The sequence below is a fragment of the Pseudoxanthomonas sp. CF125 genome, assembly GCF_900104085.1.
GTDB lineage: Bacteria > Pseudomonadota > Gammaproteobacteria > Xanthomonadales > Xanthomonadaceae > Pseudoxanthomonas_A.
In genome coordinates this window covers 1,906,774-1,964,444 of sequence record NZ_FNLD01000001.1, presented here as the reverse complement: position 1 = coordinate 1,964,444, position 57,671 = coordinate 1,906,774, and the positions used below count along the sequence as shown (strand labels likewise).

Here is a 57,671-nt window from a genome sequence, read left to right as displayed (position 1 = left end):
ACCGCGCATGTGTGCTGGAACCGCCCAACAACACCGCAGTACGCGGTTGCGGAAATTCCGCGAACCAGGCGAATGTCGCGCGCGCCTGCGCCAGCCATGCGTCATCGACCGGATTCAGGCTGCCCAGCAGGGTGATGACGTTGTCGCCTCGCAAGAGGTCGTGCTCGGGAGCGACGACCAGATCCCAGTATTGGGTGTTGATGCGCGGATCGAGAATCTGCACCGCCTTGCTGCCGCGTTCGCGCAGCAGCCGCGTGGCCAGCGCCGCCTGGCGGCCGCAGCCGATGGCCAGCCGCGGTGGCCGCGCCAGCGCCTGCGCGAACGCCGCTCCGAAGGCATGCTCGGCGCCGGCGAAGCTGCGCGGCGCCGACACGCTCCAGGGCAACCTCGGTTGCAACCGCCAGTCCTGGGCAGGCCCGCAATCCAGGGCCGCGGCCAGTGCGTCGGCCTGGCGGCGGTTTCCTGCATGACCGTCGGTAAGGGTCCAGAGCTGTGTCGAATCCATGGGTCTGCGGGACTTTGTTCCAGAAACTAAAACAATCCGTTCCGAACTGGCCGGATGTTGCCATTACCGGGACACTCTACACTGCGCGCCTCGATTTGCGCTGCCCGCGAATCCTTTGAACTACTTGCACCCTCCAAGGATGTGACATGTCAGACGTCTTGAACGACAACGCGCTGGACCAGCTGTTCCGTACCGCGCGCACCCAGAATGCCTTCCAGGACCGCCCGGTCGAGGATGCGCAGCTGCATGCGCTGTACGACCTGCTGAAATGGGGCCCGACCTCGGCCAACATGTCGCCGGGACGCTTCGTGTTCGTGAAGTCGCCCGAGGCCAAGGAAAAGCTCAGGCCCGCGCTGTCCGAAGGCAACCTGGCCAAGACCATGATCGCACCGGTGACCGTGATCGTGGCCTACGACGAAGACTTCCACGAGAAGCTGCCGTACCTGTTTCCGCACACCGACGCCAAAGCCTGGTTCGACGGTCCGCGCGAGAATCGCCACGAGGCCGCCTTCCGCAATGGCAGCCTGCAGGGCGCCTATCTGATCCTGGCGGCGCGCGCGCTGGGCCTGGGTGCCGGGCCGATGTCCGGTTTCGACAATGCCAAGGTGGACCAAGCCTTCTTCGCCGGCACCACCATCAAGTCCAACTTCCTGGTGAACCTGGGCTACAGCGACCCCGCCGGGCTGTTTCCGCGTTCGCCGCGTCTGTCCTTCGACGAAGCCGCGCGCATCGAATAGTTCACTCCGTTCCAACCCGTTTTCTGTTCCCATCCCACCCAAACCCCCAAGGAGATCCGCCATGCGCAAGACCCTGCTGGTTGCCGCCCTGTTCGCATTCGCCGGTTCGGCTTTCGCCGCGCCGGTCACCTACAAGATCGACCCGAACCACACCAACGTCCTGGCGAGCTGGAGCCACTTCGGGTTCTCCAACCCGAGCCTGAACTTCGGCCAGGCCGACGGCACGATCGTCTATGACGCCGACAAGATTTCCGCTTCCAGTGTGCAGGTCACGCTGCCGCTGACCGGGCTGAGCGCGCTGGCCGACCAGTTCTACGATCATCTGACCAGCGCCGACTGGTTCGATGCGGCCAAGTATCCGTCGGCCACCTTCAAGAGCACCAAGGTGGAAGCTGCGGGCGAGGGCAAGCTGAAGGTCACCGGCGATCTGACCGTGAAGGGCGTGACCAAGCCGGTGGTGCTGGACGTCAAATTGAACAAGGCGGGCGTGCAGCCGCTGGCCAAGCGCGCGGCGGTCGGCTTCGACGCCACTGCGACGGTCAAGCGCAGCGAGTTCGGTCTGGGCAACTATGTGCCGAACGTGAGCGACGAAGTGTCGCTGCGCATCACTACCGAGGCGATCGTGCCGAAGGCCGAGTAAGCCTAGCAAGCGATGGGTTTCTGGAACGCCGGCTGCGGATTTCGCAGCCGGCGTTTTTTTGTTTTCTGCTTCTCTGTTTTCGCTCGTCATCCCCTGAATCTGGGCCAGGCGACTTACGTACAACCCCAAGAAAAAATACGATCGTCATCCCAGCGAAAGCTGGGATCCATTTTGATCTTGCTTCTGCATTTTCTCTTGCTTCTGCCTCTGCTTTGCCTCCTCCCTTCCGCGCAGCGCAGGGGAGGATTGAGGAGGGGTGCTCTTGATCTTGCTCTGGCTTTTAATTTTTCTCCGAAGCAAAAGCATTTCGCGCTACGCGCGAGTCACTTTTCTTTGAACGGCAAAGAAAAGTAACCAAAAGAAAGCCGCCCCCGTATCAAGTACGGGGCAGGCTCTAACGCCGCGCCCAACGATGGAGCCGTTGGGTCCGCAAGCGGGCCGGGAATTTTTGGAAGCAGCATCCTGCTGCTCCAAAAACGGCGCACATCCCTGTGCGCCGCCCCTTCAGGGTTTATCCCGGCCCGCTTGCCGCGCTTCACGGGGTATTGAAAGAGCAAAAGCCGAAGGCGCAAGCAAGATCAAGATGGATCCCAGCGTTCGCTGGGATGACGATTGGAGGGTTGATGGGCAGAGGGTTGCAGCTGGAGGCTGAGCAGCAGAGGGCTCGTGATAAAGCGGTCCCGCGTGCATTGGTCTGCCGACCTGACCTGTCGCACCCCTCACAATCCATCCATTCCAGCCCCCACAGCCGCCTGCTAGACTGCAAACCCCCGAAACACCGACCAAATCCCCATGACCCAGACCGCCACTGCGCCTGCCAATGCCGAGAAGCGTTACACCGTGCATCGCAGCGACCTGCCGCTGAGCTGCCCGTTGCCGTCAATGGCGTTGTGGAACTCGCACCCGCGCGTGTACCTGGCCATCGAGGATGCGCCGGACAAGGAAGTGCAATGCCCTTACTGCGGCTCGCACTTCGTCCTTGCCGATTGACCATGCGCGCACGGGCACCGCGCCGATGCGCCGCCTGACGGTAGTCCAACTGCTCCCCGCGCTCGAATCAGGCGGCGTCGAGCGTTCCACCCTCGAGATCTCGCAGGCTCTGGTCGAAGCCGGCCACCGGGCCATCGTCGTTTCCGCCGGCGGCCGCCTGTTGCCCGCTTTGCAGAAAACCGGCGCCGAACACATAACGCTGGACATCGGGCGCAAGTCGCTGCTTACCTTCCGCCATCTGCCCGCACTACGGAAACTGTTCGCCGGCGAGCGCGCCGACATCGTGCATGCGCGTTCGCGTCTACCCGCCTGGCTGGGCTGGAAGGCCGTACAAGGCATCGACCAGGCGCAACGGCCGCATTTCGTCACCACCATGCACGGGCTCAATTCGCCTGGCCGCTACAGTGCGGTCATGACTTATGGCGAACGCGTGATCTGCGTTTCCGACACAGTGCGCGGTTACCTGCTGCGGCACTATCCGAAAACGGATGCGAACAAGTTGCGGGTGATACCGCGCGGTATAGACACAACCCAGTTTCCGCGCGCCGTGTATCCCGCTCCAGCATTGCGCTCCGAGTTCGCAAGCCAACACCCGCAGCTCGCGGGCGAGGGCCCTCTGTTGCTGCTGCCCGGTCGCGGAACCCGCTTGAAGGGTCACATCGATGCGTTGCGCCTGCTCGCCGGCCTGCGCCGCGACGGCAGCGATGCGCGCCTCTGGTTGCCCGGCGCGCGCGAAGCCGGACGCGAGGACTACATCGCCGAGATGGAGGCCGAGGCCGCCAAGCTGGAGATCGCGGAAGCGACGGCCTTCACCGCCGCCACTGCGCGCATCGCCGACGCCTATGCCGCCTCCGACCTGGTGCTCCAGCTTTCGCGCAAGCCGGAATCTTTCGGACGCACGGTGATCGAGGCGTTGTCGGTCGGCCGCCCGGTGCTGGGCTGGGCGCATGGCGGGGTGGGCGAATTGCTGGCGGAGCTGCAGCCGCAAGGCGCGGCGCCGCCTTTCGACGAAGCCGCGTTGCTCGCGCAAGCCGAAGCGCTGCTGGCCCATCCGCCGTCGCCTTTGGCTACGATGCCCTATACCCTGCGTGCGATGCAGAACGCCACGCTGGATCTTTACCAAGAACTCGCCAATGAATCCGAACGCGCTTCCCACTGACAACATCGCCCCCGCAGCCGGCCATGGCTGGCGCTGGGCGCCGGCCTGGGTACTCGCCTTCGTCGCCCTGTGGCCCACGCCCGGCATCGCCGAAGGGGTGATGGTGCTGGGCGCGCTGGCGGCGATCGCGCGCCTGCTGCTGGTGCGTTTCCGCGGCGGCATGCGCTTGCTCAGCGGACCGGCCTGGGCGCTGACCAGCGTCTTGTTCCTGGCTTATTGGACGCCGCAACTGATCTCCGCATTCGATGCGGCCGACGCCTCGCGAGCGTTCTACAAAGTCGGCACCGGCCTGCGCTACCTGCCGTTCCTGTGGCTGGTGGCGGCCGCGGTGGCCAATGAAAAGGGCCGGCGCACCACCTTCGGCGGCCTGGCGATCATCGTGACGGTGTGGACAGTCGACGCCTTGCTGCAGGTGGTGTTCGGCACCAGCCCGGTGTTCTGGGGACTGGACCAGCTGAAGCAGCTCATCAGCGGCCACGGCATGTGCAGCGCCGAAGACACCCTGGCGCTGGACCGCCTCAGCGGCTTCCTGGGTCCGTGCAATCTGAAACTGGGCGTGGTGCTGGCCAGCCTGTCGCCGTTCGCGTTGTTCGCGTTCGGCAAGCGTTTCGGCATGCTGGGCTGGGTGCTGGCGTCGGCCGCGATCGGTCTGGTGATCCTGCTGGCCGGCGCGCGCGCCGCGTGGCTGACCTACGGGTTGGTGCTGGTGTTTTCAGGCTGGCGTTTGCTGGGCTGGAAGAAGCTGCTGGCCGTGTTCGCCTTCGGCGCGTTGTCGCTGGTCGTGTTGAATCTGGTGTCGCCGCAGTTCCGCGAGCGCATCGAGCGCACCACCCAGGCGCTGGCCGCGGACGAAAGCGGCGTGGACGTGGCCCTGTCCGGACGCGCGCAGATCTGGCGCGCGGCCACCTGCATGATCGGCAAGCATCCCATCAACGGCGTGGGCACGCGCAATTTCCGCCAGGAATATCCCGCCTGCGACCCGTCGCCCGGCACGCAGCCGGCCTGGGGCGCGGGACCTGCGCATCACGCCCATCAGATCGTGCTGGAAATCCTGGCCGAAACCGGCGCGATCGGTCTGTTGCTGTGGCTGGCCGGCGCGGCGCTGGCGTGGCGTGCATGGAGATACGCCAGCCCCGAGGCCCGCGAACGTGCGCGTCCGGCCATGCTGGCGCTGGGCGTCACCGTGTTTCCTTTCAATACCCACCTGGCGTTCTATTCCACCTTCTGGGGCGGATTGGCGTTGATGTTGGCGGCGTTGTATTCGGGCAGTTTGCTGGCCAGGGACAATGACTGAAGCAAGCAAGGCGCGTTGCTGGTTCATCGTGCCGCTGGAATTGCTGGCCAAGTCCATCGCCCGGCTGCCGCAACCGATGCTGCTGCGGCTGGGCAGCGTGCTGGCCGTGCTGATGCGACCGCTGCTGGGCAAGCGCCGACGCTATGCGCGCATCAACCTGGATCTGTGTTTTCCTGCGTTGGATGTAGCGCTGCGTGAGCGCCTGCTGGCCGACAATCTGCGCGCCACCGCCACCGGCGCGCTGGAACTGCTGCGCGCCTGGTACGCGCCGGCGCCGGCGCTGGAAGGCCTGGCCGAGGTCGAAGGACTCGAGCATCTTCGCGCCGCCACCGCGTCGGGTCGCGGCGTGTTGCTGTTCGGCGGCCATTTCACTCATTCCGAACTGGCCGCGCGCCTGCTGCAGCAAGTCTCCGGACAACCGGTGCATGTGGTGGTCCGCAGCAACAACAACCGTTGCCTGGAAGCGATGTTCGACGGCGCGCGTCGCCGCGCATTCGCCGGCACCATCGCCAAGAAAGACGTGCGCGGCTTGCTGCGCACGCTGTCGCAGGGAGGCGTGGTGGCGTATTCGGCCGATCAGAATTTCACTTATCAAAATGCGTTCGTACCGTTTTTCGGTATTGCCGCGGCCACGCTGACCGCCACGCCGGACCTGGCCCGCCGCGGCAAGGCGGTGGTGCTGCCGTTCTGGTTCCATCGCGGCGACGACGGCCGCTACCGCCTGCGCATAGAGCCGCAATGGAGCGGTTGGCCCAGCAACGATCCGGCGGCCGATGCAGCGCGTTACATGAGCGAACTGGAACAGGCCGTACGCCAGCATCCCGAGCAATACCTGTGGGTGCACCGGCGTTTCAAAACCCGGCCACCTGGTGAAGCCAGCGTCTACCGGTAGGTCGGGGCTACGCCCCCGACGCATGAACCCCAGACGGTGCGTGTGGTGTCGGGGACGTAGCCCCGACCTACGTCATTGGTAAAGCTTCCCGCGCCCGTCGGGCTGACGCTTGAAGCGGCGATGGATCCACAGATACTGCGCCGGCGCTTTGCGCACCATCGCTTCGATCGCCGCCATCACCCGCGCGGTATCGGCGGTGGCGTCCTGGGAAGGGAATTCCTCGAACGCCGGCGACAGCCGCAAGGTGTAGCCGCCATCGGCGCGGCGTTCGTGCGCGAAGGCGATCACGCTGGCGCCCGATAGCCGCGACAGCTGGTGGGTGGAGGTAAGGCTGTAGGCCGGCAAGCCGAAGAACGGTACGAATACGCTTTCGCCGCGGCGCGTGTCCTGGTCCGGCGCGAACCACAACAGCCCGCCCTGTTTCAGATGCTTCAACGCCGGCCGCAACTCCTCGCGGGTGAACATGTGCGCCGCATAGCGCAAGCGCCCGCGCTTGACCGCCCATTCCATCGCGCCCTGGTCGTGCGGGCGGTACATGCCGGCCAGCGGGGCGTAATCGCACATCAGCCGCGCGGCGATTTCCAAGGTGGTGAAGTGCCCGGAAATCACGATTACCCCTCGCCCGCCCGCGCGCGCTGCTTCAAGATGTTCCAGTCCTTCCACCCGCAGGTCGTGGCGCATGGGCTGCACGCTGCCCCACCAGGCGCGGGCGAATTCGAACAGGCCGATGCCCAGTTCGGAAAAACTCCGGTACACCAGCGACGCTTGCTGCGCGGCGTCCAGCTCCGGGAAACACAGGGCGATGTTGCGTTCGGCCACGAGGCGGCGGTCGCGCAGCACCGCATGCAGGAACCTGCCCACCAATCTCCCCAGCCCGCGCTGCAGCGGCCAGGGCAAGCGCGCCAGCGAAGCGGCCAGACCGATACCCAGCCATGCCGGCCACTGGCGCAAACCCTTCGGCGCCGGATCGTTGTCGTTGCGGAGGCTTTCTGCGCGGTCGAGTTTGGCCATACAGCGATTCTAACGGTTCAGTTGGTTATCCTTTCGCAATGCGGATGGACCTGACCGAGCGTTTCCTGCGTGGCCTGTATTCGGCCGTGCTCTATGTACTGACGCCGGTCACGGTCTACCACCTGATCTGGCGCGGCTTCCGTTTCCGCGAATATTTCCAGCGCTGGAACGAGCGTTACGCCTCCTACGGACGACAGCCGGAAGCGCGTATCGACATCTGGCTGCACGCAGTGTCGGTGGGCGAGGTCAACGCGGCGGTGCCGGTGGTCGATGCGCTGCGCCGCGCGCATCCGCAGCTGCGCTGGCTGGTGACCACCATCACTCCGACCGGCTCCGAGCGCGTGCGTGCGCTGTGGGGCGAAGGCGTCCAGCACGTCTACGTGCCCTACGACCTGCCGGGGGCGATCTCGCGTTTCCTCGGCCACTACCGCCCGCGGCTGGCGCTGGTGATGGAAACCGAGTTGTGGCCCAACCTGCTGCTCGGCTGCCGCGACCAGGGCATTCCCACCTATCTGCTCAACGCGCGGCTTTCGGCGCGTTCGCTGCGCGGCTACCGCGTGCTGGCGCCATTGATTTCACGGGTGGTGCGCACGCTCAAGCGCATCGGCGCGCAATCCGCGCCGGACGGCAAGCGTTTCATCGCCCTGGGCGCCACTCCGGGCGGGGTGATGGACACGGGCAACCTCAAGTTCGACATCGCCGCGCCGGAAGGCCTGGCCGCTTTCGTGCAAATCTTCAGTGAGCATGCGGGCCGAAGGCCGGTGTGGATCGCGGCCAGCACCCATGAGGACGAGGAAGCGGCCGTCATCGCCCTGCACCGCAATCTGCGGCGGCGCTGGCCGGACCTGTTGCTGCTGTGGGCGCCCCGGCACCCGGAACGCTTCCCGCGCGTCGCCGAGCAGGCGCAGTCGGCCGGCTGGAAAGTCGCCACCCGCCGCAAATCGACCTGGCCCGGTGCCGATGACGAGGTGTTCGTGATCGATACGCTGGGCGAACTGATGCCGTTCTACGCCTGCGCCGAAGTCGCCTTCGTCGGCGGCAGCCTGCAAGCGATCGGTGGGCACAATCTGCTGGAGCCGGCGGCGGTGGGCACGGCCATGGTGACCGGGCCCCATCTGCACAACTTCGCCGAGATCTCCAAGCGCCTGAAAGAAGCCGGCGCTCTGCTGATCGCCCAGGATGCGCAGGGCATCGAGGCCGCACTCGGCCAATTGCTGGAGGATGCAGCGAAGCGACAGACGATGGTGGATGCCGGCCGCGCGCTGGTGGAGCAGGGACGCGGCGCACTGGCCAAAACCCTGCAGATGATCGATGCCGATCTCCCGGTAGGTCGGGGCTACGCCCCCGACGCATGAAATCCGACGGCGCACGATGACCCGTAGGTCGGGGCTACGCCCCCGACGGATGGGATGTTGAGGGTGCGCGTGGTGTCGGGGGCGTAGCCCCGACCTACAAACAATTACGGCGGACCGAAGTCCGCCGTAATCGATATTGCTTTCGGAGACGATGCTTCGTTACTGGCCGTCAGGCGCCAGCTGCGCCTGGGCATCGGCGGTCAGCAAGCGGTTCACGTCCTGCACGTCGTCGGCGTCCAAGGTGCCTGCCGCCTGGTCCAGCAACAGCCGGTTCTGCAGATAGTTGTACTTGGCCAGTGCGTAAGCCTGCTGTGCCTGGAACAGGTTCTGCTGGTTGATCAACACGTCCAGCACGGTGCGCGTGCCCACTTCCAGTCCGACCTGCGAGGCTTCATAGGCGGCCTTGGCCGACACCAGCGCCAGACGGCGCGCCTCGATCTCGCTGATGCCCGCTTCCAGGGTCTGGTAGGCGTTGCGCGTATTGCGCACGACGGCGCGCTTCTGCCGCTCGTAACCGTCCTGCGCCGAGTCGCGGTTGGCCAGCGCCTCGCGCACCCGCGACTGGGTGGCGCCGCCGGAGAAGATCGGCACGCTCAAGGTCAGGCCGATGGTAGTGCCGGTTCCGTTGCCGTTGGCGCCGGTGGTATCGCCCCACGCTGCGTCCTTGCCCCAGCTGCCGCCCAGCGACAGAGTGGGCAGGTGGCCGGCGCGTGCGGTGGAAACCCCGGCTTCGGCCGATTGCACCTGGTATTCGAGCGACTTCAGCGCCGGGTTGGTGCTCACCGCGGTGTTGACCCAGCCTTCGGCGTCGTAGTCGGTGGGCAGCACGGGGCGGAAATCGTCCGGCAGCGCCTTCAGGTTGTTGATCGGCTGGCCGGTGATCTCTGCCAGCGCTTCGTAGTTGTCTTTCAACGCATTGCGGCTGGTGATCACGCTGGCGCGCGCGCTGTCGTATTGCGCGCGGGCTTCGTGCACGTCGGTGATCGGGGCCAGGCCCACGTCCAGGCGCTTCTGCGCGTAGTCGAACTGCTTCTGCAGCGCGGTCTGCTGTGCTTCGGCCGCGGCCAGCGTTTCGATCGCCACCAGCACGTTGAAGTAAGCCGCCGAAGTGCGGGTGATCAGCGAGTCGTTGGCCGCTTCCAGATCGTAGTCGGCGGCCTCGCTGAGCGCGCGCTGCCCGCGCAGGGTGGAGTAGCGGCTGAAGTCGAGCACCGACTGGTTGACGCTGACGCCGTAGCTGCGGCTGGTGTTGGTGGTGGAACCCGGCACGGCATCCAGTTCATTGCGGCTGCGGCTGAGCGATGCGGTGCCGTTGACCTGCGGCAACAGTGCGGCACGCGCCTGCACGGCGCCTTCCTTCTGCGCCAGGCGGCCGGATTCGGCGGCCGCCAGCTGCGGATCGCCGGTACGTGCAAGTTCATAGGTCTGCATCAGGTCCGTGGCGTTTGCTCCGAAGGGCAGGGCCAGGGCAAGCGCGAGGACGAGGGGGCGACGACTCATGCGGTTTCCTTTCTCAAATCAGAAGACGAATTGCGGCACCGGGGTGGCGCCGACAAGATAGGGGAGGTCGGTCTCAAACAACGATTCTATGCGCGGGCCGTTGACGTCGTTGTGCACCAGCACCGCTTCCATTACCGGCGAATGGCCGCGGACTACGAACAGGCGGCCTCCCGGACGCAGCCATTGCAGGAATTGCGACGGGGTTTCAACCATCGCCGCAGTCACGCAGACCGCATCGAAGCGCCGTTCGGTGGCGTAGTGCAGAGCGTCGGCGGTTTCGATGCGGACATTGTTGCCGTAGCCGCTGGCATCCAGTTGCTGGCGCGCACGGCTGGCCAGTTCGGGATGGATCTCCAGGCTGACTACTTCGCGGGCCAAGGCGCCCATGCAAGCGGCCAGGTAACCGCCGCCGGTGCCGATTTCCAGCACCTCGTCGCCTTCCTGCAGCAGCAATGCCTGCAGGGCGCGGCCCTCGACCACCGGCTTCATCATCTTCTGGCCGTGACCCAGCGGGATCTCCACGTCGGCATAAGCCAGCGCACGGTGGATCTCGGGCACGAACTTCTCCCGCGGCAGGGTGGCCAGCACGCCCAGCACGCGCGCATCCAGCACCTCCCAGGGGCGCACTTGCTGCTCGACCATCATTTCGCGGGCTTGGTTGTAATCGATCGTCATGGGGGGTCATCCGGCGCGGGGACGCGCAGTTTAGCGGGTCGCGGCGCGTTTCGAAGGTCGTGCGGTGCGGAGCAGCATGGCCGTACTACCACACCGATACGCAGTGCCGGAAGTCACCGCGACCTCCGTCATGACCGGGCGCCCCGGTTTTTTCAGGATTTGCCATAGGCGCGCAGGAACATGTCCACGCTGGCGTCCAGGTGGGCGCTCACGTCGCCCCGCGCAGGACGGGCGCAAAGGCCGCACATCATCCGCCCGTGCAGCTCGCCCTTGATCAGGGAAAAGAACTGTTCCGACGCCCGCTGCACATCGGCGATCTCCAGTTCGCCCGCCTCCACCCGCGACTGCAGGAAAGCCCCGAAGGCCTGGTGGGTGCGCCGTGGACCGGCTTCCCAGAACAGCTTGCGCAAGGGATCGTCGGCGTTGCCCGGGGTGATCATCATGCGGTGCGTGCTGATGGCCTCGTCGCTGCTGATGAGGGCGAAAAAGCCGCTGGCGATCGCCTTGAGCTGCGCGCGCAACGGGCCTTTCAGTTCCTGGGCGAACAGGTCTTCCGGCAGCATCTCCTCGCATTTGGCGCGTACGGCGGCGGCGAACAACGCTTCCTTGTCGCCGAAATGGCTGTAGACCGTGAGCTTGGAGACGCCGGCTTCGGCCGCGATCTGGTCCATGCTGACGCCGCTGTAGCCATCGCCCGCGAACAGGCGTTTGGCCGCTTCCAGGATGGCATCGCGCTTGGCCAGATCCTTGGGCCGGCCGGGGCCGGAAAGTCTGGGCGCCGATTTCGGGCGGCTGACGGGGGAGGGGTTACTGACCATATTCCAATACTAGACTAATCGGTTCGATATTTATACTATACCGCCAAGTCCATTTATTGATGAACAAGACGGAGTGTTTTATATGTGCAGCGTGTCGAAGGCCAATGCGCGCAGCTACGGAATTCCGCTCCTTCTGATCCTGGGGTTGGCGGGTTGTGGCGGCCAGGCCGAACCGGCCGGAACCGTGCGTCCCGTGCTGGTAGTGCACCCCGGCGGCGGCGCGCAGGCCGCGCTGTCGGCCTACGCTGGCGAAATACGCGCCCGCGAAGAAAGCCCGCTCTCGTTCCGTGTCGGCGGCAACCTGATCCGCCGCAACGTCGACGCCGGCGCGCAGGTGAAGCAGGGCCAGGTGCTGGCGGTGCTGGACGCCGACGACCTCAGCCTGCAGGCGCAGGCTTCCCAGGCACAGCTCGCCGCCGCCGAAGCCGATCTGATCCGCGCCCGCGGCGACCGCGACCGCTACGCCAAGCTGGTCGGCGAAAAGCTGGTCAGCCAGTCCACTTACGACGCGCAGAACGCCGCCTATAAAGCCGCCGAAGGCCAGGCCCGCGCGGCCCGCGCGCAACTGGACGTGGCCCGCAACCAGGCTGCCTATTCGCAGCTGCGCGCGCCGCACGACGGCGTCATCGCCACCCGCCAGGCCGAGGCCGGGCAAGTGGTCGCGGCCGGCCAGACCATCTTCACCCTGGCCGCCGACGATGGCCGCGAAGTAGCCATCGCGCTGCCGGAAAGCCGCATCCGCGACTTCAGCGTCGGCCAGCCCGTGCTGGTCGAATTGTGGAACGCGCCGGGCGAGCGCCTGCCCGGCCTGATCCGAGAAATTTCCCCCGCCGCCGATGCGCAGACCCGCACCTACGCCGCGCGCGTGAATCTGGTCGGCGCCGCGGCCAAGGCCGTCGAACTGGGGCAGAGCGCCCGCGTCTACGTGCAGGAAACCGGACCGGACGCCGCCCTCAGCGTGCCGCTTTCCGCCATTCAACGCGGCGCCAAAGGCGCGACGGCGGTGTGGGTGGTCGATACGCAGAGCGGCAAAGTGAAATCGCAGCCCGTGCAGCTGGGCCGCTACGGCGAAACCGACGTGCCCGTGCTGGGCGGCCTCAAGGCCAGCGACTGGGTGGTGGGCGCCGGCGGGCATCTGCTGCGCGAAGGCCAGCCGGTGACGCCCGTGGATCGCGACAATCGGCCAGTGCTTTCGAAGAAGGTCGCCGCCGCTCCTGCGAAGGCGGACTGAGCCATGAAGCGCTTCAATCTTTCGGAATGGGCGCTGACCCATCGCGCGCTGGTGCTGTACGCGATGATCGTGCTGGCTTTGATCGGCGCGTGGTCGTACCGGCACCTGGGCCAGTCGGAGGATCCGCCTTTCACCTTCAAGGTGATGGTAGTGCGCACCGTATGGCCTGGCGCGCCGGCCGAAGAAGTCGCCAAGCAGGTCACCGAGCGCATCGAGAAGGCGCTGATGACGACCGGCGAGTACGAGTTCATCCGCTCGTACTCGCGCCCCGGAGAATCGCAGGTGATGTTCATCGCGCGCGACTCCATGCATTCCGATGAAGTGCCGGAACTCTGGTACCAGGTGCGCAAGAAGGTCGGCGACATCAGGGCCACGCTGCCCGAAGGGGTGGTGGGCCCGTTCTTCAACGACGAATTCGGCGACACCTTCGGCAACATCTACGCACTCACCGGCCCAGGCTTCGACTACGCGGTGATGAAGGACTACGCCGAACGCATCCAGCTGGAGCTGCAACGCGTGCCCGACGTGGGCAAGGTGGAGCTGATCGGCTTGCAGGATGAGAAAGTCTGGATAGAACTGTCCAACACTAAGCTGGCTACGCTGGGCATACCACTCAGCCAGGTGCAGCAGGCGCTGGACCAGCAGAATGCGGTGACCGCCGCCGGCTTCTTCGAAACCACCACCGACCGCGTGCAGCTGCGGGTCAGCGGGGCCTTCGATTCGGTCGAGGAAATCCGCGACTTCCCCATCCAGGCCGGCGGCCGTACGGTGCGCTTGGGCGACATCGCCGACGTGCACCGCGGCTTCGCCGACCCCTCTGCGCCGAAGATGCGCTTCATGGGCCAGGACGCCATCGGCCTGGCGGTGGCGATGAAGAACGGCGGCGACATCATCCGCCTGGGCAAGACGCTGGACTCGGAATTCGAACGGCTGCAGAAAACCACGCCCACCGGCATGGAACTGCGCAAGGTCTCCGACCAGCCGCACGCGGTGCAGGATTCGGTCGGCGAATTCGTGCGCGTGCTGACTGAAGCGGTAGTCATCGTGCTGCTGGTCAGCTTCTTCTCGCTGGGCCTGCGCACCGGCCTGGTGGTGGCGGTGACCATTCCGCTGGTGCTGGCGATGACCTTCGCGGTCATGCACTACTTCAACATCGGCCTGCACAAGATCTCGCTGGGCGCGCTGGTGCTGGCGCTGGGCCTGCTGGTGGACGACGCGATCATCGCGGTGGAGATGATGGCCATCAAGATGGAGCAGGGCTTCGACCGCATGCGCGCGGCCAGCTTCGCCTATACCTCCACGGCTTTCCCAATGCTCACCGGCACGCTGGTGACCGCGGCTGGATTTTTGCCCATCGCCACAGCAGCCTCGGGAACCGGCGAATACACCCGCTCACTGTTCCAGGTGGTGACCATCGCGCTGGTGGTGTCGTGGATCGCGGCGGTGCTGTTTATTCCGTACCTGGGCGACAAGATGCTGCCGGACCTGTACCAGCCCAAGCCGCCGAAGCCCGGCTCGCTGGCGGGACGCTGGCATGATTTCCGCGCGCGCCTCGCGGCCCGCTTCCCCGCGTTCTCCAGCGTACTCGCGCCCAAGGTCCACGACGGCCATGAGCACGATCCTTACCAGACCGCGTTTTATCAGCGCTACCGCAAACTGCTTGATGCCTGCCTGCGCCATCGCTGGCTGGTGATCGGGGTGACGGTGCTGGCGTTCGTGTTGTCGATCGGGCTGTTCCGGTTCGTGCCGCAGCAGTTCTTCCCGGATTCGGTGCGGCCGGAACTGATGGTGGATATGGAACTGGCCGAGGGCAGTTCGCTGCGCTCCACCCAGGCCCAGGCCGAGAAGCTGGAAAAAATGCTGGCCAAGCGCGAAGGCGTGGACAACTACGTGGCCTACGTGGGCACCGGTTCGCCGCGCTTCTACCTGCCGCTGGACCAGCAGCTGCCGCAGGCCAACTTCGCCCAGTTCGTGGTCCTGACCAAGGACATCGAAGCGCGCGAATCGATGCGCGAATGGCTGATCAAGGAAGTGGGCCCGCAGTTCCCGCAATTGCAGTTCCGGGTGACACGCCTGGAAAACGGACCGCCGGTGGGTTATCCCATCCAGTTCCGCATCGCCGGCGAACACATCGACCGCGTGCAGGCGCTGGCCCAGCAGGTCGCCGCGCAGGTGCGTGCCAATCCCAACGTCACCAACGTCAATCTGGACTGGAACGAGCCCAGCAAGGTCGTGCGCCTGACCATCGACCAGGACCGCGCGCGCACGCTGGGCGTCAGCACCGCGGACGTGTCGCAATTCCTCACCAGTTCGCTGTCTGGCCTGCGCGTCAGCACCTATCGCGAAGGCAACGAGCTGGTGGAGATCCTGCTGCGCGGTCCCGAGGACGAACGCGTGCGTCTGGACATGCTAGGCAGCCTGGCCGTGCCCACGCCCAACGGCAGCGTGCCGCTGACGCAGATCGGCAATATCGAATACGCGTTCGAAGACGGCATCATCTGGCACCGCAACCGCCTGCCCACGGTCACCGTGCGCGCCGACATCCGCGACGGCATCACGCCACCGACGGTGGTTGAACAGATATCGCCCACGCTGGACAAGATCCGCAGCGAACTGCCGCAGGGCTACCTGCTGCAGACCGGCGGCACGGTGGAGGATTCGGCGCGTGGCCAGAACTCGATCAAGGCCGGCTTGCCGCTGTTCCTGCTGGCCGTGGCCACGCTGCTCATGCTGCAACTGCGCAGCTTCTCGCGCATGGCGCTGGTCATGCTGACCGCGCCGCTGGGCTTGATCGGCGTGACCTTCGCCCTGCTGGTGTTCCGGGTGCCGTTCGGCTTCGTGGCCATGCTGGGCACCATCGCGCTGTCGGGCATGATCATGCGCAACTCGGTCATTCTGGTGGACCAGATCCAGCAGGACATCGACGCCGGCCACGACCGCTGGCACGCGATCATCGACGCCACCGTGCGCCGCTTCCGCCCCATCGTGCTGACCGCGCTGGCGGCGGTGCTGGCGATGATCCCGCTGTCGCGCAGCGCGTTCTTCGGCCCGATGGCCGTAGCCATCATGGGCGGCCTGACCGTGGCCACTGCGCTGACGCTGCTGTTCCTGCCGGCGTTGTATGCGGCGTGGTTCAAGGTGAAGCCGGAAGAGGGCAGCGCGGCCTGAGGCGGGCGTCTGCGCTATCAGTCCGTCTGATTGCGGATTGATAGAGGAGCAGTCAATGCGAAAGCAAGGTGCTGTCGGCCACGCTCTTTGCTTTGCCCCCTTTCGAAAAGGGGGCTACGGGGGATTTGCTCTCGGCGCCAAAAGCAAATCCCCCTCAATCCCCCTTTTTCAAAGGGGGAGAAACCATGCGCTTCTGCAATAAGTTCTGTGCGCGGCTTCTATCCTGAGTGCCTTAGCCCATCCGTCGCGCGCGCCGCGCAAACAGCGTGCACACCACCCCGAATACCATGTGCGCCACCACGCTCATCGCCATCGTGTCCACGTGTTTGAACGAGGGCGACGCACCCACGCGCGACAGCGGCATCACCACGAAGTTCATCACCGCGTACAGCCCAACGCCGTAGAGCAGGCCAGCGGCCACCGGCTTCTCCATCAGCAGGCGGAAGCGGAAGCTGAGCGCAATGCAGATCACCACAAAGGCGATGGCCATAGCCACGTGCAGTCCCGCGCCCAATAGCGCCGTTGCCGTGCCGCCTTCGTAGCTGGCCTTTCCCAGCACGCCCACGGCGATGCTCTGGAACACCTGGGTCAGGCCTTTCGTATTCCATTCGAACCACACTGCGATGGCGAAGAGCGCATCGCCCATGGCGATCAGCAAGCCGCCGTAAACGGCCTGTTTCCAGTCGATGGAGCGTTGCGGACTGGCGGTGGCGATCATTTGGAATCTGCAGGCGGCGGTGAGCCTTGATAGGGTCGGGAGGTCGCGCAGTCAACCGCCAGCGGCGCGATACCGGCCAACCGCCTTTTCCGGCAAACTGGCCGGTGGCGTCCACGATGTCCCAGCCGAGCGGATGGACATCCGCCTACCTGCCCGACGGCGCTTGATGTGCACGGCACCAACCCGCAAATTGGCGTCAGTAAGGATGGCCTATTCTGCAGACCAACCTGTTCACTCGCGTGCCCTGACGGCAGGGCCGTCGGACTGCGGCGGCGCTCGTCTGGCCGGCGTTTTTTGGCTGAATGCAGGTTCAATGCCGCGGCGGAGGCGTTTTTCGACCCTTGAAAAACATGAGGCCGCTCTTAATTGCGGAAAAGGACGGCGTATTGGCCGTCCTCATTTGCCAATTGGAGACCTTGCCATGAACAAAATAGTTCGCTCTCCCCAATGGCCTGGCCAAGGCTTTGCGCATGACCCGATCAAGCAAGTCTTCGACCGCCTTTTCGAAGGGAGCATGTTCCAGAACGATTCGACGGACGAGTCGTCCGTGGTGACCAGCCAATGGGTGCCGCGCGTGGACATCAAGGAAGAAACCGACCGTTTCGTGCTGTATGCCGATTTGCCCGGCGTCGATCCGCAGGAGATCGAGGTGCAGATGGAAAAAGGCATGCTGACGATCAAGGGCGAGCGGCGCAGCGAAGAGAAGCTGGAGACGGAAAGCTTTTCGCGCATCGAGCGCCGCCACGGCAGCTTCCATCGCCGGTTCGCCTTGCCCGACAGCGCCGATCCCGATGGCATCACCGCTTCGGGGCACAACGGCGTTCTGCAGATCGTCATCCCCAAGCGTCCGGAAACCACGCCTCGGCGCATTCAAGTGGGCTCGGTATACAACTCGTAATGTCGGTTCCGCTGCCCGGGCTCTGCCCGGGCGGCGGTCGTGCCCATCGAGGAAGCGGTCATGGATCGAGAGAACGAAGAAGTCATTTGCGACCTGCAGGCGCAGGTCTACGTGCTGCGCGTCGCATTGAGGGCTCTGGCCAATGCCCATGGCGATTCCGACGCGCTGCTGGCGAGTTGGCGCGAAGCGCTGAAGGTCGCTTCCCTGGGGCCGGTGGTGCCCGCCTACGCGCGCCGCAGCGAATATCTGGCCGAGCGGTGCCAGGCATTTGCCGAGGATTGGACCGCGGAGCTGGCCGAATTGGCGGTACCGGCGCGGCGCAACTGACAGGATTGGTTGCGCCGGGTCTTATGGGGGCTAGCCGATCAGTGCGGTTTCCACTGCCGCTGCCGCATGCAGAGCGGTGGTGTCGAACAAAGGCACCGAGGCATCGGACGTGTCCACGAGCAGCGAGATTTCGGTGCAGCCCAGGATGATGGCTTGCGCGCCCTGGGCGACCAGGGCAGCCATGATCCTGCGGTATTCGGCGCGGGAGGCGGGCAGTGCGTTGCCGAGGCATAGTTCTTCGTAAATGACACGGTGCACCAGGTCGCGGTCGGCGGGTTCGGGGACGATGACACGCAGGCCGTGGCGGTCGCGCAGGCGGTCGCGGTAGAAGGCTTCTTCCATGGTGAAGCGGGTGCCGATCAGGCCGACCACGGTATGGCCGGCTTGCTTGATGGCGGTGGCGGTGGGGTCGGCGATATGCAACAAAGGGATGGACACCGCTGCTTCGATGTCGGCAGCGACCTTGTGCATGGTGTTGGTGCACACGACCACGAAATCAGCACCAGCTGACTGCAGGGTGCGCGCGGCATCGGCCAACATTGCGCCAGCGGCGTCCCAGTCGCCGCTGTGCTGCAGCCGCTCGATGTCGTGGAAGTCGACGCTGTACAGGACGATGCGCGCCGAATGTAGTCCGCCGAGGCGCTGCTTGGTCAGTTCGTTGATCTGGCGGTAGTAAGGAATGGTCGATTCCCAGCTCATGCCGCCGATCAGGCCGATGGTTTTCATGCCGATCTCCGTTGGTTTGCAAGAATCTTCGCATAGCCTCGTGGCTCGCGAAGAGCGGAGAGCAGCATAGGGTGGGCCCAGGCCCACCGCCATGTGCGGGTCGGGCAATCTCCGGCTGCACGCGGTGGGCGGGAACCCACCCTATGATCCTGTTCAAGTGAGTGCGATAACCGCAGCCCGCGGCAGAGCAGCGACGCTGCCACGCCAAACCGGAGATTGACGGGGTAAATGCCGCGCACGCACTATGCTGGCTGACTTGCATCCGGGTCACAGGGGGATGGCGATGCGTGCATGGCAATGGCGATTGATCGGCGTATTGACGCTGGGCGGAAGTTTCCTGGGTGCGGTGGCCTCTCTGATGACCATCATCAACGGCGGCAACAACTTGTTGTCGCTGCTGATCGTCGCGGTGTTCATCGGGCTGTATGCCTGGGGCGTGTGGTGCGGCGTGCGCATACTGGAACGATCCGTCGATTCTCTGCGAAGAGGCATCCTTTTTTGGGCCTTCCAGATCCCCTATCTGACTTCGCCGCTGCTCAGCTACCAGTTCTCAAGCGGCGCGCAGGCAACGGTTGCCGTGCAATCGGCCGATCCGGCGTTGCTCTGGACGGTGCAGGTGGGCAGTCATTTCGCGGCCACCGTACTGCGTCCCGCCGCCTGGGGCATCGGAATAAATCTGCTGGCGTTGGCGGCGACCATTTTCCTCAGTCTGAAATACCGCTCGCTCAGTCGGCGCGAGGACGTGGTCGAAACTGAGCTTGCTCCGGCCGAGCCCGAGGCTGCAGCATCATGAACTAGCCCGGCGTGCGCGGCGGCGCGGAGTGGGCCGCCGTCGCTACATGTTCCAGGTAGGCATACCATTCGGTCTGGATCCGCTCGATCGGGCCGATGAGCCGTTCGAAGTTCTCCAAGGTGCCGTCGGTGGCGATCAGTTGGCGGTATTGCGCGGCGTACTTGCCGTCCTGGTAGTGGAACAGGAAGTGGGTCAGGCTCCAGTATTCGATGTAGTACAGGTTGACGTTGCGGTTGATATCGGGGCCGCCATTGCCGGAAATGATGGCGCGCAGGGGAATGATCGTGCCGGTGGCGATGTCGTCCTGCAGGTTGCCGGTCAATTGCAGTCTGGGCAGCCACCAGATGGGGTAGGTGGCGGGATCGATGCTGCCGGGCACCAGCTTGCCGTCGGCGATCCAGCTGCTGCCGAAATAGTCGGCCAGCCCTTCATCGATCCATTTGGTTCTTCTGAAATGCGCGACTTCGCGGTTCAACTGATGCGTTACTTCGTGCGTCATCCAGTGGACGGGGTTGTCGCCGTCGCCGTAATAGGCGTGGCTGCGTGGCGGCAGGTAATATGCTTCGGCCCAGGGGCGGCTGCTGCGGTTGTGGGCTTTGAACTCGGCTTGATCTTTGTAGAGCACTAGCTGCAGCTTCGCGGGGTTCGGCTGCATGCTGGACATGTCGGCGAAGAAGCGCGTGTAGGCTACATGCAATGCTTCCACGGCTTCGGCGACGTGCGCGGTCTGTTCTTCGGTGGCGGAGGAATGGATGAGGTAGTGGGCGGTCTCTAACCGCCTGACGTTGGGCGGCAAGGGCGCTTGGGTCGCCAAGGAAGCCGGCTTGGTTGCGGCTGACGCGGGAGCGTCCTCCATGGCCCGCAACGACAGGAGCCTGAAACCGGTGAAGCAGGCGGCCGCGATGGCGATGGCAATCAAGACGATGGCGATGGGGCGAATCTTCATCGCCGGATTGTCGCCGAGTAATAGGTATGCGTGATACGGGCGGGCCCAGGCCGGCTGTCATGCATAACGATGTGCCTATGATGCATGCGGTGGGCTTGAGCCCATCCTATGAGGCCTGCACGACCACGGTGGCTTCGTCTTTTTGGCGCTGACTTCTGGCACATGGTGACCACAGGCACCGCTCCCTATGCTCGCCACGATCCGGACCAGTCCGGGATGCCCTCATCGCTCGACAACTCGAGACGCCAATGACCGTCCGACTCCCTTACGCATTGGCCTGCGCCCTGGGCCTGCTGGTCTCACTCGCCCCCGCAGGCCACGCCTCCGCCACGCCGCGTACCGACGCCGACTCGGTAGCCAAGGCCATAGAAGACAACTTCTACGACGTCGCCCGCGGCAAAAGCATCGCCAGCGACCTGCGTGCTGCCGCCGCCAAAGGCGATTTCGACGCCTATAGCGACAACCGCGAACTGGCCGCCGCACTGACCGAGCGCCTGAAACCGCTGGACGCCCATTTCAACGTCCAGTGGTCGCCACCGACCGCCAAAGACGATAAGAACGAAGGCGACCGCCGGCCGCAGCGCGGACCTCCGCCGACGCGCGGTACCCAGCACGGCATCCGCCGCGTCGAAATCCTGCCCGGCAATATCGGCTATATCGACCTGCGCCAGTTCGCCGATTTCGAATTCGGCAAACCTAATCAGCCCGCCCGCCAAGCCATCGAAGCCGCATTGCAGTTGATCGCCGGCACCGACGCGGTGATCGTGGACCTGCGCGCCAACGGCGGCGGCTCGCCGGCGATGGTCGGCTATCTGACCAGCGCCTTCACCCCAAAAGGCGCCGATATCTACAACACCTTCCACCGGCGCGAAGGCACCGATAGCGAAGCACCCAGCGACTGGTTCGCTTCGCCCAGACTGCAAGTGCCGCTGTACGTACTGGAGAGCGCACGCACAGGTTCAGCGGCCGAGGCCTTCGCCTATACCGTTAAGAACGCCAAGCGCGCCACCATCGTCGGCGAAGCCAGTGCCGGCGCAGCCAACCCGGGCGGCGAAGTGGATGCGGGCAACGGTTTTCGCGTGTTCGTTTCCAGCGGCACGCCGATCAGTCCGATCACCGGCAAGAACTGGGAAGGCGAGGGCGTGATCCCCGATGTGCAGGTCGCCTCATCGCAGGCGCTGGAGACCGCGCGCGCATTGGCACTGGAAAAGATCGTGGCCGAACGGCCGGCGAACGAAACCACCGAAGCGCGCTGGGCGCTGGACGGATTGCGCGCCGAAGCGCAGCCGCGGCAGAGCGGTAGCCCGGCCGAATACGTGGGCGATTTCGGGCCGATGACCATCGCCGAAGAGGGCGGCCGATTGGTGGTCAAGCGCGGCCGCAGGCCTGTCGTAGTGTTGCTGCCGCTGGGCGGCGATGTCTTCACCGTCGCCGCCGATCCCAACCTGCGCCTGACTTTCGCGCGGGACGGCAAGCATGCGGTCGATGCGCTCGAGGTCGAGGGGCTGGACGGGCGTTCCAGCCGGTTTCGTCGTAACCCATAAGCTTCGATAAAAACGGTTGGCGTTGCCGCCACATCCTGCATGTGGTGGCCTGCGGTATCAGTCTTCGCCTACGCCGAACACCATCGTAGCCTCAACCGCCCGCTTCCATCCCGCATACAACTTCTCCCTGCGCTCGGCCCCCATCTCCGGCACGAACGTCCGCTCCACCTGCCGCTGCTGCGCGATCTGCTCCCGGCTTTCCCAGAACCCCACCGCCAGCCCCGCCAGATACGCTGCCCCCAGCGCCGTCGATTCCTTCACCGTAGGCCGCTCCACCGCGATATCCAGAATGTCCGCCTGGAACTGCGCCGTGAAATCGTTGGCGATTGCCCCACCGTCCACCCGAAGCGCTTTCAACGTTAAATCGGCATCCGCCTGCATCGCCATCAGCACGTCCCGCGTCTGATACGCCAGCGACTCCAGCACCGCACGGATGAAATGCTCCTTGTTCGTCCCCCGCGTCAGCCCGAACATCGCGCCCCGCACATCGCTGCGCCAGTACGGCGCTCCCAGCCCAACGAACGCCGGCACGAAATACACCCCCTCCGACGACTGCGCCCGTTCCGCATAAGCCTGCGAATCGCCGGCCTTGCCCAGCATGCGCAAGCCATCGCGCAGCCACTGGATGGCAGAACCCGCGGCGAACACGCTGCCTTCCAGCGCGTACTCCACCTTCCCATCGATGCCCCAGGCGATGGTGGTCAGCAAACCATTGTTCGACTGCACCGCCTTGTCGCCGGTATTCATCAACAGGAAGCAGCCGGTGCCGTAAGTGTTCTTGGCCATGCCCGGCTCGAAGCACGCATGCCCAAACAGCGCCGCCTGCTGATCGCCGGCCATGCCGCTGATCGGCACCCGATGCCCGAACACCGTCTGCGCCCCGGTGTGCGCGTACACCTCGCTGCTGGAACGCACCTCCGGCAGCATCGCCGCCGGCACCTCCAGCATGCGCAGCAGGTCCGGGCACCACTGGCGCTTGTGGATGTCGTACATCAGCGTGCGCGAGGCGTTGCTGTAGTCGGTGGCGTGGGTGCGGTCTTCGGAAAGATTCCACAACAACCAGCTGTCGATGGTGCCGAACAGCAACTCGCCGCGCTCGGCGCGTGCGCGCGCGCCGGGCACATGGTCGAGAATCCACTTGACCTTGGTGCCGGAAAAATACGCATCGATCAGCAAGCCGGTGCGTTCGCGCACCAGCTCGGCGTAACCGTCGGCCTTCAACTTTTCGCAGATATCCGCCGTCTGCCGCGACTGCCAGACGATGGCGTTGTGGATGGCCTGGCCGGTCTTGCGGTCCCACACCACCGTGGTCTCGCGCTGGTTGGTGATGCCGATGCCGGCGATTTCCGACGCGCTGACCTGCGCCCGCGTCATCGCCTCCACCACCGTGCTCTGCACGTTACCCAGGATCTCGCGCGGATCGTGCTCCACCCAGCCCGGCTGCGGAAACAGCTGCTCGAATTCCCGCTGCGCCATGCCCACCACCGCACCGCCGCGGTCGAATAGCATCGCACGGGAGCTGGTGGTGCCTTGGTCTATGGCGAGGAGGTAGGGTTTGACCACCGGCTTGGGCTCCGCGATTAGGGGATTCGCGACATCCTACGCGCTAGAGCAAGGCGTTGAGGGCCTCGGCTTTGCCGCTCTGCAGCAACCATGCAAGCGCGATGAAGTTGAGCACGACCGTGATCCAGAATACGAAGCGGAACTCCGCCTTCAACGATTTGTGGCGTAAATGGTCCTGCGCGAAGAGTGCGCCCGGCCAGCCGCCCAGAAAGGCGAACAGGTGCAGAGTGCTTTCCTGTATGCGCCACTGGTTGTGCTGCGCTGCGGATTTGTCCATGGCATAGAGCAGGTAGGTGACCAGGCTCATTGCGGCGTAGAGAAGCGGCACCACCGCCGGGACCGCACGCGCGAACCAGGCCGCTGCGAACAGAATCAGGCCGATGCTACCTACGATCATGCCAGGGAAGCGGCCGCCGGTGCGTTGCGGTCTCGCGGCCGCCTGCGTCGCGAACCGGATCTTCGCTGCGTTGGGGCGGCCCTTGGCGTCGCTGGTCAGTTCATATGACACCAAATCGCCCATCACCGGGCGCCGCGTCGCCCGTTCGAACGCCTTGATATGCACGAAGGCACGTGTGCCGCCGCCATTGGGCGTGACGAAACCGAAGCCCTTGTCGTCGTTCCACTCTTGGAGGCGTCCGAGGTAGCGCATGGGTGGCAGGCAGGGTCGGGTCGGACGCGATGATAGCTTGGAACACCTCTCCCGCTTGCGGGAGAGGTCGACGCACTTGTGCGGCGGGTGAGGGGCAGACCGAGAGGATGAGCTACGTTTGGGGCTTTGTCGCCGCGTCCACTAAAGCCGCTTCTTGCTGGATCGGGACGCTCGTAGCACAGCCGCTCCGCTCGCCCCTCATCCGCCCTCCGGGCACCTTCTCCCGCACGCCGGAGAAGGGCTTCTACCGGTCAGCTCAAGAGAAAAGGGGATCTATTCGAACTGCACGATTACATTGGACGCCGGCATTTCGCCATCGCGTCGCGAGGCCTGATCGGAGGGGAAAGGGACCCAGGGCTTGGAACCCAAGGCGCCTATGTCCGGATAACTGCCCAACGCTTCGAACCGCTCGAACACGAACGGCACGCCTTCGGCGCCCAGCGGCGAATTGGCGTCGGCGACATGGAAATGCAGGTGCGGGCCGGTGGAATCGCCGGTAAAGCCGAGCGCGGCGATGATGTCTCCACGCTTCACGCGCTGTCCCGGCTTTACTTTCAGGCTGCCGGGTTTGAGGTGTTCGTAGAAAGCGTAGCGGCCATCGCCCAGGTCCAGGGCGACGTAGTTGCCGGTGGCGTCGCCGATCGCATGCTTGGGATGGGCGGCGACCGACATGCTTTCCGCCACGTCGTCGCGTGTCGCGGCAACCACGGCGTCGGCGACCGCCAATACTTCGGCGCCGTAGCCGTACGCATTGCGGACCATATCGGCATCGCCTTTCGCCGTATGGCCACTTTCATCCAGCTTGACCCAGTCGATGGCGAAACGGCCGGGAATACGCGCCTTGCCATCGACCGCGTACAGCACCCGCCGGTGTCCGCGCGGCCAGTCTGGCGAATGGATCGCTGCCCAGGGGCCGCCACGTAACGGCGCGCCCAGCACTGGTGGCGCGGCCTTGCCGACCGGGACGTTTCCTCCATTGACCACAAAGAGGCTGCTGTCCGCAGCGCGGTATTGGATGCGGTGCGAGAGCGACAACGCTTGTGCGTCCGTGGGGAGCGGGAATTCCAGATAGATCACGATACGCATGCCCGGTGCGATCGCGTTGTTTGCGACTCCGCTCGGTTGGCCAAGACGGGAAGCGAGCGCCGCGCCGTTGAAGCTGGCTAGCACGCGATCCTTCTCGTCGAGTACCTCGACGCTCACCGGCGACAGTGGTTCGTGCGCGAAGTTGGTGAGGTGGAGCTCGTAGACGAGTCGCCGGGTGCCGTCGACCACGACCGGTGCGGGCGGGGCGAAGACCTGGAGGTCGAAGGATTCGCGCAAGGGGGTGGCTGCATGCGCAGGAATCACAAACGCGAAAACGAGCGCCAGGTGCAACAGGTGTCTTCCCATCGGATTCCTTGGAGACGAGCGGATTCGCAAGTCCCTATCTTACGACCATGCCTGTGTAGGAGCGACGTAAGTCGCGAAGCCCTCCACAAATTAGCGTGGCACCAGGCCGAAGAAAGATGTCGTTTCGCGACTTACGTCGCTCCTACGCCGACTGCGGGGTCAATCCCGCAGTTCGGCCACGTAGCAATTGGCTTGCATCTGCTCTATCACCGCCTGCGCAGCGGCTTCGGTGGAGATGCTGCGGCCGTTGGAAGACAGGTCGGCGGTGAAGGCGTGCGAATTCAACGCGCCATCGACCGAGCGCTCGATGCAGTCTGCTTCGTCGTGCAGGCCCAGCGAATGGCGCAGCAGCATGGCCGCGCTGAGAATGGTCGCGTACGGGTTGGCGATGCCCTTGCCGGCGATGTCCGGGGCCGAACCATGAATCGGTTCGTACACGCCGGCCTTGCCGTCGCCCAACGAGGCCGAAGGCAGCAGGCCCAGCGAGCCGGCCAGCATCGACGCTTCGTCGGTGAGGATGTCGCCGAACATGTTCTCGGTGACGATCACGTCGTACTCGCGCGGGTGCGCCAGCAGGTGCATGGCCATCGCATCCACCAGCACGTGTTCCAGTTTCACCTCGGGGAACTCGTCGCGGCCGATGCGCGCCGCGACATCGCGCCACAGGCGCGAAGTTTCCAGCACATTGGCCTTGTCCACCGACACCACGTAGCTGCGGCGCTGACGGGCCAGCTTGAACGCACTGCGCATTACGCGCTCGATCTCGGCCACCGAATACGTGCACAGATCGCTGGCGCTATCGGCGGTGCGGGTCTTCTCGCCGAAATAGATGCCGCCAGTGAGTTCGCGCACCACCATGATGTCCACGCCGGTGAGCAGGTGCGGCTTGATCGGCGAGGCGTTCAGCGCGGCCGGATGCGGGCGCACCGGCCGCAGGTTGGCGTACAGGCCCATGCCTTTGCGCAGCGCCAGCAGGCCCTGTTCGGGGCGCACTTTGGAATTGGGGTCCGACCATTTCGGTCCGCCCACCGCGCCCAGCAGCACGGCATCGGCGCTCTTGCAGGCGGCCAGCGTGGAAGCGGGCAGCGGCTCGCCGTGCTTGTCGATGGCGATGCCACCGATGTCGTGCTCGCTGAAGTTGAACTGGTGGCCGTAGCGACGCGCTACCGTTTTCAGTACCGACAAAGCGGCGGCGGTGACTTCCGGACCGATGCCGTCGCCGGGCAGGATTACGATGTCAGCTTGCATGAAAACGTTCCTCGTACTTTGTGATCTGCGGGTCGCGCAACAACAGGTAGCCCAGTTCGTCCACACCTTCCATCAGGCAGGTGCGGGCGAAGGCGTCGAGCGGAAAGGGGTGGACGTCACCGGCCGGCGTGCGCAGTTCGCGCGCAGCGATGTCGACGGTGAGTTCGTCGTCGGGGCGCTGCATCAGCGACTGCACGATGGCCTCGTCCAGCACGATGGGCAGCAGCCCGTTCTTCAGCGAATTGTTGCGGAAGATGTCGGCGATCTCGCTGCTGACGATGGCGCGCAGGCCCAGATCGGTCAGCGCCCAGGGCGCGTGCTCGCGCGAGGAGCCGCAGCCGAAGTTGGCGCCGGCCAACAGGATGGCGCGGCCCGCGTTCTCCGGCCGGTTGAAAGCGAAATCCGGATTGGGCGAACCGTCGGCCTGCCAGCGCCAGTCGTTGAAGGCGTGCTTGCCCAGGCCGGCGCGTTCGGTGGTGGACAGGAAACGCGCGGGGATGATCTGGTCGGTGTCGATGTTGCTTTGGCGCAGGACTACGCTGCGCGAGGTGAGGGCGGCGAAGGCGGTCATGCGTGAAATTCCATAGCGAAGGTTATTAGCTTTTCCTTCTCCCTCCGGGAGAAGGTGCCCGAAGGGCGGATGAGGGAATGGGTTGTCCGCTTGTAATGGAGTTGGTTGGCGAGTGATTGCCATTCCCTCATCCGTCGCTTCGCGCCACCTTCTCCCAGTGGGAGAAGGGAATCAGAAGCTTTCATCACGCCACCTCCTTGGCGAACAATTCGCGTGGATCGGAGACCTTCCCGTTCACCGCCGCCCACGCCGCGGTCATCGGCGAGGCCAGCAGCGTGCGCGAACCCGGCCCCTGGCGGCCTTCGAAATTGCGGTTGCTGGTGCTGACCGCCAATTGTCCCGGCGCGACCAGATCGCCGTTCATGGCGATGCACATCGAGCAGCCCGGCTCTCGCCATTCGGCGCCGGCGGCCAGCACGATCTTGTCGATGCCTTCGGCTTCGGCCTGGCGCTTGACCAGTTCAGAACCCGGCACCACCAGCATGCGCACGCGCGGATCGACGCGGCGGTCGCGCAGCACGGTGGCCACTTCGCGCATGTCGCTGAGGCGGCCGTTGGTGCAGGAGCCCACGAACACCACGTCCACGGCGGTACCTTCCAGCGGTTTTCCGGAATCGAAAGCCATGTAGTCCAGCGATTTCTGCGCGGCGTTGTCCTTGGCGGCGGGAATGGGATGGTCCACCGCGATGGCCGTGCCCGGATGCGTGCCCCAGGTCAGGGTGGGGCGGATGTCGCGCGCGTCGATGTTCACTTCCTGGTCGAAGCGCGCGCCTTCGTCGCTGCTGAACTGCGACCAGCGCGCCTTGGCCGCTTCGAACGCTTCGCCCTTGGGTGCGCGCGGAGTATTCGCCATCCATGCGTAGGTGACTTCGTCCGGCGCCACCATGCCGGCGCGCGCGCCGGCTTCGATGGACATGTTGCACAGGGTCATGCGCTGCTCCATGTCCATAGCACGGATGGTGGAGCCGCGGTATTCCAGCACGTGGCCGGTGCCGCCGTTGACGCCGATCACGCCGATGATATGCAGGATCACGTCCTTGGCGCCGACGCCCGGCGCCAACGGACCCTCGACGGTGATGGCCATGGTCTTGGCCTTGCGCTGCAGCAGGCACTGCGTGGCCAGCACGTGGCCGACTTCGCTCGTACCGATGCCGAAGGCCAGCGAACCGAACGCGCCGTGGGTGGAGGTGTGGCTGTCGCCGCAGACAATCGTCATGCCGGGCTGGGTCAGGCCCAGTTCCGGTGCGATCACGTGGACGATGCCGCGCTCGGCCGACTGCATGTCGAAAAGTTCGATGCCGTATTCGGCGCAGTTGCTGGCCAGCGTATCGACCTGGGTTTCCGAGGCCTGGGTGAAGTAGTGGAATTTTCCGTTCGCATCGGCCGGCGTGGTCGGCGTGGAATGGTCCATGGTCGCCTTGGTCCGGTCCGGCCGGCGCGGCGCGATGCCGCGCGCACGCAGTTCGGTGAAGGCCTGTGGCGAGGTGACTTCGTGGATCAGGTGCAGGTCGATGTACAGCACCGCGGGGGCGGCGTCGGTTTCGGGGACGACGACGTGCGCGTCCCAGAGTTTGTCGAAGAGGGTGCGGGGGGTGGAGCTCATGCTTTGTTTTCCGTTGAAGCTGTGATCGGTTGAAATCTTGCGGTGGCGTCTGAAAGTATCGTCATCCCAGCGAAAGCTGGGATCCATTTTGACTTTGATTTTGACTTGGACGTTGCCTTGATGCTTTCGCGGCAGAAGCAAGATCAAGATGGATCCCAGCTTTCGCTGGGATGACGTCGGAAAAATTTTGGGCCATAGAAGCCATCACGCCTCCGCCATCTCCGATTTCGCCTTGGTCCCGTTGCGTTGGCGCAGCAGCCGGTTGGCCACGTCCAGCCAGGCCAGTGCGCTGGCTTCGATGATGTCCTTGCTGGTGCCGGTGCCGTCGTACTCGGCGCCTTCGTAGCGCACGCTCAGGTTGGCTTCGCCGCGCGCATCGCGGCCCAGGCCCACGCTGTGCACCTGGTAGCTTTCCAGCACCAGATCCACGCCGGTGGCCATGGCCAGCGCCGCGAACAGCGCATCGACCGGGCCGTCGCCTTCGGCGGTTTCGAACACGCGGTCGCCGTCCGGATCGGACAATTCAACGGTGGCGCGCGCGCGATGGCCTGCGTCGCTGACGGTCATCGACGAAAGCCGGTAGCCCTCGCTGTCGGCGCCGTCCTGCATCAGGGTCTGCAGGTCGTTGTCGTGGACCACGCGCTGCTTCTCGCACAGGGCCTTGAAGGAGGCGAAGACCAGATCCAGTTCCGATTCTTCCAGCAGGTAGCCCAGCGCGCGCAAACGCTGTTCCACCGCCGCGCGGCCGCTATGGCGGCCCAGCACCATCTGCGAGGACGGCCAGCCCACGTCTTCCGGACGCATGATTTCGTAGGTGCCGCGATGGCGCAGCATGCCGTGCTGGTGGATGCCGGCTTCGTGCGCGAATGCATTGGCGCCGACCACCGCCTTGTTGCGCTGGACCGGCATGCCCACCAGGCGCTGCAGCAGCTGCGAAGTGGGCACGATGCGGTTGGTGTCGATATTGGTATCGGCGCTGAAGTACGCGCCGCGTACTTTCAGGCTCATCACCACTTCTTCCAGCGCCGCATTGCCGGCGCGCTCGCCGATGCCGTTGACGCTGCATTCCACTTGGCGCGCACCGCCTTCGATGGCCGCCAGCGAATTGGCTACGGCCAGGCCCAGGTCGTTATGGCAGTGGGTGCTGAAGATCACATCGCGCGCGCCCGGCACGTTGGCGATCATGCGTTCGAACAGGCCGCGGATTTCGGTGGGCGTGGTATAGCCGACGGTATCGGGCAGGTTGATGGTGCCGGCACCAGCGGCGATCGCCGCGGCGATCGCTTCGGCCAGGAAATCCTCTTCGGTGCGCAGGGCGTCCTCGGCGGAGAACTCCACGTCATCGACGAAGCCGCGCGCGGCGGTCACGCTGCGGGCTACCGCTTCCAGCACCTGTTCGCGGCTCATGCGCAGCTTGTGTTCGCGATGCAGCGGACTGGTGGACAGGAACAAGTGGATGCGCGGACGCGCAGTGCCGTCCAGCGCGCGCGCCGAGGCCTCGATGTCGCCCGGCAGGCAGCGCGACAGCACGCACAGGCTCGTGTCGCGCAGTTCGCGCGAGATCAGCGCCGCCGCCTCGCGGTCGGATTGCGAACTGGCGGGGAAGCCGGTCTCGATGACATCGACGCCAAGCTCGGCCAGCGCACGGGCCATGACCAGTTTTTGCGAAGGCGACATGCTGCAGCCGGGGGACTGTTCGCCATCGCGCAGGGTGGTGTCGAAAATCCGGACCTGGGCCGGGGTTGCGGTTACTGGAATGTCGCTCACCAGGTGTACTCCTCTTCGGTGACGGCGCGACGCGCAACGGGCGCATCGACGGTAATGGGGCTGGACAAGGAAACGGGAGGAACCAAGCCGGCGCCGGAACGTACGGGCTCGACCGGATGCAGTTCCTGCGTGCGCCGGCGCGGCTTGCGCGGCGCGCGCGGGCGCACGTCGGAAAGCAGGCCGGCCAACACCGTGGCATCGATGTTGCCGCCGGAGACCACCGCGCATTTTCGCTTGCCGGAGACGCGACGGCCAGCGGCCAGGGCCAGCGCGCCTGCGCCCTCGGCGATTATGTTCTCTTCCAGGGCCAGCCGGACCAGGGTTTCGCGCAATTCGGCTTCACGCACGATCACCACATCGTCCAGCAGGCTGGCGCATAGGCGGCGGGTCAGGAAGCCGGGGACTTTCACCCGCACGCCGTCGGCCAGGCTGGCCGCCGGGTCGATCAGCCGGCTGTCGCCCTTCAAGGCGCGCGCCATCGAATCCACGCCTTCCACCTGTGCCCCGACCACGCGCACGCCCTGCGATTTCAACGCCAGCGCCACGCCGGAAGCCAGGCCGCCGCCGCCGATGGGCACGATGACCACGTCCGGCGCATGCGGTGCGATCTCGATGCCGACCGTGCCCTGGCCGGCGATCACGTCGGGATCGTCGAACGCGGACAGGAAACGGTAATCGTTCTGCGCCGCCAACTCGCGCGCGAACGCGTAGGCCTCGTCGTAGCTGTTGCCGTGCTGGCGCACGGTCGCGCCCCAGTGGGCGACGCCGGCGATCTTGTTCTCCGGCGCGCCATGCGGCATCACCGTGATCGCCTGCACGCCCAGGCGGTACGCGGCCCAGGCCAGCCCTTGCGCATGATTGCCAGCCGAGGCCGCGATCACCGGACGCAGATCGCCGCGTTCGCGCGCGGCCAGCAAGGCGTTCAACGCGCCGCGTACTTTGTAGGAACCAGTGCGCTGCAGATTCTCCAGCTTCAGCATCACGCCGAAGCGTTCGGCATGGTGCATCGGCGTCGGCGGCAGGTAGCGCCGCAGGCGCGCCTGCGCCGCCAGCACGTCGGCCACGGTGACGACTACGTCGCTTACCTCAGGCTCGGTTACAGCGGGTTCGTTGCTGGCGGTGGCGCGTGAATCAGGCATGGAGATGCGCAAGGCGTGCGGACGACGCTGGAAGAAGACGCCTCCGTGCAGCTTTGGTCATGCAAGCCAAGGCGGGAGCTGAAGAGCAAATCCCCCTCGATCCCCCTTTTTCAAAGGGGGAAGCGGAATGCGGGATCCGATTTTTTCCTGAAACCCGGAACACTCCCCCTTTGAAAAAGGGGGGCAGGGGGGATTTGCTCTTGACGTTCACGACACAACCTCCGCCGGCGCGACTTCCACCGCCGTGATCTCCACCGACACGCAGTCGTACACCTTCAGCATCTGCAGGCGCAGGGTTTCGGCCGGGCGCTGCCCGTCGACCACCAGTTGCAGGCGCCAGCGGCCGTCTTCGCCGGCCGGTTCGCCATTGATGGACTGCGGGGTGAAGCCGCGGCGCTCGGCCATGCCGATCACGCGCGTCAACGCGCCTTCGGCGGGCTTCAGCACCAGGTCAAGCCGGTAGCGCATGCGGGGACTCCGTTCGCGGCTGTGTTGCGTTGGATTCGGCGGCGGCCTGATCGGCCGGATTGCTGTCCAGCATGGTGCTGTTGGCGGTGTTGGGCGGCACCAGCGGCCACACGTTGGCCTTGACGTCGATGGCCACGTGCAGCAGCGCGGGGCCGGGTTGCGCCAGCAGGTCGGCCAGTGCGTCTTCCACCTGGTCGCGGCGGTCGATGCGCTTGGCGGGAATGCCGAATACTTCGGCCAATGCGGCGAAGTCCGGGTTGTCGGACAGGTCGATCTCGCTGTAGCGCTTGGCGAAGAACAGTTCCTGCCACTGCCGCACCATGCCCAGCGAACTGTTGTCCAGCAGCACGATCTTCACCGGCAACCGGCAGCGGGCGATGGTCACCAGTTCCTGCACGTTCATCATGAAACTGCCGTCGCCGCTGACCAGCAGCACGGTACGGTCGGGGCAGGCGAATTGCGCGCCCATCGCCGCCGGTAGGCCGAAACCCATGGTGCCCAGCGCGCCGCTGGTCAGGTGGTTGCGCGGATGGTTGAACTTGCAGTGCTGCGCCACCCACATCTGGTGCTGGCCGACATCGCAGGCGACGATGGCGTCGTCCGGCGCCAGTTCTGTCATGCGCTTGAGCAGCGCCGGCGCGTAGATGTCGGTGCCGGGCGCGTCGTAGCGGAAGCCGTGCTTTTCGCCCAGCATGCGGCAGCGTTTGCGCCACTCGTCGCAGGTAGTGCGCGCGCCGACCAGCGCGCGCAGGCCCGCGGCGACGTCGCCGGGTACGGCGATGTTGGCGGTGCGCAGCTTGGAGATTTCGTAGGCATCGGCATCCAGGTGGATGACGCGTGCGAACGGCGCGAACTCGGCCAGTTTGCCGGTGGCGCGGTCGTCGAAGCGTGCGCCGACCACGATCAGCAGATCCGATTCCTGCACGGCCATGTTCGCCGCGCGGGTGCCGTGCATGCCCAGCATGCCCAGGTAGTTGGGATGGCCGCCGGGCAATGCGCCCAGTCCGCGCAGGGTCAGCACGGTGGGGATCTGGGTGGCTTCGACGAACTCGCGGAACACCTCCACCGCACCGGCCAGGCCGATGCCGCCGCCGCCGTAGATCACCGGCTTTTCGGCGCCGGCGATCGCGGCCAGCGCTTCGGCCAACGCGGCGTCGGCAGGTGGGGGCGGTAGTTCGACTTCGGCCGGCACGTGATCAGGCAGATGCGAGGCATCGGCGACCTGCACGTCCTTGGGCAGATCGATCAGCACCGGACCGGGCCGTCCTTCGCGCGCGATGCGGAAGGCGTCGCGCACGATTTCCGGCAGGTCTTCCACGCGCCGGGCGATGAAGCTGTGCTTGACGATGGGCAGGGTCAGGCCGAACACGTCCAGTTCCTGGAACGCATCGGTGCCCATCAGATGGGTGGCGACCTGTCCGGTCAGGCACACCATCGGCACCGAATCCAGCATCGCATCGGCGATGCCGGTGACCAGATTCGATGCGCCGGGACCGGAGGTCGCGACGCAGACGCCGACACGGCCGCTGGCGCGCGCGTAACCGTTCGCCGCCAGCGCCGCGCCTTGTTCGTGGCGCACCAGGATGTGTTTCAGCTTGGAATCCACCAGCGCGTCGTAGAACGGCATGATGGTGCCGCCGGGGTAGCCGAACAGCGTTTCCACGCCTTCGGCCTCCAGCGCCTGGGTCAGCCAGCGGGCGCCATTGCGTGGGGCAGCGGCGGCGGTTGCGTTCATGCGGCGGCGGCCTTCTCTGTCGAAGTGGCGTCGTCGGCGTCGGGCTGCGAAGCGTTGGCCGACAGCCACACCATCTTGGCGCGCAGCTGCTTGCCCACCACTTCGATCGGGTGTTCCATGTCGGCCTTCTTGAACTTGTTGTAGTTCGGCAGGCCGGCTTCGTATTCGGCGATCCAGTTCCTGGTGAAGGTGCCGTCCTGGATGTCGGTCAGGATGTCCTTCATGCGCTTCTTGGTGTCGGCGTCGATCACCCGCGGGCCGCTGACATAGTCGCCGTACTGCGCGGTTTCGGAGATGAATTCCAGCATGCGGGTGATGCCGCCTTCGTAGAACAGGTCCACGATCAGCTTCAGTTCGTGCAGCACTTCGTAGTAGGCGATTTCCGGCTGGTAGCCGGCTTCCACCAGGGTTTCGAAGCCGGCCTGCACCAGCGACGAGGCACCGCCGCACAGCACGGCCTGCTCGCCGAACAGGTCGGTCTCGGTCTCTTCCTTGAAGGTGGTCTTGATGATGTTGGCGCGCGCGCCGCCCAGGCCGGCGGCGTAAGCCAGCGCCAGCGCTTCGGCATTGCCGCTCTTGTCCTGGTACACGGCGTAGATGCAGGGCACGCCGCGGCCGATCTCGTACTCGCGGCGCACCAGCGCGCCCGGGCCCTTGGGCGCCACCAGCACCACGTCGATATCTTCGCGCGGCTTGATCAGGTCGAAATGCACATTCAAACCATGCGCGAACAGCAGGCAGGCGCCCGGCTTGATGTTGTCCTTCAAGACTTCGTCATAGAGCTTGCGCTGGACCATGTCCGGGGTCAGCACGGCGACCAGGTCGGCATCCTTCACCGCCTCGGCGGGCGTCTTCACCACGAAGCCGTCGGCTTTCGCCTTGGCTTCGGTCGGACCGCCCGGACGCAGGCCGACGGTGACGTCGAAACCGGATTCGCGCAGGTTCAGCGCGTGCGCGCGGCCCTGGCTGCCGTAACCGACGATGGCGATCTTGGTGTTGGGGAGGTTGCTGGTGGTCATTGCGCTGGGTTCCATGGAAGTTGAAGGGAAGGTCTGGGGATTTCTACTAGTCTGGAAACAAAAAACCCCGCACTTCTCAGTGCGGGGTTTTGCGAATCTGGCGTTGCTGTTGCTTACACGCCTATTCGTCCCGCACCGGTTGGCGAGGTAATAAGTACGAGGACGAGGAGGGCGGCCGCAGGGGCGGCGTGGCCATCTTGTTCAGGCGTGATCTGCGTGGGCGTGTGGCGTTGCAACATAGGGCTAGGGGAACATGCGGTTATAGGGCTTGTCAAGCACACCAACGCCCATGGCGACCAATTGCGGACAAGGCCGGAAATGGTTGCAACTGAAACACCGATAGTTGCAACTGAAACGTTGAAAACGACGCAGAATCAACACCCCCACAAGCAAGCGCTGTCCGCGTGTCGCCCCATGCCTGAGTACCGCTCCAGAACCTCCACCTACGGCCGCAACATGGCCGGCGCGCGTGCGCTGTGGCGCGCCACCGGCATGAAGGACGGGGACTTCCAGAAGCCCATCGTCGCCATCGCCAATTCCTTCACCCAGTTCGTGCCGGGCCATGTGCACCTGAAAGACCTGGGGCAGCTGGTCGCGCGCGAGATCGAACGCGTCGGCGGCGTGGCCAAGGAATTCAACACCATCGCGGTCGACGACGGCATCGCCATGGGCCACGACGGCATGCTGTATTCGTTGCCGAGCCGCGAGATCATCGCCGACTCGGTGGAATACATGGTCAATGCGCATTGCGCCGATGCGCTGGTGTGCATCTCCAACTGCGACAAGATCACTCCGGGCATGCTGATGGCCGCGTTGCGGCTCAACATCCCCACGGTGTTCGTTTCCGGCGGGCCGATGGAAGCGGGCAAGACCAAGTTGTCCGAGCACGGCCTGGATCTGGTCGATGCCATGGTCGTGGCCGCTGACGAGAGTGCGTCGGACGCCAAGGTCGCCGAGTACGAGCGCAGCGCGTGCCCGACCTGCGGCTCGTGTTCGGGCATGTTCACCGCCAACTCGATGAACTGCCTGACCGAGGCATTGGGCCTGGCCCTGCCGGGCAACGGTTCCACGCTCGCCACGCACTCGGACCGCGAACAGTTGTTCCTGCGCGCCGGCCGCGTCGCGGTGGAGCTGTGCCACCGCTGGTACGGCGGCGAAGACGCTTCGGTGCTGCCGCGCTCCATCGCCAGTTTCGAAGCCTTCGAGAATGCGATGACTTTGGACATCGCCATGGGCGGTTCCACCAACACCATCCTGCATCTGCTGGCCGCGGCGCAGGAAGCCGAGGTGGATTTCGACCTGCGCGACATCGACCGGCTTTCGCGCAAGGTGCCGCAGCTGTGCAAGGTCGCGCCCAACATCCAGAAGTACCACATGGAGGACGTGCACCGCGCTGGCGGCATCATCTCCATCCTCGGCGAACTGGCGCGCGGCGGATTGCTGCACACGCACCTGCCTACCGTGCACAGCCGCAGCCTGGGCGAAGCCATCGCGCAATGGGACGTGACCCAGACCCAGGACGAAGCGGTGCACACTTTCTACAAGGCCGGACCCGGCGGCGTGCCCACGCAGGTGGCTTTCAGCCAGTCCGCGCGTTGGAAGACGCTCGACGTCGACCGCAGCGGCGGCTGCATCCGCGACGTCGGCCACGCGTATTCGCAGGAGGGCGGCCTGGCCGTGCTGTACGGCAACCTTGCCGTGGACGGTTGCGTGGTGAAGACCGCGGGCGTGGACGAATCCATCCATGTGTTCGAAGGCAGCGCCAAGGTGTTCGAGAGCCAGGACGATGCGGTGAAAGGCATCCTGGCCAATGAAGTGGTCGCCGGCGATATCGTGGTGATCCGCTACGAAGGGCCCAAGGGCGGGCCCGGCATGCAGGAGATGCTGTACCCGACCAGCTATCTGAAATCCAAAGGCCTGGGCAAGCAGTGCGCGCTGCTGACCGACGGACGTTTCTCCGGCGGCACCTCCGGTTTGTCCATCGGCCATGCCTCGCCGGAAGCGGCCGCAGGCGGCGCCATCGGCCTGGTGCGCGAAGGCGACCGCATCCGCATCGACATTCCGCAGCGGTCGATCGACCTGCTGGTGACCGAAGCGGAACTGGCCCAGCGCCGCACCGAACAGGACGCCAAGGGCTGGAAGCCGGCGGCGCCGCGCCCGCGCAAAGTCACCACCGCGTTGAAGGCTTATGCCTTGCTGGCTACCAGCGCCGACAAGGGCGCCGTACGCGACAAGGCGATGCTGGACGGCGAGCCGGCGCGCCCCGGCTCCGACACCCCGCTGTGGGGTGTGTTTTAAAGGGCGTTTCCAAGGCCGGTGTTCGCGTCGAACACACGCCGCATCGTCACGACCTGCTCAGGACGCAGCAGAGAGTCATCGAAGTGGGGAGGTTTGCGCCCGTTTGCCCGCATTGATCGAACACAACGGCCAAGGAGCGATGCGCATCAGAGTCGATGGAGACCGCATGCACCAACCCGCGCGGATCCTTGGGCATGTCCCTGCATGATGATGGGACGAAGTAGATGTCGAACATGGGCGTATCAGGACCACGTTCAACGCCGCAGCATCGAGCGGTAGTAGTCCGCAAGCGCACCGTACGGAAGCAGAGCACCGGCAACCTTCGTCAGCACCTGCACGTCGCCTTCCTCTTTGCGGAAATGGACCGTGACGCCGGAAGGAAGCAGCATCACCTGTTCCTCGCCCAGGTCGAAGCGTGTCGCGCCCTCGAAGGCGCTGGCGGCCTGCGAGGGCCCGGCGATGTTCGAGAAACCGGGCAGATCGCAGTGGTCGAAGAAGTCGATGGTGTCGTGCGAGAAATTCTTTCCAGGGTCGAAGTGGAGGTTGAGGCTCCAGCCGTCGAAGTCGAAGGTGTAGACGGTCCCTGCCCCCGCGCGCCATTGCTCATCGGCGTCTTGTTCGCAGGCTGTCTCTTCCGGAACGCTCATGCCAGCGGCCAGATGCACGGCGCCTCGCTCGAGGTAGCGCAGCAGGTCGAGCTGCCCGGCGATGGTTTGCTTCAACATCCGATGCCTTTCTTGAGATTGCGCTCCAGGTGCGCGAACCCGGCGCCCTGTCGCGTGAATGCCGACTTCGCCGCAGCCGCGGTGTCCGCCATTCTTTTGGCGTTCGAAGGACTCTGAAGCCAGGAGTTGACGGACTGCTGGATTCTCGACCACTGTGCCGGGGTCTTCTGCGCAATGCTACGCGCTCGTGGTAGTGCGTTCTTGCCTGGCCCGGTCAAGGCGGGCTTAAGCAAGCTTCGCGAACCGGACGCCACTGCTTCAGTCCTCGGCCAGCACGATGATCTTGTCGTGTTCTGAGAAACCGACTCGCTGCGATTTGGTCGGGTTCACGGTGACGCCGAAGCCGCGGCCGGGGTCGTTGCTGTGTGCGACCAGACGATAGCCGATGGCGGTTTCGCCGCGCCGCGCCGCGGCCTCGATCACGGTGTAGAAGTCCACGGGTCTGCCGGGCAGCACGTAGTCGCTGGCGGGACGGATGTAGACCTCGGAGCCCTCGGCGCTGAACAGCTGGCGGAAGACGCGGTCCAGGTGCTTGTTCTCGGAAAGCTGCGACAGCATCAGGCTGACCAGCGAGTCGCTGACGATGAAATCGTCGGCGCGCGCGACCTGCGCCAGCGCGCGATTGCGCAGGTCCATCATCTCGCTGACGATGTTGAGCGGTTTGCCGCTGGCCTCGGCGATGTTGCGCAAATGCAGCAGACTGATCAGGGTCTGGGCATCGGCTTCCTGGATCGGCAGCTGGCTGTAGCTCATGACGATGATGTGGTGGTATTGGGCGACCTGCACGGCATCCAGCATGGCGCGGCTGGCGATGTCGCCTTCGATCACCTGCAGGCGCTGGCGCTGCAGTTCCGCCGCCAGCGTCTTCCAATCGGAGTCGCCGGTGCTGTTGCCGATATCCGCGCGGCGCACGACGGTGATTTCGGAACCGGGCGCCACGTAGTTGTCCAGTTCGCGTATCACCGCGGTGGTCTTGTCGTTCCAGCCCAGGATCAGGGTGCGTTCCGGGGAGGCTTCCGCTTTCTCCTTGTCGGCGATTGCGCTCGCATCCGGTTTGGGTGGGGGCGAGGTCGACTGGATCAGGGTGTCGTCGTCTTCGCTGATGGCGATGATCTTGTCGTTGCGGGCCAGGATGGTGTTCATCGGCGGATTGATCAGCACTTTGCCATGGGTGCGCATCACCCCGATCACGGCCGAGTCCTCGTAGCTCGACAGCGCTTCGCGGTAGGTCCTGCCGCCCAATCCGGCCGCCTCGGTGAAATAGATCTCGGCGCCGTCGAAATCCAGCAGTTCCGTGTACACCACGCTGAGGCCGGACTGCCGGCAGGTCTGCGCGGTCACGCGGGCGATCAGGTCGGAGCCCTGCACGAACACGGCTTCGTCGCCGCCTACCAGGTGGGCGGCTTCCAGGTTATGCGGTTCGCGGATTTCGGCGACGATGTGGTAGCTGCTTTCGCGCCGGTGCGGATTGTTGGTGATGGCCAGCACCGACTTGATCACGTGGATGTCGGGATTATCGGTGGCCGGCGCCAGCACGATGATGGAGCGCGCCGCATGCGGATCGACGACGGCCAGGTCGTCCATGTCCAGCGGGTCGCCGCTGCGGCAGATGACGCGGGTGTTCTTGGTGTTGGGGAGCTTGGCCCGGATATCGTCCTCCATCTCGACCTTGTCGCGGTCGGCCAGGATCACGATGCGCGGGTTCTTCTGGTTCTCGTTGGCGATGATCAGTTCGCCGATGATCGAGAACACCTTGCTGGACCAGCCCAGGATCAGCGTGTGGTTGGATTCGACCACCCGCGAGCGGCCCTTGCGCAGTTCGCCCAGCCGCGACTCCAGACCGGAAGTGATGGTGCCGATCAGCATGCTGACGATGAAGATGCCGCCCAGCGTCACCAGCAGCATCATGATGCGCAGGGTCCAGCCCTCGTCGCCGGACATCGTGCCCGGATCCAGGGTACGCATCAGACTTTGCCAACCGCCTTCGACCAGACCCAGCCGGCTGCCGGGATCGCCCGGATCCGCACCGACGCCCAGCAGCGCCAGGACGACGGCGGCCAACAGCACGATGCTCAGGGAAATCAGCGCCAGCCAGCCGATGATGGCGATGGTTCCCCGGGAGAGCGTGTTTTCGAAGCGGTAACGCAGGCGGTCGCGCCAGGTGATGCGTGTGGGTGCGGACATAGCGGAAGTCGATTGCCCCGGGAGAAGTAGAGCCGATTGTCGCCGCAGGGCGAGGGCATTGCCTAGGCATAGGGTGGGCTCAAGCCCGTCACGTGGAACCGGCGATCCGATTCAACGCCGCAAGGCGACCCCCGCCGGTTTGTGGTCTAATTCGCCCCGAAGCGGGGGTATCGCCGGCCCGGTGGGGCGGCGGTTGAGACAGACCCTTCGAACCTGATCCGGTTAAGACCGGCGTAGGGAAGCTTCGCAGGACGCCCATGATCCCCGCGATCGCCTGCCGTCCATGCGCCGCCGCTTCGTCCCGCATTCCTTTGGACGAACGCCATGAACGCAGTGCCTTCCTCGCTGTTGCAGCAGACCGACCAGCTTTCCGAATCCGTGACCCGGCCCATCCCCGGCTCGCGCAAGATCTTCGTGCAGGGTTCGCGCCCGGATATCCAGGTGGCGATGCGCGAGATCGCGCAGACGCAGACGCCCACCCTGTTCGGCGGCGAAGAGAATCCGCCGATCACGGTCTACGATCCGTCCGGTCCGTACACGGATCCGAACGCGCATATCGATCTGTCGGTCGGCTTGCCTGCCTTGCGCGCCAAGTGGATCGAAGAACGCGGCGATACCGAGCGCCTGTCGCAATTGAGCTCCGAATTCGGCCGCGGCCGCGAAACCAACGCGCGCCTGGACGCGGTGCGTTTCCCCGGACGCACCCTGCCGCGCGTGGCCAAGGCTGGCGCCAACGTCAGCCAGATGCATTACGCACGCAAAGGCATCATCACTCCGGAGATGGAATACGTCGCCATCCGCGAGAACCAGCGCCTGGACGCGGTGCGCGATGCGCTGCTGTTGAAGCAGCACCCCGGCGAATCCTTCGGCGCCAGCATCCAGAAATTCATCACTCCGGAATTCGTGCGCGACGAGATCGCCCGCGGCCGCGCCATCCTGCCCAACAACATCAACCACCCGGAAAGCGAGCCGATGATCATCGGCCGCAACTTCCTGACCAAGATCAACGCCAACATCGGCAACAGCGCGGTGTCCTCGGGCATCGCCGAGGAAGTGGAGAAGCTGGTGTGGTCGATCCGCTGGGGCGGCGACACGGTGATGGATCTGTCCACCGGCAAGCACATCCACGAAACCCGCGAATGGATCATCCGCAACTCGCCGGTGCCCATCGGTACCGTGCCGATCTACCAGGCGCTGGAAAAAGTGGATGGACGCGCCGAGGAACTGACCTGGGAAATGTTCCGCGACACCCTGATCGAACAGGCAGAGCAGGGCGTGGACTACTTCACCATCCATGCCGGCGTGCTGCTGCGCCATGTGCCGCTGACCGCCAAGCGCGTGACCGGCATCGTCTCGCGAGGCGGTTCGATCATGGCCAAGTGGTGCCTGGCGCACCATAAGGAGAACTTCCTCTACACGCACTTCGAGGACATCTGCGAAATCATGAAGGCCTACGACGTGGCCTTCTCGCTGGGCGATGGCCTGCGCCCGGGCTGCATCGCCGACGCCAACGACGCCGCGCAATTCGGCGAACTGGAAGCGCTGGGCGAGCTGACCAAGATCGCCTGGAAGCACGACGTGCAGACCATGATCGAAGGCCCCGGCCACGTGCCGATGCAGATGATCAAGGAGAACATGGACAAGCAGTTGGCCGAATGCGGCGAGGCGCCGTTCTACACCTTGGGGCCGCTGACCACCGACATCGCGCCGGGCTACGACCACATCACTTCCGCCATCGGCGCGGCGATGATCGGCTGGTTCGGCACCGCCATGCTCTGCTACGTGACCCCGAAGGAGCACCTGGGCCTGCCCAACCGCGAAGACGTGCGCGACGGCATCATGGCCTACAAGATCGCCGCGCACGCCGCCGACCTGGCCAAGGGCCATCCCGGCGCGCAGGTGCGCGACAATGCGCTGAGCAAGGCGCGCTTCGAGTTCCGCTGGGAGGACCAGTTCCACCTGGGCCTGGATCCGGAGAAGGCCAAAGACTTCCATGACGAAACCCTGCCCAAGGACGCGCACAAGCTGGCCCACTTCTGTTCCATGTGCGGCCCGCATTTCTGTTCGATGAAGATCACCCAGGACGTACGCGACTACGCGGCCGAACACGGGGTGGAAGAAGCCGCGGCATTGGAAGAGGGCATGGCGGAGAAATCGGCCGAGTTCCGCGCTGCCGGCGCGCAGGTCTACCACCAGGGCTGAACGGAGTGGGGAAGGTCTGCGACCTTCCCCCGGCCTGCCGCGTACCTTCACCGAGGACGAATGAACCGGTGCTAGGTTCTGTCCACCACGGAAGCCCAGGAGATATGGCCATGCAGGTTCAAAGACGTTTCACTCTCGCAATGCTGGGTGCGCTGGCCTTGTTGCTGGCCGCTTGCGCCACCGGTCCGCGCATCACCAGCGAGGCCGATCCGGAAGCGGATTTCGGCAGCTACCGCACCTTCGGTTTCTACACGCCGCTGGCGCTGGAGAAGGAAGGCTACGCCACGCCCACCACCGACCGCATCAAGGCCGCCACGCGCGCGCAGCTGGAATCGCGCGGCTATACCTACACCACCCAGCAGCCCGATCTGTGGGTGAATCTCAACGCGTACATGCAGGAACGCACCGACGTCACCTCTTACCCGACCGTCGACTACAACTATTACTACAGCTACCGGGCCCGCGCTTACTTCGCCATGCCCTATTGGCGCGATCAGACCCAGGTGCATCAGTACACCGAAGGCACGCTCAACGTGGATCTGGTGGACCGGCAGAAGAACCGCCTGGTCTGGGAAGGCATCGCGGTGGGTCGCGTGGCCAAGCTCAAGCCCGCCGAGCGCGCCGCACGGATCGATTCGACCCTGGCCGATATCTTCGCCCGCTACCCGTACCGGGCCGGCAGCGCCGTACCTGCGGTGCAGCCGTGAGCGGGGGCGCCACGGTCGCCAAGGCCGGCATCGGCTTCGGCACGGCGCTGGCGATCACCATTTCATGGAGCGCCAACAAGTCGCTGCTGTGGGCGGTGATCCACGGCCTGCTGTCGTGGGTCTACGTGGTGTACTACGCGCTGGTATACCACTTCAAATGAAGCGCCATTTCAGAATGACACTTCAGATGAAACGTCACGCATGACCCTGTCGTCGGCCTGGCTGCGCTGGCTGGTCACCGCGCGCCGGCATCCGTCCGCCTTCCTGCTGCTGGTGCAGCTCGGCGGCGTGCTGCTGTACCCGGCGATGGAGGACACCCAGGCCGGTCGCGCCGTGTTCGGCGCCTTCGGCATCCTGGTGCTGGCACTGGCGCTGTGGGTGGTCAACCGCAGCGCCTCGATCAACTGGATCGCCTGGTGCATCGCGGTGCCGGCGGTGGTGTTGTCGCTGCTTTCCGCATGGGCGCAGACGCCCGGGTTGCTGGTCTACGCGCATCTGCTGGAAGGCGCGCTCTATTTCTATACGGCCGCGAGCCTCACCGTCTACATGCTGCAGGACCACCGGGTCACCCGCGACGAACTGTATGCGGCGGGCGCCACCTTCACTCTGCTGGCCTGGGCGTTCGCTTTCGCTTATTCGGTATGCCAGCAGTGGTATCCGGGCAGCTTCATCGCGGCGGTCAATCCGCAGGATCCGCGCACCTGGATGGAGTTGCTGTTCCTGAGTTTCAGCGTGCTGTCCAGCGTGGGCCTGAGCGACATCGTTCCGGTGCGGCCCGAGGCGCGCGCGCTGGTGATGTTCGAATCCTTCGCCGGAGTGATGTACATCGCCCTGGTGGTGTCGCGATTGATCGGGCTCACCACGTTGAGGACGGCTGCGCGCAACGACGATCCGCACTGACCACGCGTCGATCGTCCCACGCCGGTTACCGGAGCCGAGGGCGCCGCAGCTGTTAAATCTTCGGCAATCGCGACAATCCGCGTCAACCACTACAGCAATCCGGATCAACTGGGTCTCCCCGCCTGCATGCCATCGTACGAATACGCACACCGTGCGACTCGTTTCGAACAGGTAAGGGGACACCATGAACCGCAAACTACTGGCCACCGCCATCTGCGCCGCATTGGCGTGGCCGTTGGCCGCCACCACCGTACATGCGCAGGAAGCCGCCAGCCAGGCGGACGCCGACCAAGACGAAGACGCCACCGAACTCGACCGCATACTGGTCACCGGTTCGCGCATTCCTCGCGCGCAACTGGAAACCGCTTCGCCGGTGATCACCATCAGCGCCGAGGACATCCAGCGCCAGGGCTTCCGCAACGTCTCCGACGTGCTGCGCGCGCAGCCGTTGGCGACCGGCGCGGTGCAGGACAACCAGTACGCGGGCAGCTTCACTTCCAACGCTACCACCATCAGCCTGCTGGGCCTGTCGCCCAGCTTCACCCTGATCCTGATGGACGGCCGGCCGTTGGCCGACTACCCGCTGCTCTACAACGGCCAGAGCAACTTCACCGACCTGACCAGCATTCCCACCGCGATGGTGGAGCGGATCGAGATCCTGCCCGGCAACCAATCCTCGATCTACGGTTCGGCCGCCATCGCCGGCGTGGTCAACATCATTCTGAAGAAGCGGCTGGACGGGATGCAGCTGGACGCGCGGGTCGGCGGCTACTCCGGCGGCGGCGGCGACAACGAGCGCCTGCAACTGACCGGCGGCAAGGCCTGGGACAATCTGGACATCACCTATGGCCTGCAATACAGCCATCAGGATCCCATCTACATGCGGCAGCGGGATTTCACCGACACCACCGACGACAACCCCAACCCCAACCTGCGCTACGGCAGCCGCACCTTCATCATCCTCAACGGTTTCACCGGCCAGTACGACGACCCGGGCGTGGGCTGCGACAACGTGGCGGCCAATTTCGACGGCACCACCATGCGCGATTTCCGTCCCGGCCGCGGCTTCTTCTGCGGCAGCCGCGCCCAGCCCGGCTACGCCACGCTGTTGAACGAGGAACAGGGAGTGTCTGCCTACTTCAATTCCAACTTGCGGATGGGCGACAACGCCAATTTCTACACCAGCATCCTGTATGGAAAAAACGAGGCGAAGAACGACTCCGGTTCCCGCTTCTGGATCCCCAACTACAACGACGGCACCGACGGCTACATCTGGAACCAGACCGAACAGACCCTGGAAACCTATCAGCACATCTTCTCGCCGGAGGAACAGGGCATCACCAACTTCACCACCGATTCACGCTCCTACAACATCGCCCTGGGCGTCAACGGCACCATCGGCGATTCGAACTGGGACTACGACGTCTACTACAGCCGCTCCGGCTACGAAGTGAAATCCGACCAGCTGTGGCCGCTGGTGGACGAGATGGACGCCTTCTTCCAGGAGCAGTTCCTGGGTCCGCAACTGGGAACCTACTACGGCTATCCGGTGTACGAGCCCAACAAGCTGGCGTTCTACCAGTCGATCACGCCGGAGCAGTTCCGCGCGTTCTCCGGCAACTTGCGCAACACCTCTTCCACCTGGACCCACAACTTCAACGTGCAGGTCACCAATCCCGATCTGTTCCAACTGCCCGCCGGTTCGGTGGGCGTGGCGGGCGTGTTCCAATTGGGATATCAGCACTGGGACAATCCGGTGGATCCGGGCGTCAGCGGCGACGACTACTTCGGACTCAGCGGCACCAGCGGCAGCGGAAACCGCGCCAACCGCGCGGTCGGCGTGGAGTTCAGCATCCCGTTGCTGAAGTCGCTGACTGCCAGCGTTTCCGGCCGCTACGATTCCTACAAGAACATCCGCGCCGGATCCGACGCCAAGGCCACTTACAAGGTGGGCCTGGAATTCCGGCCGGTCGACAGCCTGCTGCTGCGCGCCAACTATGCCACCGCGTTCCGCGCCCCGGACATGGGCTATGTGTTCACCGGCGGCAACGGTTTCTTCTCCTCGCAGACCGACTACTACAAGTGCGAAACCTACGGGCCGAATCCCGAGTGCCCGTTCGAGGGGCTGTCGCTGGAAGGCGTGCAGGTGGCGAACCCGGATCTGAAATCGATCACCGCCAAGTCCTACGGCTTCGGTTTCGTCTGGTCGCCCAGCGACCGCTATGAGCTGCGCGCCGACTACTACAACGTCCGCATCGAGGACGAAGTGCTGCCGCAATCCTTCTCGCGCACGTTGTTCGACGAGAACGAGTGCCGGCAAGGGCGGTTGGACATCAACTCGCCCACTTGCGTGGATGCGCTGTCGCGTATCCAGCGCGGACCGCTCAACGCCAATCCCCTGCTCAGCGAATCGGTGCAGCTGGTGACCATCAAGGCGATCAACATCGCCGAAGAACAGATCAGCGGCATCACCGCAGGCGGCAGCGCGCGTTTCGATTGGGGCCGCTGGGGCGAGTTCGGCTTCGGCCTGGACTACAACCTGACCCTGGACCACACCACCGTTACTTTTCCCGGCGATCCGGAAACCGACCTGCTGTCGCCGCAGCAGGCGCTGAGCGCGGAATTCAAGAGCGTGCTGACCGGCGACATCAGCTGGCAGAAGAACGACTGGTCGGCCAACCTGCATGGCATCCGCTACGGTTCCACGCCCAACTACGCAGCCCAGTTCGGTGTCGACACCACGCCCGGCACCAGTCAGGGCAGGGTTGGCCCGCACATGCTGTACAACCTGAGCGTGAGCTACGACTTGACCGAAAAGAGCGCGCTCAGCCTGACCGTGAACAATGTGCTCAATACCAAGCCGCCGTTCGACCGTACCTACGACGGCTCGCAGGGTTTCGCACCGCCGTTCTACAACATCTTCGCCTACAACGGTTACGGGCGGGCGTTCTGGGTCCAGTACCGGATCGATTTCGGAACCAACAATTGAAGCCAACCGGAAGGCCGCCGGTACGGCCTTCCTTCAGTCGGCTGCGGCAAGCGCGCGCTGCAGCGGCAGCAGCGGTCCGGCATAGCGACGCCACTCGCCCGATGCGCGCTGATGGATCGGCGCGCGGACCTGGGCGCTGCTGAGGGTCGCCACCGGTGCGCGGTTGCCGGCGGTGTCCAGGCATTGGGCTTGGAACGGAAGCCCGCAGAAATCGAGCACGCGACGCGCCGTCGAATCGGTGTCCCGCACCAGTGCATCGTAGGCGACATCCAGCACGAAACCGGGCGCGACCTGGTGCCAGTGCGCCATCAGCCTGCGGTATTGGCGGTAGTGGTGGGCCAGCGATTCAAGATCGTAACTGTAGGCGTAGGCATCGCCGAACAGCGCGCGGTAATTGGAGAAGCAGACCTCCACCGGTTCGCGGACCATGTGCAGGATCTTGGCTTGCGGCAGCGCCTGGCGAATGAAACCCACCAACATGAAGTTGGGCGGCAATTTGTCCACGTAATAACGACGGTCGCCGGCGCGCCACTGGGTCTGCTGCAGGTAACGCTTGCCCAGCAGGGCCGCATCCAGCGTCCGCGTGGCTTCCAGCAGGGGCAGGTCCAATAGCGGGTGACCATGGCGATCCGCAGTCCAGCGCAATTGCTTCGGCAGGTCGGCCAGCTCGCCGACCGGTGCGACTTGTGAGTGGTTGCCGACGATCCGTTCGAGCAGGGTCGTGCCCGAGCGCGGCATGCCGACGATGAAGATCGGTTGCGGGCCGTTGGCCGGCGCGGCTTCTGCCACTTGCGACGGTTGCGGGAACCGCTCGATCAGCGCATCGAACACCGCTTCCTCGGCATTCGCGTCGTAGCCCAGGCGCTGGTGCATGATGTCGTTGCCCCGTTGCAGCGCTTCCCATGCCTGGTCATGGCAGCCAATATCGTCGAGCTCCTTGTGCAGCGCGAATTCGACGGCGGCGTGATCCTCGCCGCCCTGCGGCACCAGCGTCAGACGCGCGCGCAACGTGTCGAGGTGGTTGCTGTCTGCGGTCTGGCGGCGGATGCGGGCCAGGGTCAGCGAAGCGCGGCCGAAACTGGGGCCTTTGGCCAGACAGGATTCCAGTTCGGCTTCGGCCTCGGCGATGCGCCCGTTGAATTGCAGTTGCAGTGCGTGGAAATAGAGGAAATCGGCATCGTTCAGCCCCGCCGCGCGCGCGCGTTCCATCAGTGCCAATGCTTGTTCATGCTGGCCCAGGCCCTGACGCACATGGGCCAGGGCCAGCAAAGCCGGGCCCGAGCGGCTGCGCGCGATTTCCGGATGCTGCAGGCATTGGAGCGTAGCGGTCGTTTCACCGAGCTTGGCGAGCGACTGGGCCACGCGGCAGATCAAATGCATATCCGCGGGCAGCGACGGCAGCGTGGCGATCAGTTGTTCGGCGGCACCGCGCACGCCGCCTTGGGCCAGGATCACCCCGGCCAATAGCAGCCGCACGGGGGCCGCATCGGAATGGGCGCGCAGCAGAGTCTGCAGTTGCGCGGCGGCCTGGTCCCAGCGGCGCGCAGCCACGTGCTGCTGGGCCTGCGCCCAGGTGGCGCTGTCGGCAGGATTCATGGGCATGCCTCCACTGCCGGAGCACCTGCCATATTGCAGTTGCGTGGGTTCATGAATGCCATGGAACATTGAACCACACCACACTTGCAAGCCGTGTCCGATACCAACGGCACATGCAGTCGGACAAGGGTGGCAAGATGCTGCGATGCAAGCGTCGTGTCGTCCGCGTTAGTCGGCCGAAGCGGCCGGATAAAAAAATTGCGCCGACCGGCGCAATTGGGAAGAACCACCGCAGACGAGAGAGAGGGCGCCTGCGGCTCGGTACACGGGATCTTGTAGTCATAAATTTAATAGCCTGTCTGGCAACGTGCTGTGCGGCATGCCGACACCCGCTTTGCGAAGCTTGTCGCGAAGCTTGTCCAGCTGTTTGCTCCAGCGTGTTTTGTCCCGATCGTTGTGCACACTATTCATCCGGAATCCAACACCACACATGCTCAATCCCCGCTCCCAGCCGATTTACCAGGAATCCGACCGTTTGCGGGTCGGCGAATTCGTGGTCGATGTGCCGCGCAGGGAGGTGGGGGCGGGCAACGGACATGAACCGACCCGGCTCACGATCAAATCCCTGCACGTATTGCTGGCGCTGGCCGGACAGCAGGGCAAGGTGGTCAGCCGCGAAGCGTTGCTGGAATGGGTCTGGCCCGACACCTTGCCCACCGACGACGTGCTGACGCAGGCGATAGGCCAGCTGCGCAAGGCTTTCGGCGACGATCGCGACGCGCCGCGCTACCTGGAAACCATTTCCAAAGGCGGGTACCGTCTGCTGGCGCCGGTGGAATGGCTGGACAACGCTCCGCTGTCCCCTGCAGAGGCGGTCTTGGTGGAAAGCGAAGCCGCCGCGGTCGCCCGCATTGCTGCGCCGCCCTCGCCGCCTCGCGGCAGCAGACGCGCCTGGATGGTTGCGGCGATCGCGCTAGTGAGCGTTGCCGGCGCCGCGGCGGTCTGGCATTTCGCCCAGCGCGCGCCCGTCGCGGCACAAACGGCATCGGCGGCCGGCCCCGCGGCGGTGGAACCTCCGCTGCCTTTCGTGACCATCACTTCCAGACCGGGGCGCGAGGTCGACGCCAATCTGTCGCCCGACGGCTCCATGGTTGCCTATGTGCAGATCGACGAAAAGGGCCACGGCACCATCGTGTTGCAGACTACGGTGCACGTGCCGCCGCGTCCGCTGACTTCCACGCCCGCCGGCTACAGCGACACCATGCCGGTGTGGTCGCCGGATGGACGCACCATCGCCTTCGCCCGTTTCGATGCCAGCAGCCGCTGCCAGATCATGCTCATCGCCGCAAGCGGCGGCAACGAACGCAAGATCGCCGATTGCTTCGCGGGCAGCGCTTCGAGTTACGACTGGACGCCCGACGGCAGCGGCCTGCTGATGGGCCTGGAAACCAAGTTGCCCGGCGAACGCAGCAGCCCCTTGCGCTTGCTGGATATCGCCAGCGGGCAATGGAAAGCGCTGGATTATGCGATTTCCGAAGGCGACATCGACATCGACCCGCGTTATTCGCCGGATGGGAAATGGATCGTGTTCCGCCGGGCCATCTCGCTGTCGGATCTGTGGAAGATGCCGGCCACGGGCGGTACGCCGCAACGCCTGACCCACGTGAAGAGCGACATCCGCGGCTGGGACTGGCTGCCGGATGGCAGCGGCCTGATTTTCAGTTACATCGGCAACGACATCGGCATATTCCGCTACGACATGGCCAGCGGTGCGGTCACTCACCTGAAGGTGGACGGCTTCGCGGTCTTCCCTGACATAGCCCGCAATTCGCCTGCGTTGGCATTTACCGTCGATCAGTCCACGTCAGGCATTTTCCGCCTGACGCTGCCTTCTACTCCCGATGGAAAAGTAGTCAAGGAGCGCGTGTTTCCGTCCAGCCGCTCCGATATGCTGCCGGCGATCTCGCCCGACGGCCGCACCCTGGCTTTCATTTCCGATCGCGGTTCGCGCCTGGAATTGTGGGTGGGCGAAGTGGGAAAACCCGATAGCGCGCGGCCTGTGCAAGGCATGATGCCGATTCCGCGCCATGTTCCGGTCTGGTCCGAGGACGGCAGCAAGATGCTGGTGGTCGCCAAGCGCGACGACCAGCAGACGCTTTACGAAGTCGAAACGGAAAGCGGGCGCATCCATCTGTTGCCCGTGCCGGCGCCCAGCCCTATCTATGCGGCTTATACGCCGGACCCGAATCTGCTGCTGGTGGGATCGGATAGCGGAGAGGGCCGATTGCGCGTGGTCCTGTACGACCGGTCCAAGACGCCATGGCGCGAGATATCGAGCCTGCAAGATGTGGCGCTGGTGCGTTTCGATGCACCCAAGGACCGTATCTACTTCACGCGTGTGACCAAGCCGGGCATCTGGAGCGCAAGTCCGATGCTGGACGATCTGAAGATGCTCGACGCGTATCGGCCACGCATGGCCAAGGACTACAAGCGCTGGGCGATCGGACCGGACGGCGTGTACTACATGGATTGGAGCGAACAATGCGCCACCGGCTGGATCAAGATGGGCGCGCCCGATAAGCAGCCAGCGTACTGTCTCGACCGCGAAGTGGAAGCCTGGGCGCTGCCGCCCACGATGGACCGTACCGGCAAGAATATTTTCCTCACGCTGGATGTCTCCAACAACGCCGATATCGGCTTGGCCGACATTTCGTCCATGACTTCCGGCACGGCGGTTGCGAAGCGCTCGGAGGATTGACCGCTCGCGCAACCCGTTGAAGCGCAAGGGAGTTGCGGAATTTTGGAAAGATATCGGAAAAATTTCGGCGTGATTTCCTGAGATTCGGAGCCACCTGCATCAAACCAAAGGCCAATCCCCCAAAGGAAACGGCCATGAAGATGCAAACCGCGTGGATAGATCGCAACCAGTTGCTCGAAGTCGGCGCCGACTTCAACAATCCTGAATTGGTCGGAGTGGTGGCGGTGAGCCGCACCGGCAGCATCGTGCTGCAGTCGCCGCTGGTTTCGTTCTGGGTGGTGGTGCGCGGCAGCGCCGACCTGGAAGCGCGTGAAGGCCGCTTTCACCTGCGGGCGGGCGAGTGGGTGGTGCTGGAGCCGGATTCGCGCCCTTCGGTGTATGCCGAACGCGGCAGCCTGGTCCTGGGCGTGACTCTGTCGCAGGCCATGCGGCCGCGGATCAAGCAGTTCACGCATCTCGATCTGCATACCGGACGGGGCGAACTGGACAGGAGCGAGCTCCGCCAATGCCTGCGGCTTTGGCGCCAGAGCGGATTGTTCGGCAAAAGCGGACGCGTCTACGCCAGCGACGAAGTGAATCCGCTGGTGCCGCTGCTTCGCCATATCTGCAATGTGCAGTACGACTTCAGGCGCCTGATCGACCACTGCCCGGGGCGCTCCATGCGCCGCAAGAGCCAGGTGTTCGACCGCATGCAGCGCGCGCGCCTGTTCCTGGAAGGCAACGTGGACCGCAACGTGCGCCTGGCCGAGCTGGCCGAACTCAGCAACGTCTCCACCTGGTATTTCACCAAGATCTTCCATGCGCTCTACGGGGAAGGCCCGCAGGCCATGGCCGCGCGCCTGCGCCTGCGCCGGGCCGCACGCCTGCTGGCTGAGACCATGCTGTCGGTCAGCGAGATCGGCGCGGTCTGCGGGTTCGAGAACAACTGCAGCTTCTCGCGGGCTTTCCGCGAGCGTTACGGCACGCCGCCCTCGCTCTATCGGCTGGAGGCCAAGGGCGGCGGTGCGCCAGAGACCGCATCGGGCGTCACGCCAGACTCCGCACAGTCACGCGGCAGCGAAGGCAAAGCAGTCCTCGCGTTCGGTACGTAACTTCGTCGGGCGTTAACAGACTCCTAACGAATCACGTACTCATCACGAAACACGGAGATCCACCCATGATCTACAAGACACTACGGCGCGCGTCGCTGCCGGCCGGCATCGCTTTGATCCTGGCGTCGCCGCTGGCGTTCGCGCAGGAAACCGAAACCGAGCAGGACGCCACCACCCTGGACCGCATCGAGGTCACCGGTTCCAACATCCCACGCACGCAGTTGGAAACCTCTTCGCCCGTGCAGGTGATCTCGCGCGAGCAGATCGACCGCACCGGCAAGGCGACCATCGCCGAATTCCTGCAGACCCTGACCGCCGATGGCGCCGGTTCGATTCCAAAATCCTTCGGCACCGGTTTCGCGGGCGGCGGCGCGGGCATCTCTCTGCGCGGCCTGGGCGCGTCTTCGACCTTGGTGCTGCTGAACGGCCGGCGCATCGCCCCCTACGGCCTGGCCGACGACGGACAGAAAGTCTTCACCGACCTCAGCGTCATCCCGATGGATGCGGTGGAACGCGTCGAAGTGCTGAAAGACGGCGCCTCGGCCATCTACGGTTCCGACGCCATCGCCGGCGTGGTCAACATCATCCTGCGCCGCGATTTCACCGGCGTCACCGGCAAGGCTTCGTACGGCATCTCCGGCGACAGCGACGGCAATGCGCGCAAGGCTTCCTTCACCGCCGGCGTCGGCAACCTGGCCGAAGACGACTTCAATGCTTTCGTCAGCATCGACGTCAGCAGGACCGACGGCATCGCCATCAGCGACCGCCGCAACCGCAAGTGGATCGGCAACGGCGACCTGAGCCCGTACGGATACCTGCCTTTCGGGGGTAGTCAGTTCTTCAACCTGGTGGGCAACATCATTCCCGGCGTGATCGATCCCGACACCGGCGAATTGCTGGCCGGTAACGCCACCAACTCGCCCGTCGGCAATATCCGCGGTCCCGATGGGCAGTATGTTTCGCTGCCGGGCTGCGAGGAGTTCCCGGACGTCGGCGTGACTGATCCGAATGGCGGCTGCCTGTGGGAGACGCAGCAGTTCCGCAGCCTGACGCCCAGCGAGGAATTCGGCAATTTCTTCGCACGCGCCACCTTCAAGTTGTCGGATAGTTTCGATCTCTATTCCGAAGTCGGCTACTCCAAGAAGAAGAACACCTTCTACAACACTCCCTCCGGCGTGTCCGGTTCCTGGGGCTATCCGGGCGGTCCGGTCAACGCCAGCAGCGGGCCGGGCGCGACCGTGCTGGGCGCGCTGCATCCGGACAATCCGTTGGGCGTGGATGCGCGCCTGCGCTACGCGGCGTTCGATGTCGGCCCGCGCGTCACCCGCAACACCAACGAGTTCAGGCGCTTCCTGGTCGGCGCCAAGGGCAATTGGGGCGAGTGGGATATCGATACGGCCTACCTGCATTCGTCCACCGCGCTGGTGAACGAGCGCGATGGCTTCCTGCGTTACAGCGCGGTGCGCACCGCATTGACCGATCCCAACAGCCCGGTCGGCTGGTGGCGCATCGGCGACGACGCCGATCTCAACACCCAGGAACTGTACGACTTCATTTCGCCCACCATCCACGCCAACGCTTCGACCACCTTGAACATGATCGACTTCAAGGCCTCGCGCGCGCTGATGGATCTCAAGGGCGGCCCGTTGGGCCTGGCGGTCGGCGCCGAATACCGCCGGCAGTCTGCCAAGCTCTCTCCGCAGAGCTTTACCGACCAGGGCGACATCATCGGCCTGGGCTATTCGGCCTATGGCGGCGTGCAGAAAGTGGCCGTGGTCTATGCGGAAATCGCCGCGCCGGTGACCGAGACGCTGGAGCTGTCGGGAGCGTTCCGCGTCGACAAGTACCAGGGCGGCGACACCGCCACCACGCCGAAGCTGGGCGTCAAATGGAACCCGGCCGACTGGATCGCCTTGCGCGCCAGTTACGCAGAAGGTTTCCGCGCGCCCAACCCGGCCGAGAACGGCGACGGCGGCCTGGCCGGTTTCAGCACGGTTCGCGACCCGGTGCGTTGCCCTGGCGGTGTGCCGGCGCCTGGCGCCACGGCGGCCGATTGCGGTGTGAACCTGGCCATCATCACCACGCCCAATCCGGATCTGGAGCCCGAGGAGTCCAAGAGCTACAACATCGGCATCGTGCTTGAGCCCACCTCTTCGACGACCCTGACCTTCGACGCCTGGCGTATCAAGCGCACCAACGAGATCAACCAGGGCGATACGGAAGAAGCCCTGGCCGCCGGCCGCGGCGTGCGCGGCGACAACGATCTGCCGGGCATCCCCAACAGCGGCACCCTGCTGGCGGTGAGCGTGGACTACATCAACTCGTCCTACACGCAGGTCGAAGGCTTCGATTTCGACATCAACCAGCGCTTCGACATGGGCCGCTTCGGCAAATTGGGGCTGGATCTGCAATGGTCGCGCCTGCGTTCTTTCGAACGCGACGACGGCACCGGCGTGGTCGAGTACGCGGGCACGCACGGCAACTGCGATGTGACCAACTGCATCGGCACGCCGAAGGACCGTGCGAACTTCGGCGCCACCTGGGACGTCGGCCGTTTCAGCCTGAGCAGCGTGGTCAACTACATCGGCAGCTTCAAGAACGTTGCGTTCGAGGGCGACACCTGCGCCAACAGCTTCGCCGACGGTACCGACGCCCCGCGCGGCTGCCGCATCCCGTCGTTCTACACCATCGATCTGTCCGGCCGCTGGAAGGCCACCGATTCGTTTGAAATATTCGCTTCGGTGCTGAACGTGACCGACAAGATCGCTCCGCTGGATCCGTTGACCTACGGCGCGGTCAACTACAACCCGTTGCACTTCAGCGGCGCGGTCGGCCGTTACTACACGGTGGGAGCGAAGTTCAGCTTCAATTGAGCGGAAAAGCGTCAAAGAAAAAGCCCCGGCATGCCGGGGCTTTTTTCGTCTGGGTCCGGACCGGAGAGTTTCAGAACTTCGGTTTCTCGCTGCTGGTCTCGTAGCGGGCCATCGACTCGCGCAGGATCTGCTTGGCTTCTTCTGCGCCGCCCCAGCCGTCCAACTTGACCCACTTGCCCTTCTCCAGGTCCTTGTAGTGCTCGAAGAAGTGGCCGATGCGCTCCAGCCAGTGAGGCGAGACCTGGCCGATATCCTCGATGTGGGCGTAGCCGTTGAAGACCTTGGTGGCGGGCACGGCCAGGATCTTCTCGTCGCTGCCGGCTTCGTCGGTCATGCGCAGCACGCCGACCGGACGGCAGCGGATCACCGAGCCGGGGATCAGCGACAGCGGCAGCACCACCAGCACGTCGGCCGGGTCTCCGTCGCCGCACAGGGTGTGCGGCACATAGCCGTAGTTGCAGGGATAGCGCATGGGGGTGGAGAGGATGCGGTCGACGAAGATCGCGCCGCTTTCCTTGTCCACTTCGTACTTCACCGGCTCCGAATCCTTCGGGATCTCGATGATGACGTTGATTTCGTCCGGCGGGTTCTTGCCGGTGGCGACGTGGTCCAGGCCCATGCCTTGCTCCAAACTTGCGAATACGGGGGCGGGCATTCTAACCGCTTGCGTGTTGCGCCGCAGCAGTGAGCCTTTGCACAGCGCGGGGCAGGGAAGGATTCGCGCAAGAGAATAGTGCAACGGGCGTGGCGGAACGGGCCTCCTCCCTTACCCGCGCAGCGGGTAGGGGAGGATTGAGGAGGGGTGCTCTTGGCGCTGAGTGTCCGGGGCCGGGTTCAGCGATGCTGGGCGGCTCCTGCCGGAGCAAGATCAAAAGCACCCCTCCTCAATCCTCCCCTGCTTCGCAAGGGAGGAGGCAAGAAAAAGGCGGCCGAAGCCGCCTTTTTTGGTTCAGGTCTGGAAACAAGGCCCTTATTCGACCAGTACCTCAACCCGCCGTGCCTCCTCGGCGGGGCCATCCCCGGTAGTCAGCACCGGCTTGTCCAGCACGATGCGCTCCTGCGCGATACCGTTGGCAAGGAGCAGTTCCTGCACGGTCTGGGCGCGGACCTTGGCGATTTCCTCGTTGGCCGCCGCGCCGCCGGTGGCGTCGTGGTAGCCGGAGACCCTGGCCTTGCTGCCGGGATTCGCCTGCAGCGTGGCGATCACGCTGCCGATGGCGCCCGCATTGGACGGGGCGGTGGCGCCGACTTCGAAGTAAAGCCTGGCCAGATGCGCGTCGTCGGCAGTGGCGCTGATCGCAGCAGGCGCGTGCGCGCCGCCGGTACCGCTACCGCCGCTGCCCAGCCAGCCATTGACCGGCAGCACCGGCACCAGCAGCAAGGCCACGATGTTGATGATCTTGATCAGCGGGTTGATCGCTGGGCCGGCGGTGTCCTTGTAGGGATCGCCGACGGTGTCGCCGGTCACTGCGGCCTTGTGCGCTTCGGAACCCTTGCCGCCATGGTGGCCGTCTTCGATGTACTTCTTGGCGTTGTCCCAGGCGCCGCCGCCGGTGGTCATCGAAATGGCCACGAACAGGCCAGTGACAATCGTGCCGATCAGCAAACCGCCCAGCGCCTGCGGACCCAGCAGCATGCCCACGATCACCGGCACGGCGACCGGTAGCAGCGAGGGCACGATCATTTCCTTGATCGCCGATTTGGTCAGCAGGTCAACCGCCTTGCTGTAGTCGGGCTTGCCGGTGCCTTCCATGATCCCCGCGATCTCGCGGAACTGGCGACGCACTTCCTCCACCACCGAACCGGCAGCGCGGCCCACCGCTTCCATGGCCATCGCACCGAACAGGAACGGAATCAGTCCGCCGATCAGCAGGCCGATGATCACCATATGGTTGGAGAGATCGAAGGTGGTCGCGGCATACGGCAGTCCGGCGGCCGTGGCCTTGGCGGCCCCGATCGTATCCAGGTTGTGGGTGTAGTCGGCGAACAGCACCAGCGCGGCCAATGCCGCCGAACCGATCGCGTAACCCTTGGTCACCGCCTTGGTGGTGTTGCCCACCGCATCCAGCGGGTCGGTGATGTTGCGGATTTCCGGCGGCAGTTCCGCCATTTCGGCGATACCGCCGGCGTTGTCGGTGATCGGGCCGTACGCATCCAGCGCCACGATCATGCCGGCCATCGACAGCATGGCGGTGGCGGCGATGGCGATGCCGTACAGGCCGCCCAGCGCATGCGCGCCCCAGATCGCCACGCACACCACCAGCACCGGCAGCGCGGTGGATTTCATGGAAATGCCCAGGCCGGCGATGATGTTGGTGCCGTGTCCG

General features: G+C 64.9%; 46 protein-coding genes, 1 pseudogene and 1 riboswitch (2 of these 48 only partly in view). Of the genes and pseudogenes, 22 read left to right on the top strand and 25 right to left on the bottom strand.

The genetic code is table 11. The features are described 5' to 3' along the window. A protein-coding gene (locus tag BLR66_RS08775; protein ID WP_093283494.1) for a mitochondrial fission ELM1 family protein crosses the window boundary here: on the bottom strand, positions 1 to 505 show its 5' portion. Its footprint begins 446 nt before the window's first position; only the first 505 of its 951 coding nucleotides appear in the window; its start codon is at positions 503 to 505; its stop codon lies off the left edge, out of view. A 146-nt stretch (positions 506 to 651) separates the two neighbouring features. Between BLR66_RS08775 and BLR66_RS08770 the strand changes: the two genes are divergently transcribed. From BLR66_RS08770 to BLR66_RS08745, 6 genes are all read left to right on the top strand, one after another. After that, on the top strand, positions 652 to 1,242 hold the full coding sequence (locus tag BLR66_RS08770) for a malonic semialdehyde reductase (RefSeq protein WP_093283491.1): 591 nt from the start codon (positions 652 to 654) through the stop codon (positions 1,240 to 1,242). A gap of 61 nt (positions 1,243 to 1,303) precedes the next feature. After that, positions 1,304 to 1,882 (top strand): YceI family protein, encoded by a 579-nt coding sequence (locus BLR66_RS08765; RefSeq protein WP_093283487.1) that lies wholly within the window; start codon positions 1,304 to 1,306, stop codon positions 1,880 to 1,882. A 792-nt stretch (positions 1,883 to 2,674) separates the two neighbouring features. After that, positions 2,675 to 2,872: a zinc-finger domain-containing protein gene (locus BLR66_RS08760; RefSeq protein ID WP_093283483.1), complete on the top strand. Its 198-nt coding sequence runs from the start codon at positions 2,675 to 2,677 to the stop codon at positions 2,870 to 2,872. Between the two features lie 25 nt (positions 2,873 to 2,897). After that, the gene (locus tag BLR66_RS08755) at positions 2,898 to 4,031 is read left to right on the top strand and encodes a glycosyltransferase (RefSeq protein WP_093284615.1); all 1,134 of its coding nucleotides are present in this window, start codon (positions 2,898 to 2,900) and stop codon (positions 4,029 to 4,031) included. After that, positions 4,006 to 5,325, top strand: a complete 1,320-nt coding sequence (locus BLR66_RS08750) for an O-antigen ligase family protein (RefSeq protein ID WP_093283478.1) — start codon at positions 4,006 to 4,008, stop codon at positions 5,323 to 5,325. Before BLR66_RS08755 ends, BLR66_RS08750 begins: the two co-directional genes overlap by 26 nt. Next, positions 5,318 to 6,217, top strand: a complete 900-nt coding sequence (locus BLR66_RS08745) for a lysophospholipid acyltransferase family protein (protein ID WP_093283474.1) — start codon at positions 5,318 to 5,320, stop codon at positions 6,215 to 6,217. Before BLR66_RS08750 ends, BLR66_RS08745 begins: the two co-directional genes overlap by 8 nt. A gap of 72 nt (positions 6,218 to 6,289) precedes the next feature. On the opposite strand, the gene lpxL is transcribed toward BLR66_RS08745, so the two are convergent. Then, a complete protein-coding gene (gene lpxL, locus BLR66_RS08740) occupies positions 6,290 to 7,228 on the bottom strand; it encodes an LpxL/LpxP family Kdo(2)-lipid IV(A) lauroyl/palmitoleoyl acyltransferase (protein WP_093283470.1) in 939 nt (312 codons plus the stop codon). A 38-nt stretch (positions 7,229 to 7,266) separates the two neighbouring features. Here lpxL and waaA point away from each other — a divergent pair, with 38 nt between their 5' ends. Beyond that, positions 7,267 to 8,583, top strand: coding sequence for a lipid IV(A) 3-deoxy-D-manno-octulosonic acid transferase (gene waaA / locus BLR66_RS08735; RefSeq protein WP_093283465.1), 1,317 nt, complete (start codon positions 7,267 to 7,269; stop codon positions 8,581 to 8,583). 159 nt (positions 8,584 to 8,742) lie between these two features. Here the strand turns inward: waaA and BLR66_RS08730 are convergent, their stop codons facing one another. From BLR66_RS08730 to BLR66_RS08720, 3 genes are all read right to left on the bottom strand, one after another. Further along, the gene (locus BLR66_RS08730) at positions 8,743 to 10,083 is read right to left on the bottom strand and encodes a TolC family outer membrane protein (RefSeq protein ID WP_093283461.1); all 1,341 of its coding nucleotides are present in this window, start codon (positions 10,081 to 10,083) and stop codon (positions 8,743 to 8,745) included. Positions 10,084 to 10,101: 18 nt separating this feature from the next. Next, positions 10,102 to 10,758: a protein-L-isoaspartate O-methyltransferase family protein gene (locus BLR66_RS08725; protein WP_093283456.1), complete on the bottom strand. Its 657-nt coding sequence runs from the start codon at positions 10,756 to 10,758 to the stop codon at positions 10,102 to 10,104. 152 nt (positions 10,759 to 10,910) lie between these two features. Beyond that, positions 10,911 to 11,576 carry a TetR/AcrR family transcriptional regulator gene (locus BLR66_RS08720; protein ID WP_093283452.1) on the bottom strand — a complete coding sequence of 222 codons (666 nt, stop codon included), beginning with the start codon at positions 11,574 to 11,576 and terminating at the stop codon, positions 10,911 to 10,913. An 82-nt stretch (positions 11,577 to 11,658) separates the two neighbouring features. Here BLR66_RS08720 and BLR66_RS08715 point away from each other — a divergent pair, with 82 nt between their 5' ends. Beyond that, entirely contained in the window at positions 11,659 to 12,807 is a 1,149-nt protein-coding gene (locus BLR66_RS08715) for an efflux RND transporter periplasmic adaptor subunit (protein ID WP_093283447.1), read from the top strand. A 3-nt stretch (positions 12,808 to 12,810) separates the two neighbouring features. Further along, positions 12,811 to 15,975, top strand: a complete 3,165-nt coding sequence (locus tag BLR66_RS08710) for an efflux RND transporter permease subunit (RefSeq protein WP_093283442.1) — start codon at positions 12,811 to 12,813, stop codon at positions 15,973 to 15,975. A gap of 232 nt (positions 15,976 to 16,207) precedes the next feature. Here BLR66_RS08710 and BLR66_RS08705 read toward each other — a convergent pair whose 3' ends face one another. Further along, positions 16,208 to 16,693, bottom strand: coding sequence for a hypothetical protein (locus BLR66_RS08705; RefSeq protein WP_093283438.1), 486 nt, complete (start codon positions 16,691 to 16,693; stop codon positions 16,208 to 16,210). A 421-nt stretch (positions 16,694 to 17,114) separates the two neighbouring features. Between BLR66_RS08705 and BLR66_RS08700 the strand changes: the two genes are divergently transcribed. Then, entirely contained in the window at positions 17,115 to 17,591 is a 477-nt protein-coding gene (locus BLR66_RS08700; protein ID WP_093283433.1) for an Hsp20/alpha crystallin family protein, read from the top strand. Between the two features lie 60 nt (positions 17,592 to 17,651). After that, complete coding sequence (locus BLR66_RS08695; protein ID WP_093283428.1) at positions 17,652 to 17,918, top strand: hypothetical protein; 267 nt, start codon at positions 17,652 to 17,654, stop codon at positions 17,916 to 17,918. Between the two features lie 30 nt (positions 17,919 to 17,948). On the opposite strand, the gene BLR66_RS08690 is transcribed toward BLR66_RS08695, so the two are convergent. Next, positions 17,949 to 18,644: an aspartate/glutamate racemase family protein gene (locus BLR66_RS08690; protein WP_093283424.1), complete on the bottom strand. Its 696-nt coding sequence runs from the start codon at positions 18,642 to 18,644 to the stop codon at positions 17,949 to 17,951. A 283-nt stretch (positions 18,645 to 18,927) separates the two neighbouring features. Here BLR66_RS08690 and BLR66_RS08685 point away from each other — a divergent pair, with 283 nt between their 5' ends. Then, positions 18,928 to 19,437, top strand: coding sequence for a hypothetical protein (locus BLR66_RS08685; RefSeq protein WP_093283419.1), 510 nt, complete (start codon positions 18,928 to 18,930; stop codon positions 19,435 to 19,437). Between the two features lies 1 nt (position 19,438). Here BLR66_RS08685 and BLR66_RS08680 read toward each other — a convergent pair whose 3' ends face one another. Further along, complete coding sequence (locus tag BLR66_RS08680) at positions 19,439 to 20,383, bottom strand: hypothetical protein (RefSeq protein WP_093283414.1); 945 nt, start codon at positions 20,381 to 20,383, stop codon at positions 19,439 to 19,441. A gap of 248 nt (positions 20,384 to 20,631) precedes the next feature. On the opposite strand from BLR66_RS08680, the gene BLR66_RS08675 reads away from it, so the two are divergent. Continuing rightward, positions 20,632 to 21,927 carry a S41 family peptidase gene (locus tag BLR66_RS08675; RefSeq protein WP_093283411.1) on the top strand — a complete coding sequence of 432 codons (1,296 nt, stop codon included), beginning with the start codon at positions 20,632 to 20,634 and terminating at the stop codon, positions 21,925 to 21,927. A gap of 57 nt (positions 21,928 to 21,984) precedes the next feature. Here the strand turns inward: BLR66_RS08675 and glpK are convergent, their stop codons facing one another. From glpK to ilvC, 11 genes are all read right to left on the bottom strand, one after another. Then, the gene (gene glpK / locus BLR66_RS08670) at positions 21,985 to 23,490 is read right to left on the bottom strand and encodes a glycerol kinase GlpK (RefSeq protein WP_093283408.1); all 1,506 of its coding nucleotides are present in this window, start codon (positions 23,488 to 23,490) and stop codon (positions 21,985 to 21,987) included. 43 nt (positions 23,491 to 23,533) lie between these two features. Next, complete coding sequence (locus BLR66_RS08665; RefSeq protein ID WP_093283404.1) at positions 23,534 to 24,139, bottom strand: DUF1294 domain-containing protein; 606 nt, start codon at positions 24,137 to 24,139, stop codon at positions 23,534 to 23,536. Between the two features lie 273 nt (positions 24,140 to 24,412). Continuing rightward, entirely contained in the window at positions 24,413 to 25,531 is a 1,119-nt protein-coding gene (locus BLR66_RS08660) for a M23 family metallopeptidase (protein ID WP_093283399.1), read from the bottom strand. A 159-nt stretch (positions 25,532 to 25,690) separates the two neighbouring features. Further along, positions 25,691 to 26,779, bottom strand: a complete 1,089-nt coding sequence (leuB, locus tag BLR66_RS08655) for a 3-isopropylmalate dehydrogenase (protein ID WP_093283395.1) — start codon at positions 26,777 to 26,779, stop codon at positions 25,691 to 25,693. After that, complete coding sequence (gene leuD / locus BLR66_RS08650; protein WP_093283391.1) at positions 26,769 to 27,350, bottom strand: 3-isopropylmalate dehydratase small subunit; 582 nt, start codon at positions 27,348 to 27,350, stop codon at positions 26,769 to 26,771. Before leuD ends, leuB begins: the two co-directional genes overlap by 11 nt. A gap of 184 nt (positions 27,351 to 27,534) precedes the next feature. Then, complete coding sequence (gene leuC / locus BLR66_RS08645) at positions 27,535 to 28,953, bottom strand: 3-isopropylmalate dehydratase large subunit (protein ID WP_093284611.1); 1,419 nt, start codon at positions 28,951 to 28,953, stop codon at positions 27,535 to 27,537. A 204-nt stretch (positions 28,954 to 29,157) separates the two neighbouring features. Continuing rightward, positions 29,158 to 30,711, bottom strand: coding sequence for a 2-isopropylmalate synthase (locus BLR66_RS08640; RefSeq protein ID WP_093284606.1), 1,554 nt, complete (start codon positions 30,709 to 30,711; stop codon positions 29,158 to 29,160). A 5-nt stretch (positions 30,712 to 30,716) separates the two neighbouring features. Then, positions 30,717 to 31,859: a threonine dehydratase gene (locus BLR66_RS08635; RefSeq protein ID WP_093284602.1), complete on the bottom strand. Its 1,143-nt coding sequence runs from the start codon at positions 31,857 to 31,859 to the stop codon at positions 30,717 to 30,719. 207 nt (positions 31,860 to 32,066) lie between these two features. After that, positions 32,067 to 32,327 carry an ACT domain-containing protein gene (locus BLR66_RS08630; RefSeq protein ID WP_093283387.1) on the bottom strand — a complete coding sequence of 87 codons (261 nt, stop codon included), beginning with the start codon at positions 32,325 to 32,327 and terminating at the stop codon, positions 32,067 to 32,069. Further along, positions 32,311 to 34,062: an acetolactate synthase 2 catalytic subunit gene (gene ilvG, locus BLR66_RS08625; protein WP_093283382.1), complete on the bottom strand. Its 1,752-nt coding sequence runs from the start codon at positions 34,060 to 34,062 to the stop codon at positions 32,311 to 32,313. The genes BLR66_RS08630 and ilvG overlap by 17 nt, the downstream gene beginning before the upstream one ends. Further along, the gene (ilvC, locus tag BLR66_RS08620; RefSeq protein ID WP_093283377.1) at positions 34,059 to 35,081 is read right to left on the bottom strand and encodes a ketol-acid reductoisomerase; all 1,023 of its coding nucleotides are present in this window, start codon (positions 35,079 to 35,081) and stop codon (positions 34,059 to 34,061) included. Before ilvC ends, ilvG begins: the two co-directional genes overlap by 4 nt. 414 nt (positions 35,082 to 35,495) lie before the next feature. On the opposite strand from ilvC, the gene ilvD reads away from it, so the two are divergent. Further along, complete coding sequence (gene ilvD, locus BLR66_RS08615) at positions 35,496 to 37,379, top strand: dihydroxy-acid dehydratase (protein ID WP_093283372.1); 1,884 nt, start codon at positions 35,496 to 35,498, stop codon at positions 37,377 to 37,379. A 254-nt stretch (positions 37,380 to 37,633) separates the two neighbouring features. On the opposite strand, the gene BLR66_RS18875 is transcribed toward ilvD, so the two are convergent. Continuing rightward, entirely contained in the window at positions 37,634 to 38,104 is a 471-nt protein-coding gene (locus BLR66_RS18875; RefSeq protein WP_176943803.1) for a hypothetical protein, read from the bottom strand. A 258-nt stretch (positions 38,105 to 38,362) separates the two neighbouring features. Continuing rightward, positions 38,363 to 40,288 carry a CASTOR/POLLUX-related putative ion channel gene (locus BLR66_RS08605; RefSeq protein ID WP_093283363.1) on the bottom strand — a complete coding sequence of 642 codons (1,926 nt, stop codon included), beginning with the start codon at positions 40,286 to 40,288 and terminating at the stop codon, positions 38,363 to 38,365. A 153-nt stretch (positions 40,289 to 40,441) separates the two neighbouring features. Beyond that, positions 40,442 to 40,546: riboswitch (TPP riboswitch) on the top strand. 66 nt (positions 40,547 to 40,612) lie between these two features. Between BLR66_RS08605 and thiC the strand changes: the two genes are divergently transcribed. From thiC to BLR66_RS08585, 5 genes are all read left to right on the top strand, one after another. Continuing rightward, positions 40,613 to 42,490: a phosphomethylpyrimidine synthase ThiC gene (thiC, locus tag BLR66_RS08600; RefSeq protein WP_093283359.1), complete on the top strand. Its 1,878-nt coding sequence runs from the start codon at positions 40,613 to 40,615 to the stop codon at positions 42,488 to 42,490. Between the two features lie 110 nt (positions 42,491 to 42,600). Further along, a complete protein-coding gene (locus tag BLR66_RS08595; RefSeq protein WP_255402348.1) occupies positions 42,601 to 43,197 on the top strand; it encodes a DUF4136 domain-containing protein in 597 nt (198 codons plus the stop codon). Continuing rightward, positions 43,194 to 43,358, top strand: coding sequence for a hypothetical protein (locus BLR66_RS19195; RefSeq protein ID WP_176943802.1), 165 nt, complete (start codon positions 43,194 to 43,196; stop codon positions 43,356 to 43,358). The genes BLR66_RS08595 and BLR66_RS19195 overlap by 4 nt, the downstream gene beginning before the upstream one ends. A gap of 40 nt (positions 43,359 to 43,398) precedes the next feature. Continuing rightward, on the top strand, positions 43,399 to 44,097 hold the full coding sequence (locus tag BLR66_RS08590) for an ion channel (RefSeq protein WP_093283354.1): 699 nt from the start codon (positions 43,399 to 43,401) through the stop codon (positions 44,095 to 44,097). Positions 44,098 to 44,281: 184 nt separating this feature from the next. Continuing rightward, positions 44,282 to 47,086, top strand: coding sequence for a TonB-dependent receptor plug domain-containing protein (locus BLR66_RS08585; RefSeq protein ID WP_093283350.1), 2,805 nt, complete (start codon positions 44,282 to 44,284; stop codon positions 47,084 to 47,086). Between the two features lie 33 nt (positions 47,087 to 47,119). On the opposite strand, the gene BLR66_RS08580 is transcribed toward BLR66_RS08585, so the two are convergent. Then, complete coding sequence (locus BLR66_RS08580) at positions 47,120 to 48,682, bottom strand: tetratricopeptide repeat-containing sulfotransferase family protein (protein WP_093283345.1); 1,563 nt, start codon at positions 48,680 to 48,682, stop codon at positions 47,120 to 47,122. 430 nt (positions 48,683 to 49,112) lie between these two features. Here BLR66_RS08580 and BLR66_RS08575 point away from each other — a divergent pair, with 430 nt between their 5' ends. The 3 genes from BLR66_RS08575 (at position 49,113) to BLR66_RS08565 (ending at position 55,344) form a co-directional block, all read left to right on the top strand. After that, the gene (locus BLR66_RS08575) at positions 49,113 to 51,380 is read left to right on the top strand and encodes a winged helix-turn-helix domain-containing protein (protein WP_176943801.1); all 2,268 of its coding nucleotides are present in this window, start codon (positions 49,113 to 49,115) and stop codon (positions 51,378 to 51,380) included. A 134-nt stretch (positions 51,381 to 51,514) separates the two neighbouring features. Further along, positions 51,515 to 52,471 (top strand): helix-turn-helix domain-containing protein, encoded by a 957-nt coding sequence (locus tag BLR66_RS08570; protein ID WP_093283335.1) that lies wholly within the window; start codon positions 51,515 to 51,517, stop codon positions 52,469 to 52,471. 65 nt (positions 52,472 to 52,536) lie between these two features. After that, positions 52,537 to 55,344 carry a TonB-dependent receptor gene (locus BLR66_RS08565; RefSeq protein WP_093283330.1) on the top strand — a complete coding sequence of 936 codons (2,808 nt, stop codon included), beginning with the start codon at positions 52,537 to 52,539 and terminating at the stop codon, positions 55,342 to 55,344. A gap of 70 nt (positions 55,345 to 55,414) precedes the next feature. Here the strand turns inward: BLR66_RS08565 and ppa are convergent, their stop codons facing one another. The 3 genes and pseudogenes from ppa to BLR66_RS08555 all read right to left on the bottom strand — a co-directional run. After that, positions 55,415 to 55,963 carry an inorganic diphosphatase gene (gene ppa / locus BLR66_RS08560; RefSeq protein ID WP_093283327.1) on the bottom strand — a complete coding sequence of 183 codons (549 nt, stop codon included), beginning with the start codon at positions 55,961 to 55,963 and terminating at the stop codon, positions 55,415 to 55,417. A gap of 351 nt (positions 55,964 to 56,314) precedes the next feature. Then, positions 56,315 to 56,710: an OmpA family protein gene (locus BLR66_RS19395; RefSeq protein WP_255402388.1), complete on the bottom strand. Its 396-nt coding sequence runs from the start codon at positions 56,708 to 56,710 to the stop codon at positions 56,315 to 56,317. Then, a pseudogene (locus tag BLR66_RS08555) lies at positions 56,705 to 57,671 on the bottom strand (sodium-translocating pyrophosphatase); its annotated part runs 1,103 nt beyond the window's last position; the annotation flags it as partial. The gene BLR66_RS19395 and the pseudogene BLR66_RS08555, both read right to left, overlap by 6 nt.

Coding starts and splice junctions, on each gene's coding strand:
- BLR66_RS08770 (WP_093283491.1), top strand. CDS start 652: ATGTCAGACGTCTTGAACGACAACGCGCTGGACCAGCTGTTCCGTACC.
- BLR66_RS08765 (WP_093283487.1), top strand. CDS start 1,304: ATGCGCAAGACCCTGCTGGTTGCCGCCCTGTTCGCATTCGCCGGTTCG.
- BLR66_RS08760 (WP_093283483.1), top strand. CDS start 2,675: ATGACCCAGACCGCCACTGCGCCTGCCAATGCCGAGAAGCGTTACACC.
- BLR66_RS08755 (WP_093284615.1), top strand. CDS start 2,898: ATGCGCCGCCTGACGGTAGTCCAACTGCTCCCCGCGCTCGAATCAGGC.
- BLR66_RS08750 (WP_093283478.1), top strand. CDS start 4,006: ATGAATCCGAACGCGCTTCCCACTGACAACATCGCCCCCGCAGCCGGC.
- BLR66_RS08745 (WP_093283474.1), top strand. CDS start 5,318: ATGACTGAAGCAAGCAAGGCGCGTTGCTGGTTCATCGTGCCGCTGGAA.
- lpxL (WP_093283470.1), bottom strand. CDS start 7,228: ATGGCCAAACTCGACCGCGCAGAAAGCCTCCGCAACGACAACGATCCG.
- waaA (WP_093283465.1), top strand. CDS start 7,267: ATGCGGATGGACCTGACCGAGCGTTTCCTGCGTGGCCTGTATTCGGCC.
- BLR66_RS08730 (WP_093283461.1), bottom strand. CDS start 10,083: ATGAGTCGTCGCCCCCTCGTCCTCGCGCTTGCCCTGGCCCTGCCCTTC.
- BLR66_RS08725 (WP_093283456.1), bottom strand. CDS start 10,758: ATGACGATCGATTACAACCAAGCCCGCGAAATGATGGTCGAGCAGCAA.
- BLR66_RS08720 (WP_093283452.1), bottom strand. CDS start 11,576: ATGGTCAGTAACCCCTCCCCCGTCAGCCGCCCGAAATCGGCGCCCAGA.
- BLR66_RS08715 (WP_093283447.1), top strand. CDS start 11,659: ATGTGCAGCGTGTCGAAGGCCAATGCGCGCAGCTACGGAATTCCGCTC.
- BLR66_RS08710 (WP_093283442.1), top strand. CDS start 12,811: ATGAAGCGCTTCAATCTTTCGGAATGGGCGCTGACCCATCGCGCGCTG.
- BLR66_RS08705 (WP_093283438.1), bottom strand. CDS start 16,693: ATGATCGCCACCGCCAGTCCGCAACGCTCCATCGACTGGAAACAGGCC.
- BLR66_RS08700 (WP_093283433.1), top strand. CDS start 17,115: ATGAACAAAATAGTTCGCTCTCCCCAATGGCCTGGCCAAGGCTTTGCG.
- BLR66_RS08695 (WP_093283428.1), top strand. CDS start 17,652: ATGGATCGAGAGAACGAAGAAGTCATTTGCGACCTGCAGGCGCAGGTC.
- BLR66_RS08690 (WP_093283424.1), bottom strand. CDS start 18,644: ATGAAAACCATCGGCCTGATCGGCGGCATGAGCTGGGAATCGACCATT.
- BLR66_RS08685 (WP_093283419.1), top strand. CDS start 18,928: ATGCGTGCATGGCAATGGCGATTGATCGGCGTATTGACGCTGGGCGGA.
- BLR66_RS08680 (WP_093283414.1), bottom strand. CDS start 20,383: ATGAAGATTCGCCCCATCGCCATCGTCTTGATTGCCATCGCCATCGCG.
- BLR66_RS08675 (WP_093283411.1), top strand. CDS start 20,632: ATGACCGTCCGACTCCCTTACGCATTGGCCTGCGCCCTGGGCCTGCTG.
- BLR66_RS08665 (WP_093283404.1), bottom strand. CDS start 24,139: ATGCGCTACCTCGGACGCCTCCAAGAGTGGAACGACGACAAGGGCTTC.
- BLR66_RS08660 (WP_093283399.1), bottom strand. CDS start 25,531: ATGGGAAGACACCTGTTGCACCTGGCGCTCGTTTTCGCGTTTGTGATT.
- leuB (WP_093283395.1), bottom strand. CDS start 26,779: ATGCAAGCTGACATCGTAATCCTGCCCGGCGACGGCATCGGTCCGGAA.
- leuD (WP_093283391.1), bottom strand. CDS start 27,350: ATGACCGCCTTCGCCGCCCTCACCTCGCGCAGCGTAGTCCTGCGCCAA.
- leuC (WP_093284611.1), bottom strand. CDS start 28,953: ATGAGCTCCACCCCCCGCACCCTCTTCGACAAACTCTGGGACGCGCAC.
- BLR66_RS08635 (WP_093284602.1), bottom strand. CDS start 31,859: ATGCCTGATTCACGCGCCACCGCCAGCAACGAACCCGCTGTAACCGAG.
- BLR66_RS08630 (WP_093283387.1), bottom strand. CDS start 32,327: ATGCGCTACCGGCTTGACCTGGTGCTGAAGCCCGCCGAAGGCGCGTTG.
- ilvG (WP_093283382.1), bottom strand. CDS start 34,062: ATGAACGCAACCGCCGCCGCTGCCCCACGCAATGGCGCCCGCTGGCTG.
- ilvC (WP_093283377.1), bottom strand. CDS start 35,081: ATGACCACCAGCAACCTCCCCAACACCAAGATCGCCATCGTCGGTTAC.
- ilvD (WP_093283372.1), top strand. CDS start 35,496: ATGCCTGAGTACCGCTCCAGAACCTCCACCTACGGCCGCAACATGGCC.
- BLR66_RS18875 (WP_176943803.1), bottom strand. CDS start 38,104: ATGTTGAAGCAAACCATCGCCGGGCAGCTCGACCTGCTGCGCTACCTC.
- BLR66_RS08605 (WP_093283363.1), bottom strand. CDS start 40,288: ATGTCCGCACCCACACGCATCACCTGGCGCGACCGCCTGCGTTACCGC.
- thiC (WP_093283359.1), top strand. CDS start 40,613: ATGAACGCAGTGCCTTCCTCGCTGTTGCAGCAGACCGACCAGCTTTCC.
- BLR66_RS08595 (WP_255402348.1), top strand. CDS start 42,601: ATGCAGGTTCAAAGACGTTTCACTCTCGCAATGCTGGGTGCGCTGGCC.
- BLR66_RS08590 (WP_093283354.1), top strand. CDS start 43,399: ATGACCCTGTCGTCGGCCTGGCTGCGCTGGCTGGTCACCGCGCGCCGG.
- BLR66_RS08585 (WP_093283350.1), top strand. CDS start 44,282: ATGAACCGCAAACTACTGGCCACCGCCATCTGCGCCGCATTGGCGTGG.
- BLR66_RS08580 (WP_093283345.1), bottom strand. CDS start 48,682: ATGAATCCTGCCGACAGCGCCACCTGGGCGCAGGCCCAGCAGCACGTG.
- BLR66_RS08575 (WP_176943801.1), top strand. CDS start 49,113: ATGCTCAATCCCCGCTCCCAGCCGATTTACCAGGAATCCGACCGTTTG.
- BLR66_RS08570 (WP_093283335.1), top strand. CDS start 51,515: ATGAAGATGCAAACCGCGTGGATAGATCGCAACCAGTTGCTCGAAGTC.
- BLR66_RS08565 (WP_093283330.1), top strand. CDS start 52,537: ATGATCTACAAGACACTACGGCGCGCGTCGCTGCCGGCCGGCATCGCT.
- ppa (WP_093283327.1), bottom strand. CDS start 55,963: ATGGGCCTGGACCACGTCGCCACCGGCAAGAACCCGCCGGACGAAATC.